The following is a 56832-nucleotide window of genomic DNA, read 5'->3' as shown; positions in this document are numbered from 1 at the left end:
GGACGAACGGACCACCCCGGACGAACGCACCAGTGCGCGCGCGGACACCCCGTGGGTCACCGTCGTGTGGGACGACCCGGTGAACCTGATGTCGTACGTCACGTACGTCTTCCAGCGGCACTTCGGCTTCGGCCGCGCGCAGGCGGAACGGCTCATGCACCAGGTGGACACCGAGGGTCGGGCCATCGTGGCGACGGGTCCGCGCGAGGCGATGGAGGCCCACGTCCAGTCGATGCACGGCTACGGCCTGCAGGCGACCGTCGACAAGGCGCCCGAAGCGTGATCCCCTTCGTCCGCCGGGCCGACGGCGTCCACCTCGGCATGTCCTCCGGCGAGCGCGGGTTGCTCACGTCCCTGACCGAGCAGCTGCGCCAGGTGCTCGACGGCGACCTGACGGCGGACCCGGTGGCCGAGCGGATGTTCCCGGACGCCTACCCGGACGACGACGACGCCAGCGCGGAGTTCCGGAAGTACACGCAGTCCGACCTGCTGGCGCAGAAGACCACGAACGCGACGACCGTGCACGAATGGCTGACGGGGACCCGCGACGGCGCCCTCGACCCGGAGGACGAGCAGGCCTGGCTCCGCACCCTGACCGACCTGCGGCTGACGATCGCCGACCGCCTCGGGATCGTCGACGCCGACGACGAGGAGCGTTCCGTCGAGGCCGACGCGGGCGTCGGCCTGCGCGACGTCTACGACTGGCTCGGCTACGTGCAGGAGCACCTGATCACGACGATGACCGACCCGCGGTGACGGTCACCTTCCGCGCGACCATCGAGGACGACCGGGAGGCCCTGCTCGCGTTCTCGACGTCGGAACCGGTCGCGTGGATCGGTCCGGACCGGTACCGCGCCGAGTCCGGCACGGACAACTACCGGCAGGGGTGGTCGTGGCTGGCCGAGCGCGACGGCCGTCCGGTGGCACGGGCGCTCTGGTGGGGTGGCGCGGACGCCGAGGTGCCGTCGACCCTCGACGACCTGCTGGTGGCTCCGGACGTGCCCGAGCGCGACCGGGTGGCGATCGCCGCCGGGTTGATCACGGCGGGGACCGCTGCGTTCGGGGCGCGACCGGAGTGGATCGTCGACGTCGCGGTGGACTGGCACGACGACCCCGACGCCGTCGCCGCGGTGTCGTGGCGCACGGCGGCCGCCCGGGCGGCAGGGCTCGGACGATCGACGGAGCGGGTGAGTGTGGCGTGGACGCCGGACCACGGAGTGCCGATGCCGTCATCGCTGCGCTTCCGGTCCGGTGACGACGACGAGTTCGTGGACCTGTTCGCCCGCGTCGCGGTGGGGAGCCTCGACGCCCACACCGTGGCCTCGGTGGACGAACTCGGCCCGCGGGGCGCCGCCGCCGACGACCTCGAGTTCTACCGCTCGCTGCCGGGGTCGCGCGACGGCTGGCGGATCGCGCTCGACCCGGACGGCCTGGTGGTCGGGTTCGTCCTGGCGACGCGGACGGCGTACGACGCGGCGATCAGTTTCATCGGCGTGCTGCCGCAGCACCGTGGGCGCGGTGTGGTCGACGGGCTGCTCGCCGAGGGGCTGCGCGTGCACGCCGAGGCCGGGGAGCCGAAGGTGGTCGGCACGACGGACGCGGCGAACACCCCGATGCGCCGGGCGTTCGAACGGGCCGGCTTCGTGGTGACGAAGCGCCGCATCGTGTTCGAGCGCTGAGCCGATCCAGAGCGGCGAGCCGGAGAACTCGCAAGGCAGCCTTGCAAGTTGTGCTGTCGAAGTAGTACCGTGCCGGTATGGAATCACCCGATCCGACCACGCTCGCCGGCGACCTGCTGACGCTCTACGGCCGGATCCGTCGCACGCTGCTGACCGGCAAGGCCGACGAGGTCACGGCGTCCCAGACCGCCGCGCTCGGCCGCCTGCTGCGGTACGGCGAGAGCACGGTCGCCGAGCTCGCCCGCGCCGAGGGCGTCCGGCCGCAGTCGATGGGCGCGACCGTCCAGGCGCTCGAGGACCTCGGCCTCGTCGAACGGCGTCCAGACCCCGCCGACGGCCGCCGTGCGCTCGTCCGCGCGACCGACCAGGGCGCCCGTGCCCGCGAGGACGCCTGGACCACCCGCACCCGCGTCCTGACCGACCGGCTCGCCGCGCTGCCCGACGCCGACCGCGCCACCGTCGCCCGAGCGATCGCGATCCTCGCCCCGCTCACCGAACGCTGACCCCGGAAGAAGCACTCCCACGTCCACCTCGACCACTCCCACCCCCGTCGCCGCCCCGGGCAGCACCGGCAGTGGCTTCGGCCCGAAGCTCCTCATCCCGGTGCTCGTCGGGCCGCTGCTCAACCCGATCAACACCACGATGGTGTCCGTCGCGCTCACGCCGATCTCCCGCGACCTGGGGATCGGTGCGGCGCAGGCGATCTGGCTCGTCGCCGCCCTGTACCTGGCGAGTGCGATCGCGCAGCCGACGATGGGCAAGCTCGCCGACCGCTTCGGCCCGAAGAAGGTGTTCCTGACCGGGCTCGTGATCGTCGGTGTCGCCGGGGTCGTGCCCGAGTTCCTCACCGGCTTCGGCGGCGCGGTGTTCGCCCGCGTGCTCATCGGCATCGGCACCTCGTCGGCGTACCCGGCGGCACTCACCACCCTCCGACAGCACTCGGCACGGATCGGGAAGCCGACCCCACCGCTCGTGCTCGGAGCGCTGTCCATCACCTCGCTCGTGTCGGCGGCGGCCGGGCCTCCGCTCGGCGGCGCGCTGATCGCCGCGTTCGGCTGGCACGCGATCTTCCTGGTGAACGTGCCCCTGGCGGCGTTCGGCATCGTCGTGGCGTCGATGTGGCTGCCGTCCGACCGTCTCCGTCCGCGTGACGACGAGGCCCTGCCCGTCCTGCAGGCGCTCGACCCGTTCGGCATGCTGCTCATGACGGGCACCGTCTCGGCGCTGCTCGTGTTCCTGCTCGACCTGTCCGCCGGCCTGTGGTGGCTGCTCGCGGTGGCGATCGTGCTGCTCGTCGCCCTCGTGCTGTGGGAGCTGCGCGCGGTCCGGCCGTTCGTGGACGTCCGGATGCTCGCTCGGAACGGCGCGCTGTCCCGCACCTACGTGCGGCTGTTCCTGACCTACCTGCTCGCGTACACGATGACCTACGGGTTCTCGCAGTGGGTGCAGGACGTCGCCGGGTACTCGAGCGACGTCGCCGGGTACATCCAGCTGCCGGCCGCGATCGTGGCCGGGGTCGCGTCGTTCGTCGTCGCGCGGAAGACCGCCGTGCGCGGACCCCTGATCGTCGCGGCCGTGGTGCCGATCGTCGGCGGGGCACTCCTGCTCTTCCTGCACACCGGGTCGCCGGTCGTGCTGCTCGCCCTGGCGCCGGCACTGTTCGGCGTCCCGCAGGCCCTGGCGTCGGTGTCGAACCAGGCGGCGCTGTACCGGCTCGTGCCCGCGTCGTACATCGGCACCGCGGCCGGGCTGTCCCGCACGGCGGTGTACATCGGGGCGATCGGGGCCTCGTCCCTCATCGGTGGCGTGTTCGGCCAGGCCCCGACCACACCGGACCTGCACGTGCTGGCGTGGGTGATCCTCGGCGTCGCGGTGCTCCTGACGATCCTGACCCTGGCCGACCGCCGCCTCCGCACGGCCGCCGCCGCCACGCCCGCTTCGTGAGCAGAAATGGTCGGGTCGCGTGACGGCACTCGACCATTCCTGCGCACGAAGCACCGCGCTCCTCACGCCCGGTACCCTGATCCGGTGACCGACCCGACCCCCACGCACTGGACCCTGACGCTCGTCTGCGACGACCAGCCCGGGATCGTGCACGCCGTCTCCGGAGCGGTCGTCGCCGCCAACGGCAACATCACCGAGTCGCAGCAGTTCTCGAGCGTCGACACGAACACGTTCTTCATGCGCCTGCAGGTCATGGCTCCGGTGGACCGTGCGACCTTCGAGGCAGCCCTCGCCCCCGTCGCCGCCCGGTACGACGCCCGCGTCCAGCTCGACGTCGTCGGTCGCCCGCTGCGCAGCCTCGTCCTCGTGTCGAAGGCCGGGCACTGCCTCAACGACCTGCTCTACCGCCAGCGCGGTGGGCAGCTGCCGATCGAGGTCCCCCTCGTGCTGTCCAACCACCCGGACCTGTCCGAGCTCGCGTCGTTCTACTCCGTGCCGTTCGAGCACCGTCCGGTCACCGACGCGGACAGCAAGGCGGCCATGGAGCGCCGTGTGCTCGAAGCCGTCGAGGAGCACGACATCGAACTCGTCGTGCTCGCCCGCTACATGCAGATCCTGTCGCCGGAGCTCTGCGCGGCGCTCGAGGGCCGTGCGGTCAACATCCACCACTCGTTCTTGCCCGGCTTCAAGGGCGCGAACCCCTACCGCCAGGCGCACGCCCGCGGCGTGAAGCTCATCGGTGCGACGGCCCACTTCGTCACGAGCGACCTCGACGAGGGCCCGATCATCGAGCAGAACGTCGTGCGCGTGGACCACACGAAGGACCCCGCCGAGCTGGTCTCCATCGGCCAGGACGAAGAGTCCCGCACCCTCACCCAGGCAGTGCGCTGGATCGCCGAGGACCGCGTCCTGCTCGACGGCGCCCGCACCATCATCTTCAAGTAGGCAGCACCATGACGAACGCCCCGCAGTCCCCCGTCGACTGGGAAGCAGTCCCCGGCCCGGCACCCGCCGGCAAGCAGCGACGGCCGTTCGACGTCTGGCGGGTGCTCCGCGTCCTGGTCTGCACGTTCGGCCTGCTCTCCCTGGCGTTCTGGGGCTACTGGTCGTGGCAGCTCCCCCTGCCCGGCTACCTGTTCATGGTCGGCGCCCCGCTGTTCGCTGCCGTCGTCTGGTACTTCTTCCGCTCGCCGGCGTCGCCGATCGAGACCGACATCGTCGGCAAGACGATCGTCGAGGTCGCCCTGGTCATCGCCGCAGGCGCGACCTGGATCTCCATCGGCCACCCGGTCGTGGGCTTCGTCTTCATCGTGGTCGCCGCCCTGAGCGGCGTGATCGCGTTCCGCAGGGAGACCGCATGACCGTCACGGGCCTCCAGGCCGGCCGGGAGGCCCAGCGCACCCTGGTGCGCGCTTCCCGCGTCGTCGACGCGGCCGGGTCCACGGCGGACGGCTGGGTCCTGCTCGCCGGTGACGTGGTGCACGCGGTCGGCTCCGGCCCCGAAGCCCCCGCGGCGGACCAGGTCGTCGACCTGGGCGACGCGGTCCTGACGCCCGGGTTCACCGACCTGCACGGGCACGGCGGTGCGACCGAGTCGTACGAGGACGACTCCTTCGCCGAGTCGCTGGCCGTCCACCGGGCCCACGGCACGACCCGGTCGGTCCTGTCCCTCGTCGCGAACCCGGTCCTCGCCCTCGCGGACTCGCTCGCGCGGATCCGTTCCGTGATGGCGACCGACCCGCTCGTGCTCGGCGTGCACCTGGAGGGGCCGTTCCTGTCCCCGCACAACAAGGGCGCCCACAACGAGTCGTTCCTCATCGACCCGTCCCCCGCAGCGGTCGACGCACTACTCGAGGCCGGCGAGGGCGTCATCCGCCAGGTCACCATCGCGCCGGAACTGCCGGGCGCGCTCGACGCCGTCCGCCGGTTCGTCGCCGCCGGGGTCACCGTCGCCGTCGGCCACACCGTCGGCACCTACGACCAGGCCCGAGCCGCGTTCGACGCCGGGGCGACGCTGCTGACCCACGCGTTCAACGCGATGCCGGGGCTGCACCACCGCGCGCCGGGGCCGATCGGTGCCGCGGTGGCCGACGACCGGGTGACGCTCGAGCTCATCCTCGACGCCGTGCACGTGCACCCGGTCGTCGCGGACACCCTGTTCCGCGCTGCTCCGGGCCGGGTGGCGCTCATCACCGACGCCATGGGTGCTGCGGGCGCAGCCGACGGCTCGTACCGGCTGGGGTCGCTCGACGTCACCGTGACGGACGGCGTCGCGCACGTCGCCGGGACCGACACCATCGCGGGGTCGACGTTGACGCAGGACGTGGCGTTGCGGAACGCGGTCTCGCTCGCCGGACGGACGCTGCCCGAGGCCGTCGCGGCCCTGACGAGCGTGCCGGCCGCGGCGCTGGGGCTCGGCGACCGACTGGGACGGCTCGCGCCGGGGTACGCGGCCGACCTCGTGGCGCTGTCCCCGGCGCTCGAGGTGCAGCGGGTGTGGGGCGGCGGGCGCGAGCTGCGCTGATCAGCGCCGGACGAGTGCCCCCGCGACGAGCCGGAGCAGCAGGGCGACCGCACCGAGCCCGGCGACGGCGACCCCGATGACGACCACGATGACGAGCCGGGTGAGGAAGTGCACCTCGGACTCGTCCTCGCGCACGCCGAGGGACGACGCACCCACGAACACGAACACCGCCGCGATGAGCAGCAGCCCCCCGATCCAGGTCGTGGCGCGCAGGGCGGCCGGTGCTGGTGGCCGGTTGCGATCGTCCGGGGTCGTCGGTCGGGCCTTGGCGCCCTCGGTCTCCCAGTCGGCGAGTTCGGTCATGGTGGTCCCCCTCTGTCGGGTCGATCGTAGGGCTTGCACGTCAGGACCAGATCCCTCCGGCCAGCGTGCTTGCCGTTCCGTCGACGCTCTTTGAGCGATCGGTGAGCGCCGTACCCTGGTTCGCGTGGCAGGGGGAAGCACGAAGGCGAAGCCGGGACGACGCGGACGACGACCGCGGAAGCGACGCCCTCGCGAGCCGCTGACATGGGTCCGGTTCTGGCGAGGCCTCCGGACGTACGCACGCGACACCTGGTCGCGCTGGTTCACGATCATCGGCGGCCTCGCCGTCCTGCTGACGGTGTTCCATCTGCCCGGCGACGTGTCCTCACTCCGGCAGAACGCCGACCTGCAGCAGCGCGGGCGAACGGCACAGGCGGTCGTCGTCGAGGTCAGGCACGAGCACCACAGCGGGTACCGGGGTGGGTCCTGGGACGAGTACTGGCCGGTGACCGAGCAGACCGTCGACGGCGACGTGTTCACGGCTTCGCTGCGCCGGTACTCCACGCGCGATCCCGGCTTCTACGAGCGTGGGCGCCGCATCGAGGTGCTCTACGATCCTGACCACCACTGGACGGTCGCGCTCGCAGGAGATGGTGCTCGCGCCGCCCTGGAGCGACAGGTGCGGAGCGCGAGCACGGTCGGAGCGGTCGGCCTCGCCCTCGTGGCCGTCGGCCTGCCGATCGAACTGCGCCGCGGGCGACGGAAGCGTCGGCGCGCGGAGACCGCGCGGCCACTCGGCACCGCGCGGCGCAGACCCCGCCGCTGACCGCACCAGCGAAGGACGAGCCTCACCCCGGGTCAGCGGTCGATCGGGCGCCCCCGAGCGCCGCTCGCCCACGTCGTGTCCGCCGTGTCCCCGACCCGGAGCGACAGCGTGCCGCCCCGGGTGACGAAGGACGCCGGCACCCACGACTTCTCGAGGGTCCGCCCGTTCAACCGCGCACCGTGCACGTACGGCGCGGTGCCGGAGGACCGGACGACGATCCGCTCCCCGCTCGACCGCCGGATGTCAACCGTGCTGAACGTCGGGCTGCCGATGAGCATCTCCGCCCGCCCCGGCGTCTGTGGGAACAACCCGATCGACGCGAAGACGTACCAGGCACTCATCGTGCCCAGGTCGTCGTTGCCCGGCAGCCCGCTCGGCCCGGTCGTGTAGGCGTCGTCGACGACCCGGCGCACGGTCTCCTGCGTCTTCCACGGTTTGCCGAGCGCGTTGTACATCCACGGCGTGTGGATGTCCGGCTCGTTGGTCGGGTCGAACTTCGTGGCGTCGCCGCCGGTCACCGCGAACGCACCAGTGCTGTCGTGGAAGAACGCGTCGAGTCGCGCGACCGCCGCGTCGTCGCCACCCAAGGCCGTCGACAGTCCCTGTACGTCCTGCGGCACGAGCCAGGTGTACTGCGCACTCGTCCCCTGCGCGAACCCGGTGCCGGTCGAGGGCGACCAGTCGGGCGTCCACGATCCGTCGGCCTGACGAGCGGCCTGGTGTCCGACGGCCGCGTTGAAGGTGTTCTTCCAGTACTCGCCACGAACGCTGAACATCCGGGCATCGGAGCGCAGCCCGAGGGAACCCGCCCAGTACCCGAGCGCACTGTCGGAGATCGAGTCCTCGAGCGTCTCGGCAGCGCCGCCCCAGCACGAGCAGTCGTCGTTCGCGGCGTACTGACGCTGCAGGTACTCGTCGAGCGCCGGGCGTTGCGCCAGGCACTGGCCCGGGCACCCGATGTCGCTCTCGGCGTCGGCGTTCTCGACGGTCGCCTGGTGCTTCAGCGAGGCGTAGGCGGCCCGCACGTCGAAGTTCCGGACCCCCATCGCGTACCAGGTGGCGAGAGTCGCGGCCGAGGGGTCACCCGTCATCACGTGCGTCGGCGCCCCGAGGTGGAGCCAGCGGTCCCACACCCCACCGTTCTGCTGGGCGAACCGCAGCATCGACTGCGCCATGTCCCCGGCGACGTCCGGCCGCAGCAGTGCGAGCAGTTGGATCTGCGCCCGGTACTGGTCCCACCCGGAGTACGTGCCGTAGACGGCGCGGTGCCCTCGGTCCATGCGGTGCACCCGCTGGTCCGGCCCCAGGTAGCGGCCGTCGCGGTCGTTCAGCGTGTTCGGCTGCATGAGCGCGTGGTACACGGACGTGTACAGCTGGGTGGTGCGGTCCGCGGTGCCGCCTCCGACGCGCAGACGCGACAGTTCGCGGTTCCAGGAGGCCCGTGTGCCGGCCGCCACACTCGCGACGGTCGAGCGCTGGGTCACCTCGCCGTCGCGGTTCGCGATCGCTCCTGCGGCGCTCACGTACGAGATGCCGATCTTCGCGTGCACCGTCGCACCGCGACGCGCGTCGAACCCGACCCACGCGCCGGAGCCGCGTCCGGCACGGTCGGCGCCGGTCAGGTAGCCCTCCCCACCGGAAGAGGACGTGCCTCCCGGTCGGACCGTGCCGTCCTGCCAGGTGCCGGTGCTCGTGAAGGCCTTGTCGAAGGTGGCCGTGAAGAACAGCCGGTAGTAGCTGCGCCGGTCGGGGTTGGTGGCCCCGCCGCCGTTCGCCCGGCGGCTGCAGAAGCCGCCGGTGAGGACGCTGCCGCTCACCGTGCGGGTGCGGGCGTCGACGCGGGTGGTCGCGGCCTCGCTGCCGTTGATCGAGTTCGAGGTCCGGAAGAGCAGGTTCGCGGCCTTCCCGGCGGGGAACGCGAACTCGCCGACGCCGGCCCGGGTGGTGACGGCGAGGTCGGTGCGGACGCCGTTGTCGAGTGCGACGCCGTAGCGCCCGGGGCTCGCGGACTCGTCGTCGTGCGAGTAGCCGGCGGCGTAGACCGCGTCGGTGCTGTCGGCCGACGGCGACGTCGTGATCGGGGTCGTGACCGGCATGATCGGCACGTCACCGGCGGCCCCCGGCGCGCAGCCGGCACCGTTCAGGTGCGTCAGGCTGAACCCGCGCAGCCGGTTCACGTCGTACGAGTAGCCGTTCGCGACCGGCGTCGAGGTCTGGTCGCCCGCGGTGCCGGTGGGACTCCACTGGAGCATGCCGAACGGTGCGGTCGCGCCGGGCCAGGTGTTGCCGTCGCCGCTCGTGCCGATGAACGGGTCGACGTACCGGGCGGGATCCGAGACAGTCCGCCCCGCCTGCGCTGCCTGCCCTGACGGCGAGGCGACGGCCGGCGCGGCGACGACCCCCGTCCCGAGCAGCGCGGCGATCGTGGCCACCGCGGCGAGCGGGAGCGGGCGGACGAGCGGGCGACGGTGCACGCGAGAACGGTTCACGTCGGCGACGCTAGCCCCCTCGGACGGGGGACGCGCGATCCGTCACCGAGCCCTCTCCTGCTGTTCACCACGGTCGGCGTGTTCGGGGCCCACAGGCGGGTTCACCGCCGCTGGTAGCGTCCGGGCATGGTGTCGACGACCGACGAACCGGCCCGAGGACGCGTCCGCGACCTGCTCGGGCTGCCGTCCCCTGACGAGCTCCGTCCGGTGGCGGTCCGCCTGGAGCCGCTCGGACGCGACGGGTCGGTGCGGTGGGCACGCGTCGAGCTGGACACGGCCGACGGCGACACCATCCCGTGCTTCCTCCTGACCCCGGACCACGGCACGGGAACGGACGTCATCGCCGTCCACCAGCACGCGGGCGACTTCACCTCCGGGAAGAGCGAGGCCGCCGGGCGGGCGGGGGATCCGACTCTCGCCTACGGCGTGGTGCTCGCTCGCAGTGGGGCCCGCGTGGTCATCCCCGATCTGATCGGTTTCGAGGAACGCCGACGCGACTGGACTGACGACCCGGCGGCCGACGAACGCCTCGACGCGCTCTTCCGTGTGGCGGACGGCAGCAGCCTGCAGGCGAAGCACTCGCGTGACATCGCCACGGTGACGTCCTGGATGATCGAGACGAGTACTGCCGACACCGAACTCGGCATCGTCGGACACTCCCTCGGCGGACAGGTGGCGCTGTTCGCACTCGCCGTGGACGCCCGACTCACGCGGGGCGTGGTCAGCTGCGGACTCGGTACGCTGGCCTCGTTCGAGGACGCTCGGATCCGCCACAACCCGGCCTGGTTCGTCCCGGGACTCACCGCCGCTGGCGACGTCCCCCTGGTCGCGTCGGCCGTTGATCAACCGGTCTTCGTCGCGGTGGGACGGGACGACGGACTGTTCCCCCTCGCCGGCGTCCGGCGCGTCCTCGACGCGTTCCCTCCGGGTGTCGCGACGACCGAGGTGTTCGACGGCGGCCACACGATGCCGGCGCGCATCACGGAAGCGGCACTCCGGCACCTGCTGCCCACGTGAACGGATGATCAGGACCCGTCGCGCACCGCGACCTGGTCCACGAAGGCCCGGACGCGAGCGTGGAACGCCGGGTCCGCCGCCGGGCCCTGCACCGGCACGACGTGCAGCCGCCGGTCACCACGGCGGAGCGCCGGTCCGACGAACACCCCCTCGGTGACGTCCGCGGCGGTGGCTGCCCAGAGGGTCGAACGAGCGCCGTCCGCAGCGGTCCGGGCCAGGCTGCGTGCGACCATGCCGCCGAGGCGCTGGGTCAGGGTCTCCGCCTGGTCGTTCATCCCCGTCGCCGCGATGCCGGGGTGCGCGATCACCGACCGGATGTCCGAACCGGCAGCACGGAGTCGTTCACCGAGGTCGACGCTCAGCGCTGCGGCCGCGGTCTTGGAGGCGGTGTACACACCGAACTGCGAGTAGTCGTCCGGACCGTCGACCCCGCCCGGACCAGGCACGCGGCGAGTGCGCTGCGACAGGTTCGAGCCGACGAGCACGACGCGGGGCGACGGCCCGCCGAGCAGCGGGAGCATCGCCTCGGCGAGCACGGCCGGCCCGACGACGTTCGTCGCCCAGGTGCGCTCGATTCCTTCGTCGGTGCGCCCGAAGGTGCCGATCGTCGCACCGGCGTTGTTGACGAGGGCGTCCACGGCGATGCCGTCCTCGGCGAGCTGCCGGGCGAACGCCGTGACGGACGCGACGGACGCGGTGTCGACGAGCCGCGCCTCCAGGTCGAGTCCCACGGGGAGGACGCGAGCCGCCTTGTCGAGGTCGCGCACCCCGGCGACGACGCGGGCGCCGGCCGAGGCGAGGGTCGTGGCGACGACGAGGCCGAGCCCACCGGTCGCGCCGGTGACCACCACGGTCCTGCCGTGCTGGTCGGGCATCGCTGCCGGTTCCCACTCGAAGCTGTCCATCGTCGTCTCCTGCTCGTTCGGCGCACCCAATCGGATGATTCATCCGGAACGCTAGCACAACCGGATAGAGTGTCCACATGACGATCGCGATGGCCCGACCCGAGGCGCTGCGCTCCGATGCCCAGCGCAACCGGACGGCACTGCTCGACGTCGCCCGCACCTTCGTCGACCGGGGCGAACCGGCCCTGCTCAACGCCGTCGCGCACGAGGCCGGAGTGGGGGTCGGGACCGCCTACCGGCACTTCCCGAGCCAGCAGCACCTGCTCGAAGCGCTCGCGATCGACGCGCTCGAGGACATGCTCGACCAGGTCCGCGACGCCGTCGTCCTGCCGGACGCGGCCGATGCGCTCCGCGGGGTCGTCACCGCTGCGTTCCGGAGCATGGTGGACGACGCAGCGCTCGGCGACCTGCTGACGAACGGCGGGTTCTCCTGCGCGGACACCGCTGCCCTCGCCGGAGACCTGGTCGTGTCCGTCGACGCGCTGCTCGCGCGGGGACGCACCGAGGGGATCGTCCGGACCGACATCGACGCCGACGACCTCCGCCGACTGCTGTGCGGGCTGCGCGAGGCCGCCGTCGCCGGCGGTACCCGGGTCAGCGATCCGGAGCGCTACGTCGAGATCCTGCTCGCCGGGCTCCGTCCGACGAGCTGACCGACGCCCTGATCGCGGCGAGGCCGACCAGCGCCCCGAACCCGCAGACGGCGACCGCCGCCACCGCGACCGCGATGTAGGCCGCTTCGGTCGAGGACCCCCGGTAGGGCATGTCGTCGAGCCACCCCAGTCCGGCGATCACGATGACCAGGCCGATCGCGACACTGCCGACGACCACCAGCACCGCGTCACGGACGGCCCGGAGCACGGTGCGCGAGCGGTGTTCCACGGGTTCATCCTGCCGTGCGGCGGCGGGCACTGTCAGGATGGGCGCATGAGCGTCATGGTCTCCGTGTTCGATGCGCACCGCAGCCGTACGAGCGAGAAGTACACCGCGTACCCGCCGGACGTCCTGCCGATGTTCGTCGCCGAGATGGACTCGATGCTCGCGGAGCCGGTGCGCGACGCCCTCGTCGCCGCGGTCACCAACGGTGACACCGGGTACGTCGGCCACGGTCGTGCGCTGCCCGAGGCGTTCGCGGACTTCGCCGAGAGCCGGTGGGCCTGGCGCGTCGACCCCGACCTCGTCCGCACCACCACCGACGTGTCGGTCGCTGCGGTGGAGATGCTCCGCCGGATCATCGAGCCGGGCGACCAGGTCGTCATCATGCCGCCCGTGTACCCGCCGTTCTGGGAGTACGTGTCCGAGGCCGGCGGCACCGTGACCGAGGTCCCGTTGCTCGCACCCGACGGCCCCGCGGACCCGTTCGACACCACGGCCGGTTGGCGGATGGACCTGGACGGCCTCGCGCAGGCGTTCGCCGACGGCGCGCGTACAGTGCTGCTCTGCAACCCGCACAACCCCCTCGGCCTGGTGCACGACCGCTCGTCGCTCGTCGCACTCGCGAAGCTCGCCGCCGAGTGGGACGCCGTGGTCGTCTCGGACGAGATCCACGCGCCGCTCGTGCACGCCGACGCGGTCTTCACGCCGTTCCTGGACTCCTGCCCCGAGGCCGCCGCGCTCGGGGTCTCGTTGACGAGCGCGAGCAAGGCCTGGAACCTCGCTGGCACGAAGTGCGCGCTCATCGTCGGCGCCTCGGAGCGGGCCCGTGCCTGGTTCGACGCCCTGCCGACCGAGGTCGTCGAGCGCACGGGCATCCTCGGGTACACCGCGAGCGTCGCGGCGTTCAGCGAAGGGGGGCCGTGGCTCGCGTCCCTGCTCACCGAACTGGCCGCGAACCGCCGCACCCTGGCCGAGCGGATCGGTGACGTCCTGCCCGGGGCGGAGTACCGGCAGCCGCAGGCGTCCTACCTGGCGTGGCTGGACCTGCGCGCCCTGCCGTGGGGCGACGACCCCGCGGCGCTGCTGGTCGACGAGGCGAAGGTGGCGCTCGCCTCCGGCCCGGCGTTCGGACGCCAGGGTCAGGGCTTCGCGCGGCTGAACTTCGGGTGCTCGGCCGAGACCCTGGACGACGGCCTCAGCCGCCTGCACACCGCGTTCCGGCAACGCGCAGACGGCTGATCGTCGGTCCTACTCGAACACCTGCCACGCGGGCTTGTTCGCGTACGTGTAGCGGTAGTAGTCAGCGAGCTGCAGGCCGGCCGCGGCTTCCTCGTCGACGACGACCGTCGCGTGCTCGTGCAGCTGCAGCGCCGAACCGGGGACGAACGAGCTGAGCGGCCCCTCGACCGCGGCGGCGATCGCGTCGGCCTTGGCGGAGCCCTGCGCGACGAGGACGAGCTGCTGGGCGTCGAGGATGGTGCCGAGCCCCTGCGTCATGCAGTGCGTCGGGACCTGCTCGGGCGAGTCGAAGAACCGCGCGTTGGCGTCACGGGTCGACGGCGCCAGGGTCTTGATCCGGGTGCGCGAGGCGAACGACGACGTCGGCTCGTTGAACCCGATGTGGCCGTTCGCGCCGATCCCCAGGATCTGCACGTCGATCCCGCCGGCGGCACGGATCGCGGCGTCGTACTCCTTCGCCGCGAACTCGAGGTCGTCGGCACGACCGTCGGGCACCCGCACCCGCGAGGGGTCGAACCCGAGCGGCGCCACGACGTCGCGCGCGATGACGCTGGCGTACGACTCCGGGTGCTCGAGCGGGATGCCGACGTACTCGTCGAGGGCGAACCCGCGAGCCTCGGCGAACGAGATCTCGCCCGCACCGACCCGACGCTGCAGGTCGGTGTAGATGCCCTGCGGGCTGGATCCGGTGGCGAGACCGATGACGGCGGACGGCTTCTTGGCGACGACGGACGCGATCTTGGCCGCGGCGACGCGACCGACCTCAGCCGGCGTGGGCAGGATGATGATCTCCACACGCCCATGCTACTGGTCATGACCAGTCTCCGACAGGGCGGGATCGGTAGCGTGGGGACATGCCCACCCCCGACTTCGTCCTGTCCCTCCGCTCGAGGATCGGCACCGATCCGCTGTGGTTGACGGGCGTCACCGCCGTGGTCACGCGGGGTTCCGGTGCCGACCAGGAGCTGCTCGTGGTCCGTCGTGCGGACAACGGCGCCTTCACCCCGGTGACCGGCATCGTCGACCCGGGCGAGGAACCCGCCGTCGCCGCCGAGCGCGAGGTCCTGGAAGAGGCCGACGTCGTGGCCGTGGCCGAACGGCTGGCGTGGGTGCAGGTGCTGCCGGAGATGACGTACCCGAACGGCGACCGGGCGCAGTACCTCGACCTGGTGTTCGCGTGCCGGTACGTCTCGGGCACGCCGAACCCCGCCGACGGCGAGAACACCGAGGCGTTCTGGGCCCGGCTCGACGACCTGCCCGACATGCCCGCGAACATGCGTGCCCGTGTCGCGGCGGCGTTGGCCGACGAGCGCGAGGCGCGCTTCCAGCGCTGACCCCACCGGCCTGGAGGCGCGGGGCGGCCCCGCCACGCGCCTCCCGTCCGCCCGTGGTCGCGCCCACCCCGCGAAAGCGACAGTGTGCCGCCGACGTTCCGCGGGGAACTGTCGCTTTCGCGGAGGGGACGCGCCTGGCCCGGCGAGGACTGTCGCTTTCGTCGAACGAGCAGTCGCGGTCAGGTGAGCGGGGCGACCGCGACGGGGGCGCCGAGCAGGCGGACGGCGACGGACTCGCCGGCGGCGCGACGGTCGCCGACCTCGTGCTGCACGATCACGACGGTGTCGTCGTCGAGCCGGACCGTGGTGCGGCGGATCGAGCCGAGGAAGCTCGACGACACGACGGTGCCGGTGATGCCCTCCGGGGCGAAGGCGACGTCCTCCGGTCGGACGTAGGCGAGCACCGGCCCGTCGGCGACCGAGGCGTCGAGCGCGGGCACGCGGAACCCGTACACGAACACGTCACCGCCGCGCAGGTCGCCCTGCAGCCGGTTGGACTGGCCGACGAAGTCCGCCGTGAACGCCGACGACGGGGAGCGGTAGAGCTCCTCCGGCGTGCCGATCTGCTCGATGTCGCCGGCGTTCATCACGGCGATGCGGTCGGAGACGGCGAGCGCCTCTTCCTGGTCGTGGGTGACGAACACCGTGGTGATGCCGAGGTCGCTCTGGATGCGGCGGATCTCCTCACGGAGCGAGACCCGCACCTTGGCGTCGAGGGCGGAGAGCGGCTCGTCGAGCAGGAGGACGCGGGGCCGCGTGACCAGGGCTCGGGCGAGGGCGACGCGCTGCTGCTGGCCACCCGACAGCTGGTGCGGGTAGCGCTCGGCGAACTCGCCCAGGTGCACCATGTCGAGTGCCTCGACGACGCGGCTCCTGCGCTCGGCGGCGGGGACACGGCGCATCTCGAGGCCGAACGCGACGTTCTGCCGCACCGTCATGTGCGGGAACAACGAGTACTGCTGGAACACCATCCCGATGTCGCGCTTGTTCACCGGGGTGGCGGCGACGTCCTGGCCGTCGATGCGGATGGCGCCGGCGTCGATGGCCTCGAGGCCGGCGAGCGCTCGGAGCGCCGTCGTCTTGCCGCAGCCGGACGGGCCGAGCAGGGACACGAACTCGCCCGGTTCGACGCGGAGCGACAGTCCGGCCAGGGCCCGGTGCGTGCCGTAGTGCTTCTCGACGGCCTCGAGCTCGACGACGGCGCCGGTGGAGGCGAGGGACGCCGGGGCTGCCGGTGCGGTGACGGTCATGCGGACTCCTTGACGCGGGTGGTGCGGACGGTGCGGGTACGGCCGCCACGACGGCCCGTCCCGATGCGGCCGATGACGACGAGCAGGACGAAGCCGAACACGAGGGCCGCGACCGAGAAGATCGCGGCGACGTACGGGTCGGTCTGCTGCACGAGCACGAGGGCGGTCTGGAAGGTGGTGCGGGACAGGAACGCGGCGAGCGTGTACTCGCCGAGGACCACCGTGATGGTGAGGAAGCACGCGGCGGTGATGCCCCGGCGGAGGTTCGGCAGGAGCACCCGCCAGGTGACCGTCCACCACGAGGCGCCGAGCGACCGGGCGGCCTCGGACAGCACCGTCATGTCCGTCGCGGTGATGGCGGCGGCGATCGGGCGGAACGCGAACGGCAGCGTGACGATGCCGATCGCGAAGGCCAGGGTCCAGGCACCGGACCCGAAGACCCGCGAGACCACCTGGTACACGGGGATGAAGCCGACGACGAGCACCACCACGGGGACCGTGATCGGGACGATGCAGACGAACTCGAGCACGCGGCGAAGCTTCGGGTAGCGCAACGCCGTGATGATCTGGGCGGGCAGCAGGACGAACAGCACGATGCCGACGGTGATGACCGCGATGAGCAGCGATGCCCCGAGGCCGTCGAACACCGGCTGGTAGGTGGACGCGTTGACCGGGTCGACGATGGCCGCCCAGTGCGCGAAGGTCAGACCGTCGTCGGTGCCCTGGCGGAAGGTGAACTGCACCAGCGCGGCCAGCGGGACGGCGAGGACGATCCCGACGACCGTGAGCACGGCCGTGGCGGTGCCCCGTGACGGGGCCGTGCCGAAGCGGCCGACGCGGGGCGGGCCTCCCGTCCGACCGGACGCGACCGACGTCGGACGCGACGGCCCCACCGGCGTTGCCGCGCTCATCGCTGCCACCTTGCGGCCCGGCGTTGCAGCAACGAGTACGCGCCCATGACGACCGCCATCACGACGACCATGCCGAAGGCGAGCACCCCGGCGACGTTCTGCAGACCGATGAGCGTTTCGCTGGTGAGCTGCGTGCGGATCGTGAGCGGCACGATGCCGCCCTGCGAGATGAGTGCCGCGGCGGTGGCGAACGACGAGAAGCCGTTCGCGAAGAGCAGGAGCAACGAGCCCCAGAACGCCGGTGCGAGCACGGGCAGGGCGATCCGGCGCCAGTACGTGGCGCGGGAGGCGCCGAGGGTGGCGGCGGCCTCGCCCCACTGCGTCTTCACGCCCTCGAGTGCGGGCATGAACGTGAGCACCATCAGCGGCACCTGGAAGTAGACGTAGGGGATCACGAGACCGGGCACCGTGTAGAGGAAGGCGCCGGTCGCGTTGCGGTCGACGTCGACGAGGGACACCAGCCACGTCGTGACGAGGCCCTGCACGCCGATCGTGGCGATGAACGCGAACGCGAGCATGACGCCGCCGAACTGGGCGAGGACGCTCGCGGCCGAGTCGATCATCGACCGGACGAGCCCGTCGGGCCGCAGTGCCGACAGTGCCCAGCAGACGAGCGCTCCGATGACGGCGCCGATCACGGCGGACACGGCGGACAGGCCGAACGAGCCGCCGAAGGCCCGCAGGACGGGGGGCTCGGCGAACGCTGCGAGGTTCGCGAGGGTGAACGCGCCGTCGTCGGTGAAGAACCCGCTGCCGACCGCGATCACCGCGGGGACGGCGAGGAAGAGCAGGACGTACGCGGCGAACGGGGTGAGGCCGAGCCAGGCCAGGCCGACACGGCGCCGGACACGGGGTCCGGCGCCGTGACGGACGGCATCGGCGGACGCTCGTGCGGACGGCGGGAGCACGGGGCTCGTCGCGCTCGTCGCCGGTGCGCTCGCCGCTGGCGCGGGCGCGCCCGCCGATGCGGTGGTCATGCTGGTCAGGACCCCATGGTCGAGGACCACTTGGCCGACAGCACCTTCGCGGCGTCTGCCACCTGCGCGTCGGTCAGCTCGACGTAGTCCTTCGGCGCACCACCGGCGGCGTCGAGGGCGTCCTGGTCGACCTTGCCGGACTCCTCCAGGGCGGCGAGGGTCGACGGGAACGCACCGGCCTGCAGGTACAGGTTCTGCGCCTCGGGGCTCGCGATGTACTCCTGCCACAGGCGCGCTGCGGCAGGGTGCGGGGCGTCCTTGTTGATGGCCTGCGAGTAGTACGAACCGAGCGCCTGACCCTCGGGCACGACGGTCTTCCAGTCCTTGTTGCCGCTCGCACCCGCTGCGGGGCCCCACGCGAGGTTGTTGTACGACCACTGGATGACCACGGGGGTCTCACCCGAGGCGACCGTGGCCTGCGTGGGCAGCACGTTCTGGAAGTTGCCGGCCTGCTTGAGCTTGCCGAAGTAGTCGACGCCCTTGGTGATGTCGTCGGCCGAGCCGCCGTTCTCGAGCGCGGCCAGGTAGACCGCGGACGCAGCCTGGTTCGCCTGCGTCGGGTCGCCCGCGATGGAGACCTTGCCCTTGTACTCGGAGCCGAGCAGGTCCGTCAGGTCCTTCGGGGCGTCCGTGATCTTCGACGAGTCGTAGCCGATCGACATCAGGCCCGTGTAGTCGCGGGTCCAGGCGCCGTCCTGCTCCTTGAGCGTGTCCGGGATGTCGCTCCAGTTCGCGACCTTGTAGTCCGTCAGCAGGTCGAGGTTCTCCTGCAGCACGGCGTTGCCGAGGTCGAGCACGTCGGGAGCGGTGGACTGCCCCTTCTGCGACTTCACCGCGGCGACCTCGTCGGCGCTGGAGCCGTTCGGGTTCGCGGAGTTGACCTTGATGTCGTACTTCTTCGTGAAGCCGTCGATGATCTTGCCGTAGTTGGCCCACGACGGCGGCAGCGCGATGACGTTGAGCTGTCCCTCGGCCTGCGCGGCCTTCACGAGGGCGTCCATGCCACCGGAGGCCTCGGCGCTCGTGGCGGTCTTCCAGTTCGTGTCGTCCTTCGTCGTGCTGGCCGAGCTCGTGGCCGAGCATCCGGCGAGGGTGACGATCGCTGCGGCGGCGAGGGCGATGCCGGCGATGGTGCGCTTGTGCTGCACGGGAGGTGCCTTTCGGGTGGGTGCTGCGGGTGCTTCAGGTGGGTGCTGCGGGTGCTGCGGTTGGGTGCTTCGGGCGGGGCCGCGGTTCTCGGCCCGGGACGATCGTGGAGGCGGCCGGTTTCCGGCCCGTGCTGCGCCGGTGAACGGCTGCGGAACAGCGGGTGCGGCTGTACGATCTCGCCTGGCGGCACGCTCGTGCGTGCTCCGGTTCACGGCCTGGAGGCACGGATGCAGTTCACGACGACGGTCCTGCTGGCGAGGAAGACGGCGACAGGGCTCCCGGTCCCGTCGTCCGTGATCGATGCGCTCGGCTCGGGGAAGCGCCCGCCGGTGGTGGTCACGATCAACGGCGGCTACACCTACCGGTCCACCGTCGGGGTCATGGACGAGCAGTTCCTGGTGTCGCTGTCCGCGTCGCACCGCGAGGCCGCGGGCATCGCTGCCGGGGACACCGTCGAGGTCACGCTCGTCGTCGACACGCAGCCCCGGGTCATCGACCTGCCCGACGACCTGGCGGCGGCACTGCAGGAGGCCGGGGTCCGTGCGGCCTTCGACACCCTGTCGAACTCGCGGCAGCGAGCGCTCGCCGACCCGGTGTCGCAGGCGAAGGCGCCGGAGACCCGAGCGCGGCGCATCGCGAAGGCCGTGGAGGCGCTGCGGGGCTGAGCGGGGCGCGGGGCGGCGGCGTACCTGGTCGATTCGGGCGTACCTGGTCAGAAGTTCCTGGCAGGTATGCCCGAAAGCATGAGGTATCGCGCGCGCTCTGGGAAAGAACGGGCGAGCTCAGGCGCCGAGTTCGACGAGCACCCGCGGGATCTCGGTCACGAGTTCGCTCGCCAGGTACCCGAGGGGCCCGACCTGCACCGCGAGCCGATCACCGGCAGCCGCGTGCACGTAGGACGCCCACGCCACCGCCTGTGCCGGTTCCGCGCCACGAGCGAGCAGGCCGGCGACCGCACCCGACAGGACGTCGCCACTGCCGCTGGTGCCGAGTCCTCCGGAGCCGGTGCCCTTGATCCAGCTCCGCCCCTGGGGAGTCGCGATGGCGTCCCCCAGGGCCACGACCGCACCGAACCGCTGCGCGATCGCCATCGCGTCGGCCACGTCGTGGTCGCTGCCCTCCCGACCGAGGAGCCGTTCGGCTTCGCCGGAGTTGGGCGTCATCACCAGCCGACCCCGGAGCGGTTCCAGACGGTCCCGCACGTCGGCCGCCACCCCGAGGGCGAACGCATCGAGCACGACGGTGGTCTGTGGTCCGACGACGTCGGCGAGTCCGGCCACCAGGTCACGGGTGCCGTTCGGCTCGTCGAGTCCCGGGCCGACCAGCAGCGCGTCCGCACTCGCGGCGGAGGTGGCGATGCCCTCGATGGCGCTCACGGCGACGTGACCGTCCGCGTCCTCGTCGAGCGGTTCGACCCCGGACTCGGGCACGGCGACCGCGACCTCGTTCGCGATGCTCCGCCCCACCGCGAGGGTGAGCCGCCCCGCTCCCACCCGGAGTGCAGCGAGCGCCGAGAGCATCGCGGCGCCGGGCGTCCGCGCTGCGCCGCCGACCACGAGCACCTGCCCGCGACCGTACTTGCCGGCGCCGGGCTCGGGGAGCGGCCAGTCCCGCAGGAAGTTCGGGGTGACGGTCTCAGCGGACATGCTCGTCGTCCTTCCGGCCGGTGTGCGCCGTGACCTCGTCGTCGTCGAGGTGCCCGACGGAGGAGAACTCCTCGAGCACCCACGGTGCGCCCGCCCGCTCGCGGCGGAGTCGGGTGAGGGAGGCGTTCGCGACCGCGTGCGTCCGAGCGAACTCCATGAGCGCCGGCTCGTCGAGGTCGAGGCACACCGCCACGACCAGCATCACGACGGCATCGTGGGCCGCGACGACGAGCCGCTCGGTGCCCTCGATCCGTTCGACGTCGACGAGTGCCGATCGGAGCCGGAGCATCACGTCGGCCCAGGACTCGCCGCCCGCTGGCCGGTGGTAGTACTTGCCGAGCCACTGCCGGCGACGTTCCTCGTCGGGGTACCGGTTCCGCACACCCTGCAGGGTGAGCAGGTCGAGCACACCGAGCTCGCGGTCGCGGAGCCGCTCGTCCACCCGTTTCTCGGGCTCGGCCAGTCCGCCGGCCCCGAGCGCGATCTCGATGGTCTGCTGCGCACGCAGGTACGGCGAGACCCACAGCGCCACGGGGACGTCGTCGATGCCACGATCGGCGAGTTCCTGTCCGAGCGACCGCGACTGCGACTCACCGAGCGGGCTCAGCGGGACGTCGGCGTCCCGGTACTCGACGTCGATGACGTCGTCGCCCGCGCCCTCTGCTCGGGCGGCGGCGACGTTCGCGAGCGATTCACCGTGGCGGACGAGCCAGATCTCCTGCACTGCCATGCCGCCACGCTAACCACGCCGCGCTGAGCCGGCTCACCGACGCCCACCGACTGCGGTGCGGCGGGCGCTCCGGACCGGGCGGATCGCACACGGCAACCCCGCGGCGCGGAACCGGAGCGCCAGCGCATCGAGGTCGAACAGGTCCCGCCACTCGAGCCGGATGATCGTCCGCACACCCGGCACCGTGAGCAGTCTGGCGTGGCGACGTTTCTCGTCCAGGAACACCTCGGTCTGGCTGCGACCGCCGAGGTACCGGTCCTGCGTGTACTTCGCGCGTCCGTCGATCTCGACGACGACGCCTTCTGCGGGGAACCAGAAGTCGACGGCGGACCGGCGGCCATCGACGACGAACTCCTGCTGCAGCACGGGGGCGGGCAACCCGAGCTCGCGGAAGACCACGCGCGCGAGTGACTCCGCCGGCGAGCCCGAACGCCCGTCGGCCAGGTCGAGGACCTGTGCGGCCCGGGCCCGCCCGCGAGCACTCGGGTGCACCGCTCGCCACAGCTCGTCGCGCTCGGTCCCGTTGCGCAGTGCAGCGTCTGCCACGACGACCCCCGTGCGCAGGTCTCCGGTCATCGCGATGTCGATCACCGTCCGCGGGACCGCGGTCACGGCGAGGTCGCCGACCCGGACCCGTTCGGCGCCGGACACCGGTCTCGTGTGCAGGACCAGCTCGGGGGTCCTGCCCCGGTACATCGACTCCGGCACGGTGGCGTGCACCGGGACGCTCCACCCGCCGAGCGCGGGCAGCCCGTGCACCGCGGCCGCTGAGTCGTGCGAGGCCGTCGCCCGCGGGCCGAGCCGGCCGAGCCGCGCGTACACGCGGGTGACGTACCGCTGCCGTGGCCCGGCCGCGTCCCACGCTGCGCCGTCGACGAACGCGTTCGGCCCTGCCCGGACGAGTCGGCCCGGACCCTGGAGTCGGGTCCGGCGGCGCAGGGTGGTGGCGTCGAGTCCGGCCTCACGCGTGGGCGAGGCTCGGAGGATGGGCAGCGGTTCGTTCATGGAGGAGACCTTGCCCGACCCGCCATGCGCCCAGCGGGCTGACGTCGAGGTCTGTGGACGGGCCTCCAGGACTGCCCGCCTGGGGAGGGAGGACGTTCCTTCCCAGAACGGCCGCGATGCCAAGCGGAATCGGGCGTACCTGGTCGGAACTTTCGACCAGGTACGCCCGATTCGACCAGGTACCCACCCACCCACGCCCGCACCACACGCAGAGCGGCGCCGGACGGAACGCACCCGTGTCCCGTCCGGCGCCGCGGTCTCTCCCCCGAGGGGGACCGGCCCCGCTGCCTCAGGCCCGGCGTACCCGCAGGGTCACGATCTCGAAGGGCCGGAGCGTGAGCACGACCGGCTCCCCCGAGTCCCACGAGTCCCCCAGCGGGCGTTCCAGCAGGTCCACCGTCGCCACCGAAGCGACGTCGAACCCGAACGACACCCCGACGTCGGTCGCCCGACCACCGGAGGCCTCGTACAGTCGCACGACCACGTCACCGGAGCGGTCCTCGGCGAGCTTCACGGCCTCGACCAAGACCTGCGGCGACGACACCGAGACCAGCGGCGAAACCGCGGTCGAACCGGCGACTGTCCGCACCGGCAGGTTCAACCGGTAGCCGGAGTCGGCGGCGTCGAGCACCGACGCCCCCACCCGCAGCACCGTCCGGAACACGTGGTGCCCCTGGTCGGCGTTCGGGTCCGGGAACGTCGGCCCGCGCAGCAGCGACTCGCGCACGAGCGTCGTGGTCCCGCCGTCGGGCCGCGTGGAGCGCGTGATGTCGTGTCCGTACGTGGAGTCGTTCGCCACCGCGACACCGAACCCGGGCTCCGCGACGTGCACCCAGCGGTGCGCCGAGGTCTCGAAGCGGGCGTGGTCCCACGAGGTGTTCTGGTGGGTCGGCCGGTCGATGTGCCCGAACTGGATCTCGCTCGAGGCGGACGACGCACGGACGTCCACCGGGAACGCGAGCTTCAGCAGCTTCTGGTGCTCGTGCCAGTCGACCTCGGTCTCGATCACCAGCTCTGCGAGCCCGGCGACCGCCGAGTACCGGGTCGTGAGCGTCGACGACCCGAAGGACCGTTCCACCACGAGCGAGGAGCCGTCGATCGCGACCGACGACGCTGACAGGACGGTGCCGTTGCGCTGGTACGCGCGGTCGATGTCCCACGCCTCCCACTGGTTCGGGGTGTCGCGGAAGACGGTGTACTCGGCAGCTGCCGCACCCGGTGCGATCGCGTCGCGCCCGCTGGCGCGGTCGACGAGCGACACGACGTGGCCGGCGCCGTCGATGGTCGCCGTGACGACGCCCGTGTCGAACACGAAGTGGTCGCCAGAGCGGACGGGAGGCACGGGTCGCGGTTCCGAGCCGAGCGAACCGCCCAGGGCGGCCGCGTCTCCCGCCGCGACCGGCGAGGCGTTGAAGCGCACGACGTTCCCGGACGAGCCACTGCCGCCGACGGCGTCGGCGCCGGACGGCGCGTCGAGCAGCGCGCTGCTGCCGCCGGCGGCGGCCGACGACGAGGCCCCGACGCCGGCGAGCGCCGCAGCGCCCCCGTTCGCGAGCGCGGTCGTCGCGTTGCCGATCAGCCCCTCGAGCACCTGGGCGATCTGCGCGTAGTTCTCCTCGGCGTTCTCGTAGACCCAGGCGATCGAGGACCCCGGCAGGATGTCGTGGAACTGCTGCAGCAGGACGGTGTGCCAGGCGCGCTCGAGCTCTTCGTAGGGGTAGTCGAGCCCGAGGCGCACGGCGGCGGTCGACGCCCAGAGCTCGGCTTCGCGGAGCAGGTGCTCGGAGCGACGGTTGCCCTGCTTCGTGCGGATCTGCGACGTGTAGGTGCCGCGGTGGAACTCGAGGTACATCTCGCCGGACCACACACCGGGGGTCGGCAGCACCCGTTCGAGCTCCTCGAAGACCTGGGCGGGGGTGCCGAGCTGCACGCGCGGCGAGCCGTCCAGGTCGTGCTGGCGTCGGGCGGCCGCGACCATCTCGCGGGTGGGTCCACCACCGCCGTCGCCGAAGCCGTAGAGCAGCATCGAGGTGTTCGCGACGCCGCGCTCCTTGTTGTTCCGTTCGCCGCGGTGCAGGTCGGCGGCGGAGACGTCGGAGTTGTAGGTGTCGGCCGGCGGCAGGTGCGTCAGGACGCGCGAGCCGTCGATGCCCTCCCAGTGGAAGGACGTGTGCGGGATGACGTTCGTCTCGTTCCACGACGGCTTCTGGGTGACGAACCACTTCGAGCCGGCGGCCCGGACGATCTGGGGCAGCGCGCCGGAGTAGCCGAACGAGTCGGGCAGCCAGGCCTCGGGGGTGTCGATGCCGAACTCCTCGAGGAAGAAGCGCCTGCCGGCGACGAACTGTCGGGCGAGGGCTTCACCACCGGGCAGGTTCGTGTCCGACTCCACCCACATGCCACCGACCGGGATCCACCGGCCCTCGGCGACGCGCTGCTTGATGCGGGCCCAGATCGACGGGTAGCCGTCGCGGATCCACGCGTACTGCTGCGCGGATGAGCACGCGAAGGTGAAGTCCGGGTCGCGGTCCATCAGGTCGAGGACGTTCGAGAAGGTGCGGGCGCACTTGCGGATCGTCTCGCGCACCGGCCAGAGCCAGGCGGAGTCGATGTGCGCGTGGCCGACGGCGATCGCCCGGTGTGCGGCGGCACTTGCGGGGACGGCCAGCACGGGTGCCAGGACCTCGCGGGCGTCGGCTGCGGTGCCGGCGACGTCGTCGGGGTCGAGCGCGTCGGCTGCGAGCTCGAGGGCGTGCAGGATGTCGGCGCCGCGGGTGCCGTCCGTGGGGAGTTCCGCCATCAGGCCACGCAGGACCCAGAAGTCCTGCTGCAGCTCCCACACGGTGTCGTCGCGCTCGACGAGTTCGAGGGCACGCACGCGGTAGATCGGCTTGTCACCCGCGGTGGAGCGCGACCCGAGGGGCGTCGCGCCCTGGAACGAGTCGCCGCCGATGTCCGGGTTCGCGCCGGCCTCGACGTACAGCTCGAACGACTCCCCTGCACCGACCTCCACGGGCACGGTGTCGTTCCGCGGCTCGACGCCCTTGATCGTGGAGCCGTCGGGCCGGTACGCCAGTCCCTCGGCCTGGAACCCCGGGTGCCGCTTGGTGAACCCGAGGTCGACGAGCAGTTCCGCAGTGGTCCCCGGCGCGGTACCGAAGTCGGCGGGGACGGTGCCGGTGATCCGGAACCAGGTGGTCCCCCACGGCCGGCCACCCCAGGCGCTGCCCACGGTGAACGGTGTGTACGCCTGCTGGACGGCGGAGTCGAACGGCACCGGCTCGTCCGGCACCTCCCACGCCTCGATCGTCACCGGCGCCGAGCGGCGGTGGACGGCGGGGTCGACACGGTCGCGGACGAGGCGGGCGATCCGGGCCTCGACGAGCGGTTCGTCCTGGTGCATGTGGTTCCTTTCGAGAGAGCCGGCCGGGGCCAGCAGATCAGCCCTTGATGCCGCCGGCGAGGGCGTTGCCGCCGCCGAGGCCTCGGGACACGATCACGTAGAGGGCGATGACGGGCACGGAGTAGACGATGGAGAACGCGGCGAGCTGTCCGTACGCGACCGCCCCGTTCTGCCCGAAGAAGTTGAAGATGCTCACCGCGGCGGGCACCTTGTCGGGCGAGAGCAGCAGGACGAACGGGACGAAGAAGTTCCCCCACGCCTGGATGAACACGAAGATGAACACGACGGCGATGCCCGGACGCATGAGCGGGACGACGATGCGCGTCAGGGTGGTCATCATCGAGGCCCCGTCGGTCCACGCTGCTTCTTCGAGCGAGATCGGCACGGAGTCCATGAAGTTCTTCGCCATCCAGATCGCCATCGGCAGCGACGTCGCGGCGAGGAAGAAGATGCAGCCCCACACGTTGTCGATCAGGTTGAGCGACACGAACAGCGCGTAGACCGGCACCATCATGGCGGTGATCGGCAGGCCGGTCCCGAACAGGATGCTGTACAGGAACGGCTTGTTGACGCGCATCTTGTAGCGGGACAGCGGGTACGCGGCGAGCAGTGCGAAGACCACGGTGACGACTGCCGTGCCGCCGGAGAGCAGCAGGCTGTTCGCGAGGGGGATGAACGACAGCTCGGGCGTGAGCACCTTGGTGAAGTTGTCGAGCGTGAACTGCGTCGGCAGCTTCACGGACAGCGACGCCTGGGTGTCGACCGAGGCGAGGACGAGCCAGAGCAGCGGGACCGCGAAGCACACCGCGATGACGAGCAGCACGGTGTTCGCCACCCACCGCATGGTGCGGCCCCGGGGCGACGTCATGTGCAGCGAACCGGGAGCGGTCACCGAACGGGTGGTGGTCGGGTCGAGGGACGGGGCAGTGATGGCCATCAGTCCACCTCCGGCTTGAGGGCTCGGATGTAGATGATCGAGAAGACCGCCCCCACCACGAGCAGGATGGTCGCGATCGCGGTCCCGAAGCCGAGCTGCGAGAACTTGAACGCCTCTTGGTAGGCGAGGATCGGCAGGGTCGACGAGTTCGTGCCCGGCCCACCCCCGGTCATCACGAAGATGAGGGTGAAGACCGACAGCGTCTGCAGCGTCGTCAGCATCAGGTTGGTGGAGATGCTCCGTCGGATCACCGGCAGCGTGATGTAGACGAGGCGCTGCCACCCGGTGGCGCCGTCGACCTCGGCGGACTCGGTGATCTCCTCGGGAACCTCTTGCACGGCGGCGGAGTAGACGAGCATCGAGAAAGCCGTGCCGCGCCAGATGTTCGCCAGGATCACGGCGAACATCGGGAACGTGTAGAGCCAGTTCGGTCCGCTGATGCCGATGGACTTCAGGAACTCGTTGAGCGTGCCCTCGTCGTTGAAGAACGCGTACGCGGCGAACGAGGCGACGATCTCCGGCAGGACCCAGGCGGCGACGACGAAGGTACCGACGATCGCGCGGACGGCCTTGTTGGCCGAGCGCATCAGGAGTGCGAGGCCGAGCCCCAGCACGTTCTGTCCCACGACCGCCGAGGCGAGCAGGAACACGACCGTCAGGATGACGGACTTCGGGAAGTCCGGGTCCTGGAACAGTTCGACGTAGTTCTGGAAGCCGACGAACTGCTGGTCGGCAGCGCCGGCGCCGGTGAGCGCGGAGTTCGTGAACGACCCGTAGAACGACGAGATGACGGGGCCGAGCAGGAAGATGACGAGCAGGACGAGGGCGGGCAGGAGCGGGACCGCTCGGCCGACGTTCCGCAGTGGTCGCCGCTTGCGCGGCACGGGTGGATCGGTGCGCTTCGGCGCACCGGGCGCCGACAACGTCGGCGCGAGGGGGGTGCTGGACACGATGGGTGCCTTCCGGGTGCGGAGGGGTTCCGAAGGTGGGGAAGGACGGACCGGGAGGCGCGGTGCGGGGCCGCCCCGCGCCTCCAGTCCGTCAGTGGGTGACGTCCGTCAACCAGCCGAGACGGTGTTCTCCTTGCCGACCACCTGCGTGACGGCCTTGTCGTACACGGCAGCCGCCTGCTTCGGTGTCTGCTGCCCGGTCATGACCGACTCCATCGCGACCTGGATCGCGTTGGACACCTGCGAGTAGTCACTCGTCGCCGGCCGGAAGTTCGTGTTCTCCACCAGTCCGGAGAAGAACTTGAACGTCGGGTTGGCGTCGGTGTAGGCGGTGTCGTCCGCGACGTCCTTGCGGACGGCGATCTGGCTGTTCTCGGTGTCGTACTTCAGCGAGCCGTCCTTGTCGAGGAAGCTCGTGATGAAGTCGAACGCCGCCTGCGGGTTCTTCGACTTCGCGCCGACCGCCAGGGTCCAGCCGCCGGACATCGAGTTGTAGCCCGGGTCCTGACCGTTCTGCGTCGGCATCGGCGCCTGACCCATCACGTCGTTCCACTCGGCCCACGGCGCGGTGCCGGACTTGAGCCACGTGCCGGACTGCCACGAACCGTCGAGGTCGATCGCGAGCTTGCCCTTCGGCAGCCACGTCTGCGCGATGGTCGTGCCGACGTTCGTGTCGAGCGCCTGCTGCGGTGTCGGGCCGAGGCCGCCCTGGTAGACGTCCTTCACGAACTGCAGCGAGTCCTCGAACTGCTTCGAGCCCGTGACCCACTTCTTGTCCTTGTAGAGCGTGTTGCCGGAGCCGTCCGCCCCGTACAGGAGCATCTCGAAGCCCTGCATGGTCGACGCCTCGCCCTGCGCCTTGCCCGAGTAGATGTTGAACGGGATGAGGTCGGGCTTCTTGTCCTTGATCGTCTTCGCCGCGGCGAGCACGTCGTCCCAGGTCTTCGGCTGCCACGGCACGGGCAGGCCGACGGACTTGAAGATGTCCTTGTTGTACCAAAGAGCGCGGGTGTCGGTGCCCATCGGGACGCCGTAGATCTTGCCGTCGTCACCCTGGCCGGCCTGCTTGGCGTTGTCGAAGAACTGGTCCCAGTCCTTCCACTTCGCCGTGTACTTGTCGAGCGGCAGGAGGTAGCCGGCCTCGGCGTCGGCCTTGACGAGGAAGGTGTCCTCGTACATGACGTCGGGAGCCGTTGCGGGCGCCTTGTTCATGAGCGCGAGCTTCGTGTAGTAGTCGTTGCCCTGGGCCTGGATCGGGACGAGCGTGACCTTCTTGCCCGGGTTGTCCTTCTCGTACTCCTTCTTGACGACCTTCATCTGGGCGTCGAGCTGCTGGAAGGCTCCGAATTTCTGGTACGCGATCTTGATCGTGTCGCTCGAGGCGGACCCCGAGGCTGAGCAGCCTGCCAGGCCGACCGCGGCGACGGCCACGGCTGCGAGTCCGGCGATGATGCGGGTGCGTTTCATCGGTGCTCCTTTGCACGGGTGACATCCGCGGGCTCCATCGCCCGCGCGCAGGATTAGTCCAGCGTATGGACTTATCCGTGTCAAGGAGTTTTTCGTGCCGCGCGCGTCGGGGCGCTGCTGGTCGGGGTGGCTGGTGGGCGTACCGTGCCGAATCGGGCGTACCTGGTCGGAACTTTCGACCAGGTACGCCCGATTCCGCTTCCCATCGCACGCGCTCTGGGAAGGAACGCCCGTCAGTCGATCGGTGTCGCGCTCCCCGTCACGGTGATCCCGCCGGACTCCGGCACGTCGACGAGCAGCAGGCTCGGACGACCGACGTGCCGCCCCTGCCGGATGACGACGCGGTCCCCCGGCTCGACGGCACCGACCTCGCGCAGGTACGCCCCGGTCGACGCCGCAGCCGAACCCGTCGCCGGGTCCTCGGTGATGCGGCCGGCGGGGAACAGGTTCCGCGCCTCGTACTCGCGCTCCCCGGTCCGGAGCAGCACCGTGACCGTCCCCTGCCAGTCGGCCTCGCGCTTGAGGTCCGCGAGCGGGCCGGGTGCGAACCGGAACTGGTGGAAGAGCTCCCGGTCGTGCAGCACGAGCACCGGGTGCCAGTTGCCGGCGAAGGACTCGAGCACCGGGAAGCCCGGCGCGATGTCGTCGGCCGTGAGCCCGAGCAGGTCGAACAACCGCGTGAGGAGCGCCGGGTCGATGTCCCGCGTCGCCGGTTCGACACTCGTCATCGCGACCTGGACCACTCCGTCCGGGCCGGTGGTGGCGTCGAGGGCGACCTCGCCGGCGGCCGTCGTGAACACTCGGCGGCCGAGCCCCTGCCGTTCGGCGAGCGCCACCGCGAGCGCGACCGTCGCGTGCCCGCAGAACGGCACCTCGGCGGCGGGCGAGAAGTAGCGGACGTGCGGGCCCGTCGCCGTGGCGCCGACGACGAACGCGGTCTCGGGGTAGCCGACCTCGCGGGCGACGGCGAGCATCTCGTCGTCGGAAAGCGCTGCTGCGTCGAGGACCAGGCCGGCGGGGTTGCCGCCCCCGGGCTCGGCGGCGAAGGCGGTGTACCGGAGGACGTCGATGCTCATGGTGCGACGCTACTGCGGAGGCAGCGCGGACTGCTGATCACGCTCGGTGAGCAGGAATGGTCGGGTCCGCTGAGCGAACCCGACCATTCCTGCTCACGAAGTGCGCCCGTGGGGCGTGGGGGCTACTCCGCGGCCGCCCGGCGGCGACGGACGATCAGCACACCCGCGCCCGCGGCGAGCAGCAGGAACGCGATGAGTGCGCCGGCACCGAGGCCCTCGGCACCCGTGAACGCGAGCTGCCCGTCAGCGGTGATCGTGATCGGGGTCCAGCCCAGCACCGTGCCGTCCTCCGCGGTCACGACGATGCGGTGCTCGCCAGCCGGAGCATCGGCCGGGATCGTGACGCGCACCGTGCCGTCAGCGCCGACCGTGACGGTGCCGAGCAGCGTCGGGGTCGAGTACAGCCACACGTTCACCCGGTCGCCGGCGTACTGCGTGCCCACCGTGACCGTGATGGTCTCCCCCGCACGAGCGGACGACGGGGCCGAGACGCCCCCACGGTTCGTGTCCGTCAGGCCGGTCTCCGAGGGAGCGACCGGGGCGATCGGCGCGGCCGGAGCGGTCGACGACGGGGTCGGCGTCGGCGTCGGCGTCGGCGTCGGCGTCGATCCACCGGTCCCGGGGTTCGGCGCAGGCGTCGATCCGCCGTCACCCGGAGCGGGGGTGGGCGTGGGGGTCGGAGTCGGCGTGGGAGTCGGCGTCGGGTCGGTGCCTGGTTCCGTGCCGCCGCCCTCGCACGGGTACGTCCCGGTGCGGAGCGAGAACCCGTCCGTGTCGTTGTCGTCGGCGTAGAACGTTGCGCGCTCCCCGTCGGCGCAGACGCCGGAGATCGCGAAGCCCTCGTTGGCGAGCGTCCGGTCCGCGTTCGACGGTGCCTCGAAGACCTTCGCGGCGGTGAAGGCACCGTCGGTCAGCTCGTACAGCGCGGTGCGTCCGGCGCAGGCGTCGTCGCACACCACCCAGAGCGCGTCGAGGGTCGGGTCGAACTGCACGTCGGCGACGACCGCGAACGGCGAACCGATGGTGGCAACGCGCTGGGACGAACCGTCCGCCATCAGGGCGTAGGCGTAGACGCTCGCGGTGCCCTCGACGCCGACGAAGAAGAGCCCCTCGCCGTGCCCGGCGTACGTCGACGGTGCGTAGGCCGCGCCGGTGTGCTCGTCGGCGAAGCCCTGCTCGGTGAGCCACGAGTCCGGGATCCAGGTGACGCCCTCGAGGCCGGCGTTCGCACCGAGCCCCGGGAAGTCGGCTGCGAGGTCCCACTCGTCGGTGGCGCGCAGGGTCGACTCGGACCCGTCGGTGGTGGCGTACCGCAGGACCGACGGACGGCTGGTCTTCGACACGTCGTTGTCCCGCTCGGTCGACACGTACACGGCGCCCGGGTCGTCGCTCGTGACGGTGACGCCCTCGGCGTCCGGGGTCCCCGTGCCGTCGGCGTACCGCAGGTCCGTGCCCGCGGCGTTCGACGGTGCCCAGCCGCCCTGCCCGTCCGAGGTCAGGTGGTAGAGCAGGCCGTCGCCGTTCTGCACGGCCCACAGCTGGCCGTCCTCGGACGTGCTGGACGTGGTCCAGTCGATGCCGCTCAGGTCACCGGTGAAGGTGTCCTCGTCGTCGAGCACGGTCTCGTCCGGGCCGCCGGGCCACGGCTCGGCGGTGACGACTCCGGCGAACCGGTTCGCGGTGCCCTTCGTCGACTCGGCGGTCTCGGCGAAGTCGCCGGTGCCGTCCGGGTTGCGGCCGTACGTGGCGGCAGCGTGGGCCGTCCACGAGTACGAGTCGACCAGCGCACCCCGCGGATCGAAGACCCGGGCGGAGTCGGCCTTGCCGAGTCCGAAGCCGAAGTCCGCCTCGTCGAGGACGGTGAAGCCCCCGGCCGCGATCGTCGTGCCGGCGGGGATCGTGTACGCGTGGTCGTCCTCGCTGTCCTTGAGGACGTACCCGCCCAGGTCGACCGTGGTGCTGCCGACGTTGGTCAGCTCCACCCAGTCGCCGGGGGTGCCGTCCTGCGACTCGACCTCGTTGATGCGCACGGGCGAGGAGCAGTCGTTGGCGGCCCCCTTCGTCGACGCGGTGGTGTCGACCAGCGCACCGGTCCCGTCGGCGCACCGGCCGTACGTGACGACCGCGTGGCTCGTCCACGAGTACCGGAGCACCAGGTCGCCGGCGGGGTCGTACACCCGCGCGGTGTCGGCGCCGCCGAGTCCGAAGTCGAACCCGGGCGCGGTCGCCGAGAGCTGGTCGATGACGAAGTACCCGCCGGGGGCGATCGTCGAGCCGGCGGGCAGGACGTAGGCGTCGTGGGTGCTGTCGTCGTCGAGGAACGCGTACCCGGTCAGGTCGATCGACGCCGACGACGTGTTCGCGAGCTCGACCCAGTCGGTGTCGTCGCCGTTCGACTCGACCTCGTTGACGACGAGGCCGTTCGGGGCGGCGGCGCCGACGCTCGGGTCGTCGTCACCGACGGCGGCGAGTGCCGGGCTGGCCGTGACGACACCGGCGCCGAGGGCCAGCGCGGAGACGATGGCAGCACCGATCCGCACGGAGCGGGGGCGCAGGGCAGGAGTGCGCATGCAGGTCCTTCTCGGGAGGGGAGGGGAGACCTGCACGACTGTTCAGCACCCGGGCATCCGACCGGTGGCCGCCCGGTGAACGACAGGTGTCGCGCGGCGCCCGAGCGCGGGATCCCTCAGCCCTGCGCGACCCCGGAGAAGTCGGGCGACCCGTCGGGCAGCGCCGGCAGTGGCGTGCCGTCGACGTACCGCGGCCACGCCAGGGCACGCGACGACGTGGGACGCGGCTCGTACCGGTACCGGTCCGCGCCGACCGGGCCGGCGGCCGTGGCAGCCGTGGCAGCCGTCGGGGCATCGGGCACCGGAGTGGCGGCCCACGTCGCGATCGGTGTCGCGGGCGCCGTCGGGGGTGCTGCCGGCGGCGCTTCCGGCGTCGGCCACGCTCCGACCGCCCCCGCCGGGACGGCGCCCCGCGGGCGGAAGAGCGCGTTGCTGAGCGGGACGACGACCGTTCCGAGCAGGTCGAGGATGACCACCACCCAGACGAGTCGCCAGTAGCCGCGGGCGTAGTCCACGTCGGGTGCGAGCAGCGGGATCGAGAGCAGCAGTGCGAGCAGGGCGATGACCCCGACGGTGGCCTTCGCGACGACCTGGAGCGCCGGTGTCGGGTACCGGCGGTGGATGACGAGCAGCAGGTGCACGTGCAGGAGCGCCACGCGGGCGACGCCGACGAGCCAGATCCAGTGCCAGAACCGCTCGCCGACGAGCCAGAGGCCGTCCTCGCCGGAGGAGTCCGTCGGGGCGAGCCACACCTTGTACAGCCCCGCGACGAGCAGGTACATCGACGTGGCGATGCTGACGAACGCGAACGTGCCCGATCGGCGTGACGAGACGTCGGCGTCGTACCAGGACAGCAGGGCGAAGACGACCACCACGACGATCGTCAGGAGCAGCTGCACCGCGACCCGTCCGAAGTCGCCGACCAGCACCGCCACGATGCCGACGAGCCCGGCTGCGACGACCGCGCCGATGATCGTCCGGAACACCAACGGCCGGACCTTCGCCCAGCGTCGGTCGATCGTGCCCGCGGCGCCGTTGTCCGTCATGTGTCCCCCGTCGTTCGCCGCCCACCTGGCGGATCCGTCGGTTCGCAGCGTAGCGGGCGGTGCGAGCCGCCCCTGACCGCCGTCAGCGGCGGATGAGCAGCCCGCTCGCCCGCGGGGACAACGCGGCGTCGAGCACCAGGCACGCTGCTCCCACCGCGGCGACGTCGGCACCGCGGTCGCTCTCGACCACGTCGACCGCGTGCTTCGGCACGAGCAACGGCGACCCGACGATCGCCGCGCGGGCGGCCGGCAGTGCGGCACTCGCGATGCGGGACCAGAACGGTCCGCCGAACACGACCCGGTCGATGTCGAGCAGGTTCACGATGACGACGGCGGCGTCGCCCATGACGGTGCCGGCCTCGGCGGCGAGCGTGATCGCGGCCTCGTCGCCGGCGGCGATGGCCTCGGCGAGTTCGTCCCAGGCACGGTTCACCGCGTCGACCGACCCGTCGGACGAGACCGGGCCATCGGACGAGACCGGGCCGTCGGACGAGACCGCACCGGCAGCGTCGCCGCCGCCGGACAACGCCACCCCCCGCTCCCGCGCGATCCGCACGAGTCGGTCCGGTGCCACGGCCGCGCCGACCTCGCCGCGGGTGCCGGACCCGTCGGGGGTGCCGGCGAGCGATCGCTGGTCGACCATGATGTGCCCGGCGTCCCCGGCGTTCGACCCGACCCCGCGCACGGGTTCGTGGTCCACGACGAGCCCGACGCCGAAGCCGGTGCCGAAGTACACGAACGCAAAGTTCCGCGCCGACGACTCCCCCGCCAGGAACATCTCGCCGACCGCGGCGGCCGTGACGTCCTTCTCGAGCAGGACGGGGTAGCCCGTGGCCTCGGCGAGCGCGTCGCGCAGGGGCACGTCACGCCACCGGGGCAGGAACGGCGGGTCGACGACGATGCCGGCGTCGACGTCGATGGGGCCGGGGCTGGCGATCCCGACGCCGAGCACCCCGTCGACGTCCACGCCGGCGTCGGCGATCAGGCCGTCGACGGCGGAGCCGATGGTGCGGACGACCTCGGACGGGTCGTCAGCGGTCGGGGTCGAGGTGGTGGACGAGGCGACGACGGTACCGGCCAGGTCGAGCAGCACGTAGGTGACGACGGCCGGGTCGACGTGCACGCCGACGGCGTAGCGGCTGCCGGGTTCGAGCCGCAGGATGGTGCGCGGCTTGCCCCGACCGGCGACGACGGTGCCGGACTCGACGATCATGCCGGCCTCGATCAGGAACCGGGTGACGTTCGACACGGTCTGCGCGCTGAGGCCCGTTCGCGAGGCGAGTTCGACGCGGCTCAGGCCGTCCGGCGAGCGTCGGACGGCATCGAGCACGACCGTGCGGTTGAACCCGCCGATCGACGGGAGGTTCGCTCCACGCCGATGTTCTGCCATTCCGCGACCATACCGCGGCAACGGTGCGGTCTCGGTCTGCCGTCCGCGCTGGCCCCCACACGGGTCGCACCGTTACCCTGGCCGCATGGCCGACCTGCGTCTCGAAGAACTCTCCGCGAAGACCGCTGCCGCGGCGAACTCCCTGACGCTCAAGCCGGGTCAGGAACAGTTCGTGCAGCCGACCACCTACGGGGTCGCCGAGTCCGACGTCAAGCCGAGCTCCGCGTGGACCCGGGTGGTCCTGGACGGCGACGAGGTCCTGGGCCTCATCATCGGTTCGTTCGACGCGGACAACGCGCAGGAAGAGCTGCGCAGCGCCATCTGGCGGGTCAACGTCGCCGGCACGGCGCAGGGTCGCGGCGTCGGCCGCTTCGCCGTGCACGGCCTGGCGGACGAGGCCCGCAGCCGCGGGCAGGAACGCCTGACGGTCGTGTACGAGCCCGGTGGCGACGACAGCCCCGAGGCGTTCTTCCGCGCCGTGGGCTTCGAGGTCGTCCGTGAGACCCAGTACGGCGACCACTTCGCGGTCCTGACGCTCTAGTACGTCTCCGACGACGTACTCATCAACGACGTGCCCGAGGACGACGCCCCCGCGCCGGAGCAGGACTTCGGGGCGGCGGTGGCCGAGGTGGTCCGGATGATCCCGCCGGGTCACGTCATGACGTACGGCGACGTCGCCGCGGCGCTCGGCTCACGCGCGTCGCGTGCGGTCGGCAAGGTGATGGCGCACGAGGGCGCCGACCTGCCCTGGTGGCGCGTGGTGCGCGCGGGTGGGCACCCGCCGCTGCACCACGAGGCCCGTGCGCTCCAGCACTACCGCGCGGAGGGCACGCCGCTCGTGCAGGGGACGGCGGCCTGGAGGCTCGACATGCGTCGTGCCCGCTGGTCGCCGTCCACGGATGCGAACGACCCGTTCTGACGTCGGGCCCGCGCACGTCGGCCGTCCGTCCGCCGACGGTCAGCGGTCGAAGCGCTCGCCCTTCGGGCTCGTCGGGATCAGGCACAGCACGTACACGACGAGCGAGCCGATGCCGGGCACGACGTGCAGGAACTGCCAGAAGCCGGACAGGCCGGCGTCGTGCAGCCGTCGGGCGCCGAGGGCGAGCGACCCGATCAGGGTCGCGAGGCCCCAGAGGACGAACAGGTAGGACCCGACTGGGTTCTCGAACAGCGCGGTGTCCGGCGTGAACGCCTGCGGGACGAGCTGCAGCACGAGTCCGATCGCGAGCGACGTGATCCACCACCACCAGAACTCGGCACGCGAGGCCCGTCCGGTGAACACGGTGTACTTCCGCCAGAACCGCCGGACGGCCTCGGTGAAGGGTGCGCCGTAGAAGGGGTCGCGCAGGGCGACGCCGCCGGGCTGCACGCTGTCGTTGCTCATGGAGCAAGCCAACCACGTGGTGCAGCCCGGCTGCGTCCTACACGAGCGAGTCGCGCCAGGCCGCGTGCAGCTGGGCGAACCGTCCGGTACCCGAGATGAGGTCGGCGGGGGTACCGTCCTCGACGATCTTCCCGTGTTCCATCACGAGCACGCGGTGGGCGATCGCGACCGTGGACAGGCGGTGCGCGATGATCACCGCCGTGCGGTCGGCGAGCAGGGTCTCGAGCCCTTCCTGCACCAGCCGCTCCGAGGGGATGTCGAGCGACGCCGTGGCCTCGTCGAGGATGAGCACCTTCGGGTCCGCGATGAACGCCCGCGCGAACGAGAGCAGCTGCCGCTGTCCCGCCGAGACACGACCACCACGCTTGTTCACGTCGGTGTCGTACCCGTCGGGGAGCGCCATGATGAACTCGTGCGCGCCGACCGCCTTGGCGGACGCCTCGATCTCGGCGCGGGAGGCCCCCGGCTTGCCGAGCGCGATGTTGTCCGCGACCGTGCCGGAGAACAAGTAGGCCTCTTGCGTGACCATGACGATCGCGCGGCGCATGTCCTTCGTGTCGAGGTCGCGCAGGTCCACGCCGTCGAGCCGCACGGAACCGTGCGACGGGTCGTAGAAGCGCGCCATGAGCTTGGCGAGCGTCGACTTGCCCGCGCCGGTGGACCCGACGAGCGCGATGGTCTGCCCGGACGGGATGTGCAGGTCGAACTCCGGCAGGACGACCTTGCCCGCGTTGTACGCGAACACGACCTCGTCGAAGTCCATCTTGCCCGTGGCGTCGGCCAGCTTGGTCGGCTTCACGGGGTCCGGCACGCTCGGCCGCTCCTCGAGGACGCCGGAGATCTTCTCCATCGCCGCCGAGGCCGACTGGTACCCGTTGTAGAACATCGCGAGCTCCTGCGCCGGGTCGAAGAAGCGCTTGGCGTACAGCGCGACCGCGAGCAGCGCACCGACCTCGAGCGTCCCGCCGACGATCCGGAAGCCGCCGACGACGACCACCGCAGCGAGCGTGGCGTTGCCGATGAGCACGAGCACCGGGTCGAACGTCCCGAACAGGTTGAACACCTTCGTGTTCGCCAGCCGGTAGTCCTCGACGAAGCCGCCGTACTCGTCCTTGTTGCGGGACTCCTTGCGGAACGCCTGCACGGCACGGATGCCCGTCATCGTCTCGACGAAGTGCACGATCACGCGCGCCGAGGTGACGCGGGTGGCGCGGAACAGCGTCTGCGAGTTCTTCTGGAACCAGCGGATCAGGAACCAGAGCGGCACGAGCGACACCGCGAGCACGAGCCCGGACGTCGGGTCGAGCAGCACCAGGGCCACGGCGGTGAACACCATGTAGAGCACACCCTGGATGAGCTGGTTCAGGCCGGAGTCGAGCAGCTCACGGATCGAGTCGAGGTCACTCGTCTGGCGGGAGATGATCCGGCCGGACGTGTAGGTCTCGTGGAACTCGAGCGACAGCCGCTGCGTGTGCAGGAACACCCGCTTGCGCAGGTCGAACAGGATCGCCTGGCTGATCCGTGCGGCGAGCACGGTGTACCAGGCGGTGAGCACCGCGCCGAGGACGGCCACCACGATGTACGTCGCGACGACGCCGAACGCCGGCACCCAGTCGTTCTGGTCCATCACCGCGGGCAGGGCGTTGTCGATGCCCCACGCGATGAGCGCCGGGCCCGCGACGGTGCCCGCCGTGGAGACCACGACGACGATCCCGAGCAGCACCAGGCGGAGCTTCAGCGGGGCCGCGAGGGAACCGAGCAGGGCGAGGGAGCGACGCCGCAGGCGCTTGCTCTCCGCCTTCGTGAAGTCCTCACGCTCCTCGCCGCGCACGCCCAGGGTGGTGATCGAGGCGGTGACGGGCGCGGCAGACTGCGCGTCGGCGATGTCGTCGACGACGGGATCCGCGCCTCCCGGCCCGGCCGCCGTGTCCAGCGGCAGGTTCTTCTCTTGCTGGCTCATGCCATCGCCTCCTGTCGTGCGGTCGCGTCGTCGTCGTCGAGCGACGAGATGACGTAGCGGTAGTGCTCGTTGGTGGCCATCAGGTCGTGATGGGTCCCGACGGCGGTGACGACGCCGTTCTCCATCAGGGCGACCCGGTCGGCCAGCGTCACCGTCGACGGACGGTGCGCCACGATGAGCGACGTGGTGTCGGCGAGCACGCGCCGCAGGCCCGCCTCGACCCGTGCCTCGGTGTCGACGTCGAGCGCCGACAGCGGGTCGTCGAGCACGAGCACCGACGGTCGCGCGGCGATCGCGCGAGCGAGCGCCAGGCGCTGGCGCTGTCCACCGGACAGCGACAGCCCCTCTTCGCCCACCCGGGTGTCCACGCCGTCGGGCAGGTCGTCCACGAAGGACGCCTGCGCGATGTCGAGGGCCTCGCGCATGAGCGCCTCGGCCTCGGCACCCTGCACGTCCGGGCGACCGAGCAGCACGTTCTCACGCACGGTCGACGAGAACAGGGTGGCGTCCTCGAAGGCGACGCCGACGTGCCGGCGCAGCTCTTCGCGGGTGAGGTCGCGGATGTCGACCCCGTCGATCGTCACCGATCCGCCGGTCACGTCGTACAGGCGCGGCACCAGCGAGAGCAGCGTCGTCTTGCCGCAGCCCGTGAGCCCGACGAGCGCCATGGTCTCGCCCGGCTCCAGCTGCAGCTCGACGCCGTTGATCAGGTCCGGGTACTGCGGCGCGGAGTCCTGGTACCGGAAGTGCACGCCGTTGAACGACAGCGCACCGTGCGGCTCCGCGATCGTCTTCGGGTCCTTCGGGTCCGTGATCGTGTTCTCGGAGTCCATGACCTCGAAGAAGCGGTCGACCGCCGTGCGGGTGTCGAACGTCATCGAGAGCAGGAAGCCGATCGACTCGATCGGGAACCGCAGCACCGTCGCCGTCGCGAAGAACGCGAACAGCTGGCCGACGGTCATCTCGCCCTGCGACGCCAGCCAGATGCCGGCGAGCAGGCACAGCGCGAACGCGACGTCCGGCACGAGCAGCAGCCACAGCCAGATGCTCGCGATGGCCTTCGCCTTCTTGATCTCCGTGCCACGCAGGGCTTCGGCCTGCTCGCTGAACTCCTCGAGCTTCGACCCGCCGCGACCGAACGCCTTGAGCACGCGGATGCCGTGCACCGACTGCTCGACACTCGTCGCGAGGTCACCGACCTGGTCCTGGCTGCGGCGCGCGACGACGGAGTACCGACGCTCGAACAGCAGCCCGTTGATCCACAGCGGGATCGACGCGATCAGGAAGATCAGCCCGAGCAGCCACCCGAAGGTGAACAGCACGACGAAGCCGACGACGATCGTCACGACGTTCACGACGAGCAGGACGACACCGAAGGCCAGCCAGCGGCGGATCAACGACAGGTCCGACACGGAACGGGACAGCAGCTGCCCCGACTCCCACCGGTCGTGGAACGCGACGGGCAGGTCCTGCAGCTTCGCGTACAGCGAGTTCCGCATGCTGGCCTCGATCCGCGTCGAGGGGCGCATCACCATCCGGCGGCGCGAGGCGATGAAGAATGCCTCGAGCACACCGAGGGCGAGCACGCCGAGGCCGGCGGGCCAGATCTGTGCGCCGTCCTTCGATGACAGCGGGCCGTCGACGAGCCACTGCAGGACGTAGGGGATTGCGAGCGCCACCAAGGAGGCTCCCATCGCTGCGGCCATGCCGCCGATGAGGCGCCCCTGGTAGGGCTTCACGTAGGGGTAGATCCGCGCGATCGCGCGGAAGGTGGACGGGCGCGCCGTGGTGGGCGACTTGGACATGCGTTGCGTCCTCATGCGTCTGCCGGGTCCCCGGGTCGCGCTGCGCCCTGGCCGCCTGCTGCTTGCTTGCTGCTGGCGTGCGGTGCGTGCGCGGCCTCGACCTGGAGGCTCGGTGTGGCGTTGCGTGGTGATCATCGGCCGGGCGCGTGGTCGCGCCTCCGCCGTCACTCGCGTGACGTCGGTCGGGCCGGAGGGCACCGGGAGACACTCGTCCCCCGGGTTCAGGCGGGTGGTTCGCGGACGCTGGTCGTGCGGCGCCGCGAGGCCGTGGGAACGGCCTGGCTAGACGGCGGCCGCGACGCGCGGTCGCGGTGCGATCAGGGATCGCCGTGCGGGAGTGGTCCCCACGACGGACACGAGACCTGCACGGGCGGCCGTCGCCACGGTTCCGGTCATGTTGTCCATCGTCACTCCAGTCGTCGTCTTCGTCACCGTTGTGTCCGCGGTGCCACCGGTCCCGAGGGACCGTCGGCTGCCTGTCGCGGAGCCTTACAGACTATTCACAGTGACTCTCAGCGCGCAATAGGGTGCCGCGATTTGTTCACTTCAGTGGACGAAGTGGTGCTCGCCTCAGTGCTCGCCTCAGTGGAAGAAGTGGCGCTCGCCCGTGAAGTACATCGTGACGCCCGCGGCCGTCGCCGCGGCGATGACCTCGTCGTCGCGGACGCTGCCACCGGGCTGGGCCACCGCGCGCACACCGGCGTCGAGCAGCACCTGCAGGCCGTCGGCGAACGGGAAGAACGCATCGGACGCCGCGACGCTGCCGGTCGCGCGGTCACCGGCACGGTTCACCGCGAGGTGGCACGAGTCCACCCGGTTGACCTGGCCCATGCCGACCCCGACGCTCGCGCCCTGGTTCGCCAGCAGGATGGCGTTCGACTTGACCGAACGGCTCGCCTTCCACGCGAAGGACAGGTCGGCGAGGGTCTGGTCGTCGGCGGGCGCGCCGGCGACCAGGGTCCACGTGGACTGGTCGAACGCCGTGAAGCGGTCGGCGTCCTGCACCAGGAAGCCGCCGGAGATCTGCTTGACCTCGCGCGGCGCCAGGGCGAAGTCGGCCGGCAGCGTGAGCAGGCGGATGTTCTTCTTGCGCGACAGGATCTCGAGCGCCTCGGGGTCGAAGCCCGGGGCGACGACGACCTCGGTGAAGATGTCCTTCACGGTCTCCGCCATCGCCACGGTGACCGGACGGTTCGCGGCGATGACCCCACCGAACGCCGACAGCGGGTCGCAGGCGTGCGCGGCGGCGTGGGCCGAGGCGATCGGGTCGGCGGCGTCCGCCGGGGCGATCGCGATGCCGCACGGGTTGGCGTGCTTGATGATCGCGACCGCGGGGGTGTCGAAGTCGAACGCCGCACGGACGGCCGCGTCGGCGTCGACGTAGTTGTTGTACGACATCTCCTTGCCGTGCAGCTGCGTCGCCTGCGCGATGCCGGCGCCGTCGGTGCTCGTGTACAGCGCGGCTGCCTGGTGCGCGTTCTCGCCGTAGCGGAGCGTGGCCGACAGGTCGGCGGTGAAGCCGAGGTGCTCGTCGAACGCGCCGGGCGTCTGGATGTCGCCGCTGGTCGTCGGCGCCGCAGCGGCCGCGACGACGTCGCTGGCGAAGTAGGACGCCACCGCGGTGTCGTACGCCGCGGTGTGCGCGAAGGCCTGGGCCGCCAGACGCTTGCGGAGCTCGAGCGAGGTGCCGCCGGCGCGGACGGCCTCGACGACCTCGGCGTAGGACGACGGCGAGACGACGATCGCGACGTTCGGGTGGTTCTTCGCCGACGCACGGACCATCGCGGGGCCGCCGATGTCGACGTTCTCGACCACGGTCGCGGTGTCGGCACCAGAGGCCACCGTCTCGACGAACGGGTACAGGTTCACGACGACGAGCTCGAACGCCGCGATCCCGAGGTCGGCGAGCTGCTGCTCGTGCGACTCGAGGCGCAGGTCGGCGAGCAGGCCCGCGTGCACCGAGGGGTGCAGCGTCTTGACCCGGCCGTCGAGCGACTCCGGGAACCCGGTGACGCTCGCGACGTCGGTGACGGCGTACCCGGCGTCACGGATCGTTTGGGCGGTGGACCCCGTCGACACGATCTCGACACCCGACTCGGCGAGGGCACCGGCGAGCTCGAGCAGGCCGGACTTGTCGCTCACCGAGATGAGTGCGCGGCGGACCGGCACCACGTCACGGTCGCGGTAGAGGCTGGGGTCGGCTGCGTGCACGCTCATGCGCTCGGGGTGCCCTTCAGGTCGGTGGTGCCGTTGGCGATGTCGAGGATGGTCTGGATGAGCAGGCGGCGCTCGACCGGCTTGATGCGGTCGTGCAGCGTCGACTCGGAGTCACCCGGGAGCACGGGGACGCGCTCCTGGGCCAGGATCGGGCCGGTGTCCACGCCGTCGTCGACCGCGATGACGCTCGCGCCGGTCTCGGTGACGCCGGCTGCCAGGGCGTCCCGCACGCCGTGGGCGCCGGGGAACTCGGGCAGGTACGCCGGGTGGGTGTTGATGATGCCCGGGGCGAACTCGGACACCACGGCCGGGGGCAGCAGGCGCATCAGGCCGGAGAGCACCAGCAGGTCGGGCGACCACGGGCGGATCTGCTCGGCGAGCTCGTCGCCCCAGGCCGCGCGCGAGTCGAAGCGCGAGAACGGCACCGTGAAGGTGGGGATCGAGAACTCCTCGCCCAGACCGAGACCCTCGGCATCGCGGTCGGCACCGATGGCGACGACACGGGCGGGGTACTCGGCGTCGAAGGTCGCTTCGAGCAGGGCTCGGAGGTTCGACCCGGTACCGGAGATCAGGACGACCAGTTCGAGCACGGCACCAACCCTACCGGGACCCGCGCGGCATGACGTCGGCGCTAGCGATCGTCCTTCGGACGGCGCCACCAGGGCAGCTCCTCGTCGGGGATCTGGTCGGTGACGTCCCAGTTCGTCGGACGGGCCGCCTGGGTGGGAACGGCTGCGGGTGCCTCGGGTGCGGCCGGTTCGTCGTCGACGTCGTCCCGTCCGGCGACGAACTCCTCGGTGCTCCACGGGAACGCCGGCTGCGCGTCGGTGTGGTCGGGCGTGGACGTCGACGTGGCGGGCCGTTCCGGAGCGGGCGCGGGGCGCTGAGGCTCGGCGTCGGCACCGGTCACGCGGTCGCGGAGTCCGCCGGCGCGGTCGCGGAGTCCACCAGCTCGCTCGCGGAGTCCACCGGCACGCTCCCGCACACCGTCGGCGGCACCGTGCAGTCGATCGCGCAGTGCACCCATCGCGGCACGTCCCGACGAGCGGGGCTCGGTCGGGCTCTCATCCGCCAGACGCTCCGAGGCGACGGCGTCGGTCTTGGCCCAGGCCGGCAGTTCCACGTCGTGGTCCGGGTCGCGCGGGGGCGTCCGAGGCGTTGCGACGGGCGCCGGCGCGACTGGTTCGTCGGCGATCGGTTCCGTCGGGCTGGTCACAGCGGCGCGCGGGCGGGCAGCGGTCGACCCGTCGTGGGGCTCCTCGACCACGAACCGGTGCACGTCGGTGGTCCGTCCCGCGCCGGCCTGGTCGAGCGCGGCGAGGAGCGATCCCGTCCCGGCCCCGGCTCCGCTGCGGTCCGCGTCGTCGTCGTCCGCCTCGGTCCAGCGCTCCCGTGTCCAGCCCCGGTCCGGCAGGCGGACGAGGTCGCTGCCCGCGGCGAGGGCGATGACCGCCGGCAGGCCGATCTCGAGCGCGGCGAACCCACCCACCACCAGGGCGTGCGGGCCGACGTCGGCCAGTCGTCCGGGGCCGAACGATCCGGACGACACCCAGGCGATCAGCCCGGTCAGGACACCGGCGACGATGCCCGTCGCGACACCGGCGAGCGCTCGGTGGAGTGCGGAGTCGGCGCTCCCCAGCGCACGGACGAGTCGCGGGCGCATCGAGCCGCCGATCGCGAAGCCGGCGACCACCGGCACCAGGATCCAGACCAGGCCGAAGGTGTGGCCCGAGGTCGGCAGTGCGCCGAACACCGGCAGTCCGGGGATCGGTCCGAGGGTGGTGGCGATCGGGGACACGCTCGAACCGGTGCCGATGGCGAACCCGGGGCCGATCAGCCACGACGTCGCCCACCCGACGAAGTCCGGCAGGAACGCGAGCTGCCCGACGGTGAGGGCGATGCCGCCGATCACGCCGGCGTGGGACTGCTCGTACAGGGTGATCACCTCGGCGAACGAGGTGAAGAGCAGGAACGCGACGACGACCCCGGCGAACGCGACGACGACCCCGGTGGCGGCGGTCCCGGCACGGAGACCGAACCCGGCGATCGCACGCCAGAGCACGGGCACGCGGTCGAGCAGGTCGATCACACGCTGGGTGGCGGGGTCCGCCGGCAGGTCGCGCCGTCGTCGGCAGACCTCCGAGCTGATGAGCGCCGGGATCCCGAACCACAGCGCGGGCAGGACCACGGCCTGCCAGATCGTCGGCTGTGTGGCAGCGGAGGTCGACGACAGCGCGACGCCCAGGCCGAGCGCCGCGACGACCGCCGTTCCGACCAGCAGGCCGGTGGTGCGGTGCTCGGTCTCCGCGAAACGTCGACCCGCACGGGCGCCGAGCCAGGCGGTCACGACCGCGAAGCCGAGCGCCGCGAGCGTCACGTGGATGGGATCGGCGGCACCGCTGACCCCGGAGCTCTTCGCCAGCGCGGACCCGAGCAGGAACGAGACATCGACGCCGTGGCCGACGAGCCAGACGCTGCCGGTGGCCTTCCAGAACACGTCCCAGTCGATCTGCAGGCCGTACTCGAAGCCCCACAGCAGGGTGAGCGGCACCAGTGCGATCCCGATGCCGACGCCGACCGTCACGACCGCCTCGATCGCGGCGAGCAGAGCGGTTCCCAGGCGGTTCATCGCAGCGAGGATACGTGAGCCGACCCCCGAACGACGGGAGGCTCGGCGCGGAACCCGCACCGAGCCTCCCGGCTTCGTCCCGACCGTGTGCCGGGCGATGGCCGCTAGCGGGCGGCGACGACCTCACGCAGCAGCGCAGCGGTCTCGGACGGCGTCTTGCCGACCTTGACGCCGGCGGCCTCGAGCGCCTGCTTCTTCGCCTCGGCGGTGCCGGCGGAACCGGACACGATCGCTCCGGCGTGGCCCATCGTCTTGCCCTCGGGGGCGGTGAAGCCCGCGACGTACCCGACGACCGGCTTCGTGACGTGCGCCTTGATGAACTCGGCTGCGCGCTCCTCGGCGTCGCCACCGATCTCACCGATCATCACGATGGCCTCGGTCTCGGGGTCGGCCTCGAACGCGGCGAGCGCGTCGATGTGCGTCGTCCCGATGACCGGGTCGCCGCCGATGCCGATGGCGGTCGAGAAGCCCAGGTCCCGCAGCTCGTACATCATCTGGTAGGTCAGGGTGCCCGACTTCGAGACGAGGCCGATCGGGCCCTTGCCGGTGATCGTCGCCGGGGTGATGCCGACGAGCGACTCCCCCGGGGTGATGATGCCGGGGCAGTTCGGGCCGATGATGCGGGTCGTCCCGCCGAGCGCCTTGGCGTGTGCCCAGAACTCGGCGGCGTCCTGCACCGGGATGCCCTCGGTGATGACGACGACGAGCGGGATCGCGGCGCCGATGGCCTCGAGCACGGCGTCCTTGGCGAAGGCCGGCGGCACGAAGACGATGGAGACGTCGGCACCGGTGGTGTCGATGGCCTCGCGCACGGTGCCGAAGACGGGCAGCGACACGTCACCGTGGGTGACGGTGGTGCCGGCCTTGCGGGCGTTGACGCCACCGACGACCTGGGTGCCGGCCTTGAGCATGAGGGCGGTGTGCTTGGTGCCCTCGCCGCCGGTGATGCCCTGGACGATGACCTTGGAGTCCTTGTTGAGGAAGATCGACATGGTCAGTCCCTTCAGGCCGCGGCAGCGGCGAGTTCGGCGGCCTGCTCGGCCGCGTCGTCCATGGTCGCGGCGACGGTGACGAGCGGGTGCGCTGCCTCCGCCAGGATCCGTCGGCCCTCTTCCACGTTGTTGCCGTCCAGGCGCACGACGAGCGGCTTGGTGGCCGCGTCGCCGAGGATCCCGAGGGCGGCGACGATGCCGTTCGCGACGGCGTCGCAGGCGGTGATGCCGCCGAAGACGTTCACGAAGACGCTCTTCACCTGCGGGTCGCCGAGGATGACGTCGAGGCCGTTGGCCATGACCTCGGCCGAGGCGCCGCCGCCGATGTCGAGGAAGTTCGCGGGCTTCACGCCGCCGTGGTGCTCACCGGCGTAGGCGACGACGTCGAGCGTCGACATGACGAGGCCCGCACCGTTGCCGATGACGCCGACCTGGCCGTCGAGCTTGACGTAGTTCAGGCCGTGGGCCTTCGCCTTGGCCTCGAGCGGGTCCTCGCTGGCGGAGTCCTCGAGGTCCTTGTGCGCGGGGTGGCGGAAGTCGGCATTCTCGTCGAGCGAGACCTTGCCGTCGAGCGCCAGGATCTGGCCGTCGCCGGTGCGGACGAGGGGGTTCACCTCGACGAGCGTGGCGTCCTCACCCTTGTAGACGTCGTAGAGCTTCGAGAAGACGTCGGCCACCTGGTCGACGAGCTCCGCCGGGAACCCGGCCTGCTCGGCGATCGCGCGACCGGCGGCCGCGTCGATCCCGGTGAGCGGGTCGACCTCGACGCGGGCGAGCGCCTCGGGCTTCTCGACTGCGAGCTGCTCGATCTCCATGCCGCCCTCGACGCTGGTGAGCGAGAGGTAGGAGCGGTTGGCCCGGTCGAGCAGCACGGAGAAGTAGAACTCCTCGGCGATGTCGGCGCCCTGGGCGATCATGACGCGCTGCACGGTGTGGCCCTTGATGTCGAGGCCGAGGATCGCCTGGGCGTGCTCGAACGCTTCGTCGGGGGTCTTCGCGACCTTGACGCCGCCGGCCTTGCCGCGCCCGCCGACCTTCACCTGGGCCTTGACGACCACGACGCCACCGATCTTCTCGGCCGCCGCTCTCGCCTCTTCCGGGGTGTCGGCGATGATCCCCTGGAGGACGGGGACGCCGTAGGACTCGAAGAGGTCCCTGGCCTGATACTCGAAAAGATCCACGCTGTTCTTCTTCCCGCACGGTTCGTGCGATCGGCATCGGTTTCCCGGTCGCGCACTCCACATCGAGGGTCGCTCGATGTCGAGACAACGGCCGTCACGCAGCCTAGCGCGGCGACATGGGCGTCGAGACAACGGGCGGCGCGGGACGCAGGGGAAGGCGCGGTCGCTCGACCACCCGTCGGCGACCGCGCTCCACTCCCCCGAGCACCGGCAGTGTGCACGGCCGTCGTGACGGGGAGGTGTCCCGCAGGTGAACTCGCGCACCCTGGACGCCGCTCTCACCGACCCGGCGTACACCGGAAGGCCCGAACCACCGGCAGGCCCGAACCACCGGATGGCCCGAACGAAGGAGCGCGCATGACCGCGGAACAGAACCAGCAGGCACAGGAACGACTCGGCGAGATCCTGGAGGCGCGGGCCTTCGACCGCTTCCCCGAGGTGTGGGCCGAGGACGTCGTGGACCACGACCCCGCGCCCGACCAGCAGCCCGGCCTCGCGGGGATCGTCGACTTCTGGACCGAGTTCACCACCGCGTTCCCGGACCTCACGCTCGAGCCCGACCCGCTCGTCGTCACGGACGACTACATCACCGCGGTGTTCACGATCCGCGGCACCCACACCGGTCCGTTCCAGGGCCACGCGCCGACGGGTCGCACCTTCGAGGTCCGCGGCATCCAGGTCTCGAAGTTCCGTGACGGCAAGATCGCCGAACGCTGGGGCGCGACCGACGAGAAGGGTCTGGCGGAGCAGCTCGCGCTCGGCTCCGCCGACGTCCACTTCGTCAGCGCCTGAACACGATCCGACACCCGGCACCACCCACACCCAGGAGGACACCATGAGCGATCCCGGCATCAGCCCCGTCGACGACTTCGAGGCCCAGCAGCGCCGCGACGACGACATCGACCGCGAGCACGTCGGCCCGTACGAGGTGGACGAGTCCGAGGAGTCCCTCGAGACCGTGACGAACGACGCCGTCGCCGGCGAGACCGTCGAGCCGCAGCCCGGTGACGGTACCGACGACGGCCCGACCGGCGGATCTCCGCGCGAGGGCTCCCCCGACCTGTGGGAGCACGACGCCGACGAGGACCGGCCGGACCTGGGAGGCGACCTCGGCACCAAGCCGCTCTGACCCGCATCCCCTGACCAGCGCCTCCCCCAGGGATCCGCGGAACACGGCCCGTAGCATCGGGCCGTGTTCCGTCGCGTCCGAGCCAGCGTCCGCAGCATGCCGTCGGCCGCCCGCCTGGTGGCGATCGCGGCGATGCTGCTGGTCGCGGCCTCCGCACACCTCGCCGCGCAGTCGGGGCCGGCAGGTCGATGGGTGCCGCTCCTCGCGGTCGCGGTGGTCGGAGCCGTCGTCTCCGGAGCACCGAGCCGCCTCTGGCCGCTCCCCGCGATCTGGCTCGTCGCGACCCTGCTCGCCCTGACGGGCGACGTCCGGGTCGACGGCACGTACCTGGTGACCGCCCTCGTGACCGGCATGGTCGCGCTCGTCGCGGCGATCGTCGCTGATCTCGTCCCCGTCCTGCGGGCGCGACGCCGACGGGGTGGACCGTGACCGCCCCACGGCCTGGAGGCCCGGTGCCGGGCCCGCCACGTCCCTCCAGTCACGGCCGTCACCCCGCTGGCGCGGTGCGCCGGAACCGGCTGGTCGGGCCCACCTCCCGTCCGTCGTCCGGTCGCGTCCACGACCGCAGCCTGCGTCGGTTCCTCGGTGACAGCACACCCGTGGCCGCGGGCGGCCGCGCCATCCTGCTGCAGATCGCCGACCCGGTCGTCGCGGCGGGGGTCCGCCGGCACTCGGACTTCGCCCGTCGACCGCAGCAGCGGCTGGCCCACACCCTGATGTTCGTGTACGCCGTCGTCTCCGGCACGGAGCAGGACGCCGCGATCGCCGCGGGTTTCGTGAACCGTGCCCACGCGCCCGTGACCGGCGCGGACGACGTCGACCGGCAGCTGTGGGTGGCCGCGACCCTGTTCGACTCGGCTCGTCGGGCGCACGACCTGTTCGGCGCTCCCGTCACGGCGGAACGCGCCGAGGCCGTGCTCGCCGCGTACGCCCCGATCGCGACGACGCTGCGGGTGCCCGCCGAGCGCTGGCCGACCTCGGTCGCGGCCTTCGACGAGTACTGGGCCGACGCCCTCGAGCGGCTCGAGGTCACCGACGACGCCCGCGGGGTGGTGCGTGACCTGCTCCACCCGCGGTTCGCGCCGCTCTGGGTGCGTGCCGCGATGCCGCTCGTCCGGATCGTCACGGTCGGGATGCTGCCGGAACGGCTGCGGACCGCGTACGGGTTCGCGTGGGGGCCGCGCGAGCACCGTCGGTTCCAGCGGACGGTCGCCGTGGTCAGCGGGGTGCGGTCGGTCCTGCCCGGGGCCCTGCTGCGGCTGCCGGGTCCGCTGCTGCTGCGGGCGATGCGCCGGACGGCCGGGCGACACGCCACGGTACGGTAGCGGGCATGTCGGTCGACCACTTCGCCATCACGGTCCCGCGCTCCTGGTTCGAGCTGCCCGTCGAGCCGGAGCGCCGCGACGACCGGATCAGCGCCCTCGTGCAGGAGCGCATCGAGGACCAGCGCGAGCTCTGGGACCACCGCACCGAGATCGTCCGCGCCCTCCGTCGGTTCGCGCGGTCGGCGTGGGACAGCGGTGCCCGGTACTGCGCGGCCTTCGCCGAGCCGAGCGAGGACGGCATCGTCTCCGGCGCACTGACCGTCACGGTCCTGCCCGCGCCCGAGGCCGGCGGCGACCCGCTCGCCGCCCTGACCGACCACGTCGCCGCGCTCGGCGGTGACGACGACGGCATGCACGTCGACGTGCACGAGGTCCCGCGCGTCGGCCGGGTGCCGCGCGTCTGGGGCGTCTCGACCGTGCAGGCGCCGGACGGCCGCGGATCGTTCGACGTCGTGCTCATGCAGACGTTCGTGCCGGCCGGTGACCAGGTCGCGCTGGTGAGCGTGTCCTCGCCCGCGACCGACCTGGCCGAGCCGCTGTACGAACTGTTCGAGACCGTGACCGACACCTTCGAGCTCATCGACTCGGCCACGGTCGGCGGCGGGGTCGACTGATGCGGATCTGGCCGTTCCGGAAGCGTCGGAAGCCCGTCGAACCCGTCGTCGAGCGGGTCACCGTCGACGACCTCGCGCGGATGGCGCAGCGCGGCGAACTCGCCCGCGCGGTCGTCACGCCGCCGCCGGCTCCCCGCGCCAGCGCCGACCGGGTGCGGGCGACCGTCGCGCAGCTGCCCGGGCGTCCCCTGGGCTCCGCCGGTGGCACGGCCCGCCGCGACGCGGCTCCGGCCCGGCAGACTGCGGCGGCCGTCCTGGTGCTCGACGACCACCAGCGGGTGACCGTGTCCGGTGGCGGGCTGATCGGCCGCGACCCGGCGAGCGCCCACCCGGACGGCGGCTACGCGCACATGATCGCCCTCGAGGACCCGGACAAGCTGCTCAGCCGCACGCACCTGGAGTTCGGCTTCGGTGCCGAGGGCTCGCTCTGGGTGCTCGACACGGCGTCGGCGAACGGGGTCGAGCTGCAGCGGCCGGGGTTCCCGGCGACGATGGTGCCGCCGGCGCAGCGCACCGTGGTGCAACCGGGCGACGTGGTCGTGTTCGGCGGCCACACGCTGCGCGCCGAGCCGCAGACCGCGCTGGTCGGCGAAGCCCCACTCGGCTGACGCCGAGCGGCGCGGCGGCGCGACGCTGGCGCGCGACGTCGCGCCGTCCCCGTCAGTCGGCGGGCACCTGCACCAGCCGCAGCGCCTGGTCGGCGTCGTTGAGCAGTGCCCGACCCGGCACCCGGTCCTGCGTCACCAGGCTCTTCGACAGCTTCGTGCCGATCAGGTCGCCGTCGACCGTGCTGAGCGGTGCGAGCAGCATCCCGCGACGGGCCTTCTTCGCGTCGACCTGCCAGCCACGGAACCCGCTCGCGACGCCCTCGACGTCGCCGGCGATGACCAGCCCGACCGAACGACCCCGGTCGGAGTCCATGACCGCCCGGAACACCGGTTCGGCCGGGGTCTCCTTGAGCGCCTCGGCGTCGTCGACGAGCACGAGCGTGAAGCCGTCCGAGCCGGTGTCGATCGCGGCGGAGAGGCCCTCGGCCCCGATCCCGCCGTCGGTGACCACGGTCGCGCGCGGTGCACCCTCGAGTGCCCGGAGCGGGGAGTCCCGCGGCGTGACCGCGACGACCGACCCACCCGCGGACAGGACGTGCCGGGCCATCGCGACGAGCGCGGTGCTCTTGCCGGAGCGCGGGCTGCCGGCGACGATGAACACCGGGGTGTCCTGCACGAAGTCGTGGGTGAAGAGCCGGAGCTCGTCGCCGCCGACTCCGAGCGCGACCCGGCCGACCGAGGCGTCCGCCGAGGGCAGGTACCGCACGGCCTCCTCGAACGTGATGGACCGCGGCAGCACGTCGATCCGGAACGGCTTCGGCACGGTCGCGGGGACGTGGGCGCGGACCTCGTCACCGATGCCGCGGATCGCCGCCGCCTGGTCGCGTCCGCCGAGGCCGCCGGGCAGCACGGCGACCTGGGTCTCCGTCGCGGTGGCGTTCCGGAAGCCGCGACCGGGCGGGATCGACTCCGGCAGCTTCTTGCCGTTGATGCCCTCGTAGTTGTAGTCGCCGCGGTCGGCCAGGGCGAGCAGCAGCTTCCGCTCCACCTGGCTCGACATCCGGCCGGAGGTCAGCGTGCGGTCGCCGGAGACGATCAGGTGCACGCCGACGCCGACGCCCTCGCGCAGCAGCGTCTGGACGGCGTCGTGCAGCGCACCGTTCTCGGCGTCGGCCAGGGTCGCCATGAAGCTCTCCCACTGGTCCAGGAACACGACGACGTGCGGCAGCGGGGTGGTGTGCTCGTCGGACCGCTGCTCGGCGATGGACGAGTACCCGCCGCTCGCGAAGGCCGCCTGGCGCTCCTGCACGGTGCGGAGCAGGATGCCGAGCAACCGCGAGACCCGGTCGGGCTCGTGCCGCTGCACCACGGCACCGCAGTGCGGCAGGGCCCCGAGCGCGAGCAGGGCGCCGTTGCCGCAGTCGATCCCGTACATGTGCACGTCACCGACGCCGAGGCGCAGGGCCATCGCACCGGCCAGGGTGCGGAGCGTCTGGCTGCGGCCGGAGCGCGGCGACCCGATGACGAACAGGTGGCCGTCGGCGTCGAGGTCGAACACGGCGGGGCGCTGCTGCTGGTCGGCGGGGTGGTCCTCGACGCCCCAGGCCACGGCGAGCGGCGGCAGCTCGGCAGCACCGGCAGCACCGGCGGCTTCGACGTCGTCGAGTCCGACGACCGCACCGAGGGGCGGCAGCCACGGCTTCCGCTGCTCGGGGGTGCCGAGGGCGCGGGTGGCGTCGCCGATCGACGCGACGAGGACGCTCAGGTCGGTGACCTCCACGTCGCTGGCGGCGGCCTCGACGGCTGCCGGGCGGGGGGCTGGTTCGCTGTACGAGGCGAAGGTGAGTTCGCGGACCAGGGCGGGCCGGGCCTCCTGGTCGTCCGTGCCGGGCCGACGCCCGCCCACCCGACCGGACTGGAAGGGCAGCAACGAGGCCGCGCCGAGCCGCACGTACGCGCGACCGGGCGTCGTCTTCGCGATCCGCGCGGCGTCGTTCGCGCCGATGACGTCCTGGCTCTCCGACTGGTCGGTGACGCGCAACGCGATCCGCAGGTTCGTGTTGGCGCGGATCTCGGGCGACACGACACCGCCGGGGCGCTGCGTGGCGAGCACGAGGTGGATGCCGAGCGACCGACCACGTTGGGCGATGTTCACCAGGCCCTTGACGAAGTCGGGCAGCTCGCGGGCGAGCGAGGCGAACTCGTCGATGACGATGAGCAGCCGCGGCAGGCTCGGGATCGCGTCGCCCGACGCCGCGCGCTTCGCCTGCAGGTCCTGGTAGTCCTCCAGGTCCTTCGCGCCGACCTCGGCCAGGGCGTGCTCGCGGGTGCGCAGTTCTGCGCCGAGCGACTCGAGCGCCCGCTCCACCTGGTGGGTGTCGAGGTCGGTGACCATGCCGACCGTGTGCGGCAGGTCGACGCAGTCCTTGAACGCCGCACCGCCCTTGTAGTCGACGAGCACGAAGTTCATCTCGTCCGGCCGGTTCGCGACGGCGAGCGACGCGACGATCGTCTGCAGCAACTCGGACTTGCCGGAGCCGGTCGTGCCGGCGACGAGTCCGTGCGGACCGTCGTTCCGCAGGTCGATCGCGAACGGCCCGTCGATCGAGGCGCCGATGACGGCGGTCGTGCTGCGCCCACCGAGCAGCCAGCGGGCCTGCACGGCCTCGGACGTCGGCGGCTCGAGCTGCAGCACGTCGAGCAGCCGCGCCGACGACGGGATGGCGCCGTCCTGAACGTCAGGGCTGGCGTCGACGATCGGCGACAGCGACCGGGCGACCCACTCGAGCCAGTCCTGGTCGACCAGGTCGGGTCGGGCATCGTCGATCCGCTCGCTGCGCTGCTGCGTGACCCGGATCCGGTCGTCGCGGACCACGACCACGGCGTCGCACTCCTCGGGCAGGAGCCGCTCGTCCAGGTCGAGGCAGATGCTGAACACTCCGACCGACGGCCCCTCCTTGAGCACCTGCACGAGCGACGGCATCGCACGCAGGCGTCGGGCGCCGTCCATCACGACCACGATCTCGTCGGCCGGCGGGGTCTTCTTGCCGATGCCGGCTTCCTTCCGGGCGTCGATGACCGCCGCGAGCTCGGCGATGGCCCGCGCGGTCGTCGCGGCGTTCGAAGCGATGCTCGTCATCGGCTGGTCGGCGCCGTCGCGGCGGACGTGCGGCAACCAGGACATCCACTCCCACAGCGCGGTCCGGGTGGTGTCGGTGAGCAGCGTGAAGGTGACGTCCTTCGGGCTCTGCAGCGTCGCGAGCTGCGCGACCACCCAGTTCGCCAGCCGTCGGGCGTCGTCGTCCGGACCGGCGATGCCGATCACGCCACGCTCCGCCAGGCGGATCCGGACCGGCACGTCGGTCGCGTCCCACGCGACGGTCCGCTTGTGCGACAGCTGTTCCGGGTCCTCGATGGTCACCTCGGACCGTTGCGTCGCCGTGCCGACACGGACGAGCAGGTGGTCGGGGTCGGTCCGACGCCGCTCCCACAGGCGCGGCAGCGGCGTGACCGCCGTCTCGTAGACGGCAGCCGGGTCGGGGGCGCTCGCGATCCAGCGTGCCCGTTCGGACTGGAGGCTCTCGGTCGCGTCCGCCTCGATGCGCGCCTTGGTGTCCTCGTACTCCACGATCCGCTGGCGGTACGTCTTCTTGCCCTGGCGGCGACCCTGGAGGCCCGTGATGATCATCAGGATCGGCGACAGCAGGGCGATGAGCAGGTAGATCCAGCGGCCGGTGGTCGACACGAACATCACGGCCATGCCCATCGGCGCCAGTGCCATCAGGATGGGCAGCGCCCGCGCTGGGGGTTCGGTCGGCGGGGCTGGCAGCTGGTAGCGGGTGTGCTCGTCGGGCGGCAGGATGCGCGGCGGGCGGTTGTACTCGAGCGACATGCCGTCGTCGGCCAGGGACAGGTGCGCCCCACGGTCCGGCGCCCGACCGAAGCCGAGCAGGACCCCGCCGATCGCCAGCTGCGCGGTCTCCGGCCAGTCGGTCTCCTCGGTGACGGCAGCACCGTCGAGCACCGCCCCGGCGAAGCCGTTCGCCGGACGGACCTTCGCGCCGTCGGCCGTGACCGACACGAGCAGGGCGACCTCCGGGACGGTCTCGGCCCCGGTGGCCTCGGCCTCGACCTCGGCGGTGGTGCTCACCGGGATGCGCACCGTGGCGTTCGTCGCCGTGCCGATCGTCACCGTGCCGGTGCCCACCCGCACGATGGTGCCGGCGTGCAGGCCCGAGACGATCCGGATCTCGGCGTCGGTCAGCGGACGGAGCGGCTGCGGCGGCACCTGCTCGAGGCTGCGGGCCACGACCACGCCCTCGCGCACACCGGACTCGGCGACCGTCGCCGCCAGGTCGAGCGGCTGCTCGCCGACGAAGTACGCCGGGGTCCGTCCGGAGGCCACGACGTCCGTCGCGATGAGGCGTTCGGCCTCGGCGACGAGCTCGCCGACCGCACGGGTGTCGTCCCCGTCGACGTAGACGTTGGCGGTCTGACCGCTCTCGCGGTCGACCATCGTGAACGTGAAGGTCATGGCATCCCCCGTAGCATTGACTACATGTCGCAGGACGATGGTAGTGTCCCCTGCAACACGCCCCGTTGGGGGGACATGACGAAACTCCGGGGAAAGGGAGTCACACCGTGGCGAACATCAACGTCTCGTACGCAGACCTCGAGGCAGCAGCCTCCGACCTCAAGGCGGGTCAGGCGGACATCGAAGACCGTCTCTCCGCCCTGCAGCGCAAGATCCAGCAGCTCATCTCCGACGGCTACGTCACCGACAAGTCGTCCGTCGCGTTCGGCGAGTCCTACGACGAGTTCAACCGTGGCGTGACCCAGACCGTCCAGGGGCTCGAGGGCCTGTCGACGTTCCTGTCGAAGGCGTCGCAGACCCTGTCCGAGACGGACGAGTCGCTCGCTTCCGGCCTCAAGGGCTGACACCGCTGACGACCCCGTGTCCCGCGATCGCGTGGGGCACGGGGTCGACGCGGTTCCGGTGGCGGTGGCTTCCGGTTCGTGATCGGGGAGGGATTGTTCCGTGGCTTCGAGACTGCTCGTTGACCTGATGGGGCTCGGGGAGCTCCAGACCGACCTGTCGACCGTGCACAGCACGCTCGAACAGGCGCACAAGCGCGTCGTTGCGTCCGACGACGAGATCGGCTCGGGCACCGTGCAGGACGCCCTGCACGACTTCGACCACCGCTGGGGTGACAAGCGCGACAAGATCAGCGACTCGACGAAGGCGCTGGCGGACATGCTCAGCGCGTCCGTCGAGACCTACACCGAGACCGACGAGCAGCTCGCCCAGGCACTGCAGGTCAACGACGAGAACGGCGGCGGCGGACCCGCTGCCTCGAGGGCGGAGTAGTCATGGGGCGGCCGTCGGGGTGGGATGTCGTCGATCAGGGTGATGATCCGGTCAAGGGGGATCCGTCGACGTTGCGGATGATGTCGCGGGAGTACCA

53 protein-coding genes (1 of these 53 only partly in view) are annotated in these 56832 nt (G+C 71.7%); 24 read left to right on the top strand and 29 right to left on the bottom strand.

Features of this window, described 5'->3' with window-relative positions; all coding sequences use genetic code 11:
- The 8 genes from clpS to nagA form a co-directional block, all read left to right on the top strand.
- A protein-coding gene (gene clpS, locus EDF51_RS12765) for an ATP-dependent Clp protease adapter ClpS (protein ID WP_185003162.1) crosses the window boundary here: on the top strand, positions 1–283 show its 3' portion. It extends 23 nt beyond the left edge of the window; the window shows 283 of its 306 coding nt (coding positions 24–306); the start codon falls outside the window, past its left edge; its stop codon occupies positions 281–283.
- Positions 280–756 (top strand): DUF2017 family protein, encoded by a 477-nt coding sequence (locus EDF51_RS12760; RefSeq protein ID WP_131846025.1) that lies wholly within the window; start codon positions 280–282, stop codon positions 754–756. Before clpS ends, EDF51_RS12760 begins: the two co-directional genes overlap by 4 nt.
- Positions 753–1679 (top strand): GNAT family N-acetyltransferase, encoded by a 927-nt coding sequence (locus EDF51_RS12755; RefSeq protein ID WP_134195144.1) that lies wholly within the window; start codon positions 753–755, stop codon positions 1677–1679. Before EDF51_RS12760 ends, EDF51_RS12755 begins: the two co-directional genes overlap by 4 nt.
- Before the next feature lie 77 nt (positions 1680–1756).
- Positions 1757–2182 carry a MarR family transcriptional regulator gene (locus tag EDF51_RS12750; protein ID WP_134195142.1) on the top strand — a complete coding sequence of 142 codons (426 nt, stop codon included), beginning with the start codon at positions 1757–1759 and terminating at the stop codon, positions 2180–2182.
- 100 nt (positions 2183–2282) lie between these two features.
- Positions 2283–3623 (top strand): MFS transporter, encoded by a 1341-nt coding sequence (locus EDF51_RS12745; protein ID WP_134195140.1) that lies wholly within the window; start codon positions 2283–2285, stop codon positions 3621–3623.
- Positions 3624–3707: 84 nt separating this feature from the next.
- The gene (gene purU, locus EDF51_RS12740; RefSeq protein WP_123293261.1) at positions 3708–4568 is read left to right on the top strand and encodes a formyltetrahydrofolate deformylase; all 861 of its coding nucleotides are present in this window, start codon (positions 3708–3710) and stop codon (positions 4566–4568) included.
- A gap of 8 nt (positions 4569–4576) precedes the next feature.
- Positions 4577–4984 carry a YrdB family protein gene (locus EDF51_RS12735; protein WP_123936890.1) on the top strand — a complete coding sequence of 136 codons (408 nt, stop codon included), beginning with the start codon at positions 4577–4579 and terminating at the stop codon, positions 4982–4984.
- The gene (gene nagA, locus EDF51_RS12730; protein ID WP_134195138.1) at positions 4981–6147 is read left to right on the top strand and encodes an N-acetylglucosamine-6-phosphate deacetylase; all 1167 of its coding nucleotides are present in this window, start codon (positions 4981–4983) and stop codon (positions 6145–6147) included. The genes EDF51_RS12735 and nagA overlap by 4 nt, the downstream gene beginning before the upstream one ends.
- On the opposite strand, the gene EDF51_RS12725 is transcribed toward nagA, so the two are convergent.
- Positions 6148–6450 (bottom strand): hypothetical protein, encoded by a 303-nt coding sequence (locus tag EDF51_RS12725; protein WP_131921940.1) that lies wholly within the window; start codon positions 6448–6450, stop codon positions 6148–6150.
- Between the two features lie 124 nt (positions 6451–6574).
- Between EDF51_RS12725 and EDF51_RS12720 the strand changes: the two genes are divergently transcribed.
- Complete coding sequence (locus EDF51_RS12720; protein ID WP_134195136.1) at positions 6575–7216, top strand: DUF3592 domain-containing protein; 642 nt, start codon at positions 6575–6577, stop codon at positions 7214–7216.
- 32 nt (positions 7217–7248) lie between these two features.
- On the opposite strand, the gene EDF51_RS12715 is transcribed toward EDF51_RS12720, so the two are convergent.
- Positions 7249–9705 (bottom strand): GH92 family glycosyl hydrolase, encoded by a 2457-nt coding sequence (locus EDF51_RS12715; RefSeq protein ID WP_243837125.1) that lies wholly within the window; start codon positions 9703–9705, stop codon positions 7249–7251.
- A gap of 126 nt (positions 9706–9831) precedes the next feature.
- Between EDF51_RS12715 and EDF51_RS12710 the strand changes: the two genes are divergently transcribed.
- Complete coding sequence (locus EDF51_RS12710; protein ID WP_134195134.1) at positions 9832–10722, top strand: alpha/beta fold hydrolase; 891 nt, start codon at positions 9832–9834, stop codon at positions 10720–10722.
- 8 nt (positions 10723–10730) lie between these two features.
- On the opposite strand, the gene EDF51_RS12705 is transcribed toward EDF51_RS12710, so the two are convergent.
- On the bottom strand, positions 10731–11627 hold the full coding sequence (locus tag EDF51_RS12705; RefSeq protein WP_134195132.1) for an SDR family NAD(P)-dependent oxidoreductase: 897 nt from the start codon (positions 11625–11627) through the stop codon (positions 10731–10733).
- A 77-nt stretch (positions 11628–11704) separates the two neighbouring features.
- On the opposite strand from EDF51_RS12705, the gene EDF51_RS12700 reads away from it, so the two are divergent.
- Complete coding sequence (locus tag EDF51_RS12700; protein WP_131846016.1) at positions 11705–12280, top strand: TetR/AcrR family transcriptional regulator; 576 nt, start codon at positions 11705–11707, stop codon at positions 12278–12280.
- On the opposite strand, the gene EDF51_RS12695 is transcribed toward EDF51_RS12700, so the two are convergent.
- Complete coding sequence (locus EDF51_RS12695) at positions 12222–12509, bottom strand: hypothetical protein (protein WP_123311905.1); 288 nt, start codon at positions 12507–12509, stop codon at positions 12222–12224. The two genes, EDF51_RS12700 and EDF51_RS12695, sit on opposite strands and share 59 nt — an antisense overlap.
- Positions 12510–12554: 45 nt before the next feature.
- Here EDF51_RS12695 and EDF51_RS12690 point away from each other — a divergent pair, with 45 nt between their 5' ends.
- A complete protein-coding gene (locus EDF51_RS12690; RefSeq protein ID WP_131846014.1) occupies positions 12555–13742 on the top strand; it encodes an aminotransferase class I/II-fold pyridoxal phosphate-dependent enzyme in 1188 nt (395 codons plus the stop codon).
- 9 nt (positions 13743–13751) lie between these two features.
- Here the strand turns inward: EDF51_RS12690 and nagB are convergent, their stop codons facing one another.
- Positions 13752–14537, bottom strand: coding sequence for a glucosamine-6-phosphate deaminase (gene nagB, locus EDF51_RS12685; protein WP_131846013.1), 786 nt, complete (start codon positions 14535–14537; stop codon positions 13752–13754).
- Between the two features lie 59 nt (positions 14538–14596).
- On the opposite strand from nagB, the gene EDF51_RS12680 reads away from it, so the two are divergent.
- The gene (locus tag EDF51_RS12680) at positions 14597–15076 is read left to right on the top strand and encodes an NUDIX domain-containing protein (protein ID WP_123293248.1); all 480 of its coding nucleotides are present in this window, start codon (positions 14597–14599) and stop codon (positions 15074–15076) included.
- Between the two features lie 179 nt (positions 15077–15255).
- Here the strand turns inward: EDF51_RS12680 and EDF51_RS12675 are convergent, their stop codons facing one another.
- From EDF51_RS12675 to EDF51_RS12660, 4 genes are read right to left on the bottom strand one after another with little or no spacing between them, the layout of a single operon-like run.
- The gene (locus tag EDF51_RS12675) at positions 15256–16326 is read right to left on the bottom strand and encodes an ABC transporter ATP-binding protein (protein WP_123293247.1); all 1071 of its coding nucleotides are present in this window, start codon (positions 16324–16326) and stop codon (positions 15256–15258) included.
- Positions 16323–17237 carry an ABC transporter permease subunit gene (locus EDF51_RS12670; RefSeq protein ID WP_132099092.1) on the bottom strand — a complete coding sequence of 305 codons (915 nt, stop codon included), beginning with the start codon at positions 17235–17237 and terminating at the stop codon, positions 16323–16325. The genes EDF51_RS12675 and EDF51_RS12670 overlap by 4 nt, the downstream gene beginning before the upstream one ends.
- On the bottom strand, positions 17234–18214 hold the full coding sequence (locus EDF51_RS12665; RefSeq protein ID WP_132099093.1) for an ABC transporter permease subunit: 981 nt from the start codon (positions 18212–18214) through the stop codon (positions 17234–17236). The genes EDF51_RS12670 and EDF51_RS12665 overlap by 4 nt, the downstream gene beginning before the upstream one ends.
- Positions 18215–18219: 5 nt before the next feature.
- A complete protein-coding gene (locus tag EDF51_RS12660; RefSeq protein ID WP_132099094.1) occupies positions 18220–19362 on the bottom strand; it encodes an ABC transporter substrate-binding protein in 1143 nt (380 codons plus the stop codon).
- A 228-nt stretch (positions 19363–19590) separates the two neighbouring features.
- Between EDF51_RS12660 and EDF51_RS12655 the strand changes: the two genes are divergently transcribed.
- A complete protein-coding gene (locus tag EDF51_RS12655; protein WP_134195130.1) occupies positions 19591–20028 on the top strand; it encodes a YdeI/OmpD-associated family protein in 438 nt (145 codons plus the stop codon).
- Positions 20029–20145: 117 nt separating this feature from the next.
- Here EDF51_RS12655 and EDF51_RS12650 read toward each other — a convergent pair whose 3' ends face one another.
- The 11 genes from EDF51_RS12650 to EDF51_RS12600 form a co-directional block, all read right to left on the bottom strand.
- Positions 20146–21009: an NAD(P)H-hydrate dehydratase gene (locus tag EDF51_RS12650; protein WP_134195128.1), complete on the bottom strand. Its 864-nt coding sequence runs from the start codon at positions 21007–21009 to the stop codon at positions 20146–20148.
- Positions 20999–21739, bottom strand: coding sequence for a histidine phosphatase family protein (locus EDF51_RS12645; RefSeq protein WP_133937281.1), 741 nt, complete (start codon positions 21737–21739; stop codon positions 20999–21001). The genes EDF51_RS12650 and EDF51_RS12645 overlap by 11 nt, the downstream gene beginning before the upstream one ends.
- Positions 21740–21772: 33 nt before the next feature.
- Positions 21773–22744 (bottom strand): hypothetical protein, encoded by a 972-nt coding sequence (locus EDF51_RS12640; RefSeq protein WP_134195126.1) that lies wholly within the window; start codon positions 22742–22744, stop codon positions 21773–21775.
- A 289-nt stretch (positions 22745–23033) separates the two neighbouring features.
- A complete protein-coding gene (locus tag EDF51_RS12635; RefSeq protein WP_134195124.1) occupies positions 23034–26147 on the bottom strand; it encodes a glycoside hydrolase family 38 C-terminal domain-containing protein in 3114 nt (1037 codons plus the stop codon).
- A 37-nt stretch (positions 26148–26184) separates the two neighbouring features.
- A complete protein-coding gene (locus tag EDF51_RS12630; protein ID WP_173169120.1) occupies positions 26185–27015 on the bottom strand; it encodes a carbohydrate ABC transporter permease in 831 nt (276 codons plus the stop codon).
- 68 nt (positions 27016–27083) lie between these two features.
- Positions 27084–27968 (bottom strand): sugar ABC transporter permease, encoded by an 885-nt coding sequence (locus tag EDF51_RS12625; protein WP_235035790.1) that lies wholly within the window; start codon positions 27966–27968, stop codon positions 27084–27086.
- A 174-nt stretch (positions 27969–28142) separates the two neighbouring features.
- Complete coding sequence (locus EDF51_RS12620; protein ID WP_123293238.1) at positions 28143–29501, bottom strand: extracellular solute-binding protein; 1359 nt, start codon at positions 29499–29501, stop codon at positions 28143–28145.
- A gap of 233 nt (positions 29502–29734) precedes the next feature.
- Positions 29735–30577, bottom strand: a complete 843-nt coding sequence (locus tag EDF51_RS12615) for a PhzF family phenazine biosynthesis protein (protein ID WP_131877571.1) — start codon at positions 30575–30577, stop codon at positions 29735–29737.
- Positions 30578–30699: 122 nt separating this feature from the next.
- Positions 30700–33147 (bottom strand): lamin tail domain-containing protein, encoded by a 2448-nt coding sequence (locus EDF51_RS12610; protein ID WP_134195122.1) that lies wholly within the window; start codon positions 33145–33147, stop codon positions 30700–30702.
- A gap of 116 nt (positions 33148–33263) precedes the next feature.
- Positions 33264–34193: a hypothetical protein gene (locus EDF51_RS12605; protein WP_133937289.1), complete on the bottom strand. Its 930-nt coding sequence runs from the start codon at positions 34191–34193 to the stop codon at positions 33264–33266.
- A gap of 82 nt (positions 34194–34275) precedes the next feature.
- Positions 34276–35583: an ROK family transcriptional regulator gene (locus EDF51_RS12600; protein WP_133937291.1), complete on the bottom strand. Its 1308-nt coding sequence runs from the start codon at positions 35581–35583 to the stop codon at positions 34276–34278.
- Positions 35584–35668: 85 nt separating this feature from the next.
- On the opposite strand from EDF51_RS12600, the gene EDF51_RS12595 reads away from it, so the two are divergent.
- Both EDF51_RS12595 and EDF51_RS12590 read left to right on the top strand, forming a co-directional pair.
- On the top strand, positions 35669–36124 hold the full coding sequence (locus EDF51_RS12595) for a GNAT family N-acetyltransferase (RefSeq protein WP_111085338.1): 456 nt from the start codon (positions 35669–35671) through the stop codon (positions 36122–36124).
- A 30-nt stretch (positions 36125–36154) separates the two neighbouring features.
- Positions 36155–36502 carry an MGMT family protein gene (locus EDF51_RS12590; protein WP_243834018.1) on the top strand — a complete coding sequence of 116 codons (348 nt, stop codon included), beginning with the start codon at positions 36155–36157 and terminating at the stop codon, positions 36500–36502.
- A 39-nt stretch (positions 36503–36541) separates the two neighbouring features.
- On the opposite strand, the gene EDF51_RS12585 is transcribed toward EDF51_RS12590, so the two are convergent.
- The 8 genes from EDF51_RS12585 to sucC form a co-directional block, all read right to left on the bottom strand.
- Positions 36542–36967: a DUF805 domain-containing protein gene (locus EDF51_RS12585; protein WP_123293233.1), complete on the bottom strand. Its 426-nt coding sequence runs from the start codon at positions 36965–36967 to the stop codon at positions 36542–36544.
- A 37-nt stretch (positions 36968–37004) separates the two neighbouring features.
- On the bottom strand, positions 37005–38927 hold the full coding sequence (locus tag EDF51_RS12580) for an ABC transporter ATP-binding protein (protein WP_243648924.1): 1923 nt from the start codon (positions 38925–38927) through the stop codon (positions 37005–37007).
- Positions 38924–40732: an ABC transporter ATP-binding protein gene (locus EDF51_RS12575; RefSeq protein WP_133937292.1), complete on the bottom strand. Its 1809-nt coding sequence runs from the start codon at positions 40730–40732 to the stop codon at positions 38924–38926. Before EDF51_RS12575 ends, EDF51_RS12580 begins: the two co-directional genes overlap by 4 nt.
- A 582-nt stretch (positions 40733–41314) precedes the next feature.
- A complete protein-coding gene (purH, locus tag EDF51_RS12570) occupies positions 41315–42949 on the bottom strand; it encodes a bifunctional phosphoribosylaminoimidazolecarboxamide formyltransferase/IMP cyclohydrolase (protein WP_134195120.1) in 1635 nt (544 codons plus the stop codon).
- A complete protein-coding gene (gene purN, locus EDF51_RS12565; protein ID WP_123936914.1) occupies positions 42946–43539 on the bottom strand; it encodes a phosphoribosylglycinamide formyltransferase in 594 nt (197 codons plus the stop codon). The genes purH and purN overlap by 4 nt, the downstream gene beginning before the upstream one ends.
- 41 nt (positions 43540–43580) lie before the next feature.
- Positions 43581–45578 (bottom strand): DUF6350 family protein, encoded by a 1998-nt coding sequence (locus EDF51_RS12560; protein ID WP_134195118.1) that lies wholly within the window; start codon positions 45576–45578, stop codon positions 43581–43583.
- Positions 45579–45682: 104 nt separating this feature from the next.
- Positions 45683–46570 carry a succinate--CoA ligase subunit alpha gene (gene sucD / locus EDF51_RS12555; RefSeq protein WP_134195116.1) on the bottom strand — a complete coding sequence of 296 codons (888 nt, stop codon included), beginning with the start codon at positions 46568–46570 and terminating at the stop codon, positions 45683–45685.
- Between the two features lie 11 nt (positions 46571–46581).
- Positions 46582–47751, bottom strand: coding sequence for an ADP-forming succinate--CoA ligase subunit beta (gene sucC, locus EDF51_RS12550; protein WP_134195114.1), 1170 nt, complete (start codon positions 47749–47751; stop codon positions 46582–46584).
- A 357-nt stretch (positions 47752–48108) separates the two neighbouring features.
- On the opposite strand from sucC, the gene EDF51_RS12545 reads away from it, so the two are divergent.
- From EDF51_RS12545 to EDF51_RS12520, 6 genes are all read left to right on the top strand, one after another.
- Positions 48109–48543 (top strand): ester cyclase, encoded by a 435-nt coding sequence (locus EDF51_RS12545; protein WP_134195112.1) that lies wholly within the window; start codon positions 48109–48111, stop codon positions 48541–48543.
- A gap of 43 nt (positions 48544–48586) precedes the next feature.
- Entirely contained in the window at positions 48587–48880 is a 294-nt protein-coding gene (locus EDF51_RS12540) for a hypothetical protein (RefSeq protein WP_123340961.1), read from the top strand.
- A gap of 63 nt (positions 48881–48943) precedes the next feature.
- Positions 48944–49309, top strand: coding sequence for a hypothetical protein (locus tag EDF51_RS12535; RefSeq protein ID WP_134195110.1), 366 nt, complete (start codon positions 48944–48946; stop codon positions 49307–49309).
- Positions 49306–50205, top strand: coding sequence for an oxygenase MpaB family protein (locus EDF51_RS12530; protein WP_134195108.1), 900 nt, complete (start codon positions 49306–49308; stop codon positions 50203–50205). The genes EDF51_RS12535 and EDF51_RS12530 overlap by 4 nt, the downstream gene beginning before the upstream one ends.
- 5 nt (positions 50206–50210) lie before the next feature.
- Complete coding sequence (locus tag EDF51_RS12525; protein ID WP_111085350.1) at positions 50211–50819, top strand: hypothetical protein; 609 nt, start codon at positions 50211–50213, stop codon at positions 50817–50819.
- Complete coding sequence (locus tag EDF51_RS12520) at positions 50819–51427, top strand: FHA domain-containing protein (RefSeq protein WP_123293218.1); 609 nt, start codon at positions 50819–50821, stop codon at positions 51425–51427. The genes EDF51_RS12525 and EDF51_RS12520 overlap by 1 nt, the downstream gene beginning before the upstream one ends.
- A 52-nt stretch (positions 51428–51479) precedes the next feature.
- Here EDF51_RS12520 and EDF51_RS12515 read toward each other — a convergent pair whose 3' ends face one another.
- Positions 51480–55901 carry an FtsK/SpoIIIE domain-containing protein gene (locus EDF51_RS12515; protein ID WP_134195106.1) on the bottom strand — a complete coding sequence of 1474 codons (4422 nt, stop codon included), beginning with the start codon at positions 55899–55901 and terminating at the stop codon, positions 51480–51482.
- A 107-nt stretch (positions 55902–56008) separates the two neighbouring features.
- On the opposite strand from EDF51_RS12515, the gene EDF51_RS12510 reads away from it, so the two are divergent.
- Both EDF51_RS12510 and EDF51_RS12505 read left to right on the top strand, forming a co-directional pair.
- A complete protein-coding gene (locus EDF51_RS12510; protein ID WP_071404660.1) occupies positions 56009–56305 on the top strand; it encodes a WXG100 family type VII secretion target in 297 nt (98 codons plus the stop codon).
- 100 nt (positions 56306–56405) lie between these two features.
- Positions 56406–56735, top strand: a complete 330-nt coding sequence (locus tag EDF51_RS12505) for a hypothetical protein (protein ID WP_134195104.1) — start codon at positions 56406–56408, stop codon at positions 56733–56735.
- Positions 56736–56832 lie beyond the last annotated feature (97 nt).

The sequence above is a fragment of the Curtobacterium sp. PhB25 genome (assembly GCF_004365375.1).
Taxonomy (GTDB): Bacteria; Actinomycetota; Actinomycetes; order Actinomycetales; family Microbacteriaceae; genus Curtobacterium.
This window is presented reverse-complemented; position numbering and strand designations above follow the sequence as displayed.

What these genes read in the sequence shown, in the direction of transcription:
- sucD (WP_134195116.1), bottom strand. Translation starts at nt 46,570, where the DNA reads ATGTCGATCTTCCTCAACAAGGACTCCAAGGTCATCGTCCAGGGCATC.
- EDF51_RS12595 (WP_111085338.1), top strand. Translation starts at nt 35,669, where the DNA reads ATGGCCGACCTGCGTCTCGAAGAACTCTCCGCGAAGACCGCTGCCGCG.
- EDF51_RS12645 (WP_133937281.1), bottom strand. Translation starts at nt 21,739, where the DNA reads ATGGCAGTGCAGGAGATCTGGCTCGTCCGCCACGGTGAATCGCTCGCG.
- EDF51_RS12525 (WP_111085350.1), top strand. Translation starts at nt 50,211, where the DNA reads ATGTCGGTCGACCACTTCGCCATCACGGTCCCGCGCTCCTGGTTCGAG.
- EDF51_RS12650 (WP_134195128.1), bottom strand. Translation starts at nt 21,009, where the DNA reads ATGTCCGCTGAGACCGTCACCCCGAACTTCCTGCGGGACTGGCCGCTC.
- EDF51_RS12710 (WP_134195134.1), top strand. Translation starts at nt 9,832, where the DNA reads ATGGTGTCGACGACCGACGAACCGGCCCGAGGACGCGTCCGCGACCTG.
- EDF51_RS12665 (WP_132099093.1), bottom strand. Translation starts at nt 18,214, where the DNA reads ATGACCACCGCATCGGCGGGCGCGCCCGCGCCAGCGGCGAGCGCACCG.
- EDF51_RS12750 (WP_134195142.1), top strand. Translation starts at nt 1,757, where the DNA reads ATGGAATCACCCGATCCGACCACGCTCGCCGGCGACCTGCTGACGCTC.
- EDF51_RS12610 (WP_134195122.1), bottom strand. Translation starts at nt 33,147, where the DNA reads ATGCGCACTCCTGCCCTGCGCCCCCGCTCCGTGCGGATCGGTGCTGCC.
- EDF51_RS12600 (WP_133937291.1), bottom strand. Translation starts at nt 35,583, where the DNA reads ATGGCAGAACATCGGCGTGGAGCGAACCTCCCGTCGATCGGCGGGTTC.
- EDF51_RS12620 (WP_123293238.1), bottom strand. Translation starts at nt 29,501, where the DNA reads ATGAAACGCACCCGCATCATCGCCGGACTCGCAGCCGTGGCCGTCGCC.
- EDF51_RS12640 (WP_134195126.1), bottom strand. Translation starts at nt 22,744, where the DNA reads ATGAACGAACCGCTGCCCATCCTCCGAGCCTCGCCCACGCGTGAGGCC.
- EDF51_RS12735 (WP_123936890.1), top strand. Translation starts at nt 4,577, where the DNA reads ATGACGAACGCCCCGCAGTCCCCCGTCGACTGGGAAGCAGTCCCCGGC.
- EDF51_RS12725 (WP_131921940.1), bottom strand. Translation starts at nt 6,450, where the DNA reads ATGACCGAACTCGCCGACTGGGAGACCGAGGGCGCCAAGGCCCGACCG.
- EDF51_RS12675 (WP_123293247.1), bottom strand. Translation starts at nt 16,326, where the DNA reads ATGACCGTCACCGCACCGGCAGCCCCGGCGTCCCTCGCCTCCACCGGC.
- EDF51_RS12700 (WP_131846016.1), top strand. Translation starts at nt 11,705, where the DNA reads ATGACGATCGCGATGGCCCGACCCGAGGCGCTGCGCTCCGATGCCCAG.
- EDF51_RS12545 (WP_134195112.1), top strand. Translation starts at nt 48,109, where the DNA reads ATGACCGCGGAACAGAACCAGCAGGCACAGGAACGACTCGGCGAGATC.
- EDF51_RS12680 (WP_123293248.1), top strand. Translation starts at nt 14,597, where the DNA reads ATGCCCACCCCCGACTTCGTCCTGTCCCTCCGCTCGAGGATCGGCACC.
- EDF51_RS12655 (WP_134195130.1), top strand. Translation starts at nt 19,591, where the DNA reads ATGCAGTTCACGACGACGGTCCTGCTGGCGAGGAAGACGGCGACAGGG.
- EDF51_RS12605 (WP_133937289.1), bottom strand. Translation starts at nt 34,193, where the DNA reads ATGACGGACAACGGCGCCGCGGGCACGATCGACCGACGCTGGGCGAAG.
- EDF51_RS12515 (WP_134195106.1), bottom strand. Translation starts at nt 55,901, where the DNA reads ATGACCTTCACGTTCACGATGGTCGACCGCGAGAGCGGTCAGACCGCC.
- EDF51_RS12690 (WP_131846014.1), top strand. Translation starts at nt 12,555, where the DNA reads ATGAGCGTCATGGTCTCCGTGTTCGATGCGCACCGCAGCCGTACGAGC.
- purH (WP_134195120.1), bottom strand. Translation starts at nt 42,949, where the DNA reads ATGAGCGTGCACGCAGCCGACCCCAGCCTCTACCGCGACCGTGACGTG.
- EDF51_RS12585 (WP_123293233.1), bottom strand. Translation starts at nt 36,967, where the DNA reads ATGAGCAACGACAGCGTGCAGCCCGGCGGCGTCGCCCTGCGCGACCCC.
- EDF51_RS12615 (WP_131877571.1), bottom strand. Translation starts at nt 30,577, where the DNA reads ATGAGCATCGACGTCCTCCGGTACACCGCCTTCGCCGCCGAGCCCGGG.
- EDF51_RS12635 (WP_134195124.1), bottom strand. Translation starts at nt 26,147, where the DNA reads ATGCACCAGGACGAACCGCTCGTCGAGGCCCGGATCGCCCGCCTCGTC.
- EDF51_RS12560 (WP_134195118.1), bottom strand. Translation starts at nt 45,578, where the DNA reads ATGAACCGCCTGGGAACCGCTCTGCTCGCCGCGATCGAGGCGGTCGTG.
- EDF51_RS12705 (WP_134195132.1), bottom strand. Translation starts at nt 11,627, where the DNA reads ATGGACAGCTTCGAGTGGGAACCGGCAGCGATGCCCGACCAGCACGGC.
- nagA (WP_134195138.1), top strand. Translation starts at nt 4,981, where the DNA reads ATGACCGTCACGGGCCTCCAGGCCGGCCGGGAGGCCCAGCGCACCCTG.
- EDF51_RS12520 (WP_123293218.1), top strand. Translation starts at nt 50,819, where the DNA reads ATGCGGATCTGGCCGTTCCGGAAGCGTCGGAAGCCCGTCGAACCCGTC.
- EDF51_RS12670 (WP_132099092.1), bottom strand. Translation starts at nt 17,237, where the DNA reads ATGAGCGCGGCAACGCCGGTGGGGCCGTCGCGTCCGACGTCGGTCGCG.
- EDF51_RS12540 (WP_123340961.1), top strand. Translation starts at nt 48,587, where the DNA reads ATGAGCGATCCCGGCATCAGCCCCGTCGACGACTTCGAGGCCCAGCAG.
- EDF51_RS12575 (WP_133937292.1), bottom strand. Translation starts at nt 40,732, where the DNA reads ATGTCCAAGTCGCCCACCACGGCGCGCCCGTCCACCTTCCGCGCGATC.
- EDF51_RS12630 (WP_173169120.1), bottom strand. Translation starts at nt 27,015, where the DNA reads ATGACGTCGCCCCGGGGCCGCACCATGCGGTGGGTGGCGAACACCGTG.
- EDF51_RS12580 (WP_243648924.1), bottom strand. Translation starts at nt 38,927, where the DNA reads ATGAGCCAGCAAGAGAAGAACCTGCCGCTGGACACGGCGGCCGGGCCG.